We start from the raw sequence: 57,671 nt of genomic DNA on the forward strand, positions 1-57,671 counted from the left end.
ATATTACCGGAGAAAAGAAAGCGAAAAGCTTATCCGCGAACGGTGCTCGCAAAGACACAAAAATATCCAGTTAGGTATAAACGAAAAAACACCACTCGTTCTTAAACGAGTGGTGTTATGCTAATAGCACGGCTTTTGTCGCTTAATTAAAAATTAAGCTTCAGCGATTACGATTACTTTAATAGTAGCCGTTACGTCTGAGTGAACTGAAATTGATACGTCAAATTCACCTGTCTCACGGATAGTACCTAGAGGCAAACGAACTTCTGACTTAGCAACTTCAACACCAACAGCTGAGATAGCGTCAGCGATGTCACGAGTACCGATTGAACCGAATAACTTACCTTCGTCACCAGCTTTAGATACTAATGTAACTTCTGCTAATGCTTCTAGTTTTTCAGCGCGTGCTTGTGCAGCAACTAACTGTTCAGCGATTTTCGCTTCAAGTTCTGCACGACGAGCGTCAAACGTTTCAATGTTAGCTTTAGTCGCAGGAACTGCCTTACCTTGAGGGAAAAGGAAGTTACGTGCGAAACCAGATTTAACTACAACCTGTTCACCTAGGCTACCTAGGTTAGCGATCTTATCTAGTAGAATAACTTGCATGTTTCTACACCTTTTAAAAACTGTTAATCCGCTGCTTACTTATGTAAGTCAGTGTATGGAAGAAGGGCTAAGTAGCGAGCACGCTTAATAGCAGTTGCTAGCTGGCGCTGAAATTTAGCGCTAGTACCTGTGATACGGCTAGGTACGATTTTGCCACTTTCTGTAACATAGTTTCTAAGAGTAGCTAGATCTTTGTAATCGATTTGTTTTACGCCTTCCGCTTTAAAGCGGCAGAACTTACGACGTCTGAAATAACGTGCCATGAGATTAATTCCTCAAATAATTCTTTCTATATGCTGAGCATGCAAAACCAATTGGCTAAGGCCGTTACGACCTTCGTGGCGATTTAAAAAACCACTCACTTGCAATGCCTGCCCAACGTGCAAATGTTGAGTCTGTTGTTGCATTTGCTTTCCACTGGCAACTACCTGAAGCCTCACGTAACTATTACGGTTAAGGTCTGCTTCGGTTTGCATCGATTTATGTTCTACAACAAAAATACAATGCGGGATGCCAGCAGGGCTTTGGCTAAACTTGGGAGTTTTACAAACTACCCCAGATATAACCAGCTGATTCATAAAAGGGCTAACCATTTATATTCATCACCAGTTAAACGCCATGCTTGGACTCAAAACAATTAAGCAGCTGGTGCTTCTTTCTTCTCTTCTCTTGCAAGAGGAGACGCTTCAGTTTCAGCAGTTTTAGTGCGGATAACTAAGTTACGAAGCACTGCATCGTTGTAGCGGAAAGTAGTTTCTAGCTCGCTGATTACTTCAGTTGGTGCTTCAACGTTCATAAGAACATAGTGAGCTTTATGAAGCTTGTTAATTGGGTAAGCCAATTGACGACGGCCCCAATCTTCAAGACGGTGGATAACACCACCAGCTTCAGTGATAGAACCAGTATAACGTTCGATCATACCAGCAACTTGCTCACTCTGATCTGGGTGAACCATGAATACGATTTCGTAATGACGCATGGATATTCCTTACGGTTAATAGAGCCTTCTACCGTTTCGGCCGGTCGGTTTAAGGCAAGGAATTAATAGTTTAAAAGCCGAAATGAGCGCGCATTATACGCTTAGACGGATAATTAAGCAAGCAGGTTTTTTAAGCTTTTATAGATAAGTGTTTAAAGGTAAACATTTCGAGCTTCGCTCGTCGCGTCAGCAAGCTGTACGCCTACCGCAAAAGTTAAGCACAGAGTGTAATCTCTCTTGTAGAAGCCGAGCTTACTCGCGTGAAAAACGATAGCTTTTAATTACTTAAACTTTATGTTTACCCCGAAAATATAAACATTTACTCAAGCTTAAAGCCGTGCAATTATTAAGCAATACATTATTAAATAAGGATATTTATGAAGCTCTTACTATCGCTTGTATTAATACTTACTTTTAGTACACCATTTTTAAGCCACGCAAAAACCAATACAACTGACATAACCGTTGGTAAAAAAGTCATTCTGCAATCAAAAATACTTAACGAAGACAGACCCATTAAAATTTTCATACCTGACACTGTAAAAGACGATAAGCCGCTTTATGTTATTTATTTACTTGATGGTGTTGAGCACTTTCATACGGCGTCTGGTGTTATTAAATCCCTTGTTGATTACGAGCAGATACCTAACGCAATGCTCGTTGGTATTGATACAACTAACCGTGTTCGCGATTATTTACCAAAAGTAGAAGGCGAACCTAAAACAGAGTTTCAAACTTTTGTTAAAAACAAATGGCCTGACGCAGGACAAACCGACAAGTTTTTAAAGTTTGTGTCTGATGAACTCATGCCTTATATAAACAGTAATTACTCAACTAACGGCTACAACACCTTAATTGGCCACTCTAATGCAGGTACTTTGGCGCTTTATACTTTAGTTAATCAGCCTGAGTTATTTAATAACTATATAGCTATAAGCCCAAACAGTTGGTGGAGTGATGAGGAATTAAAAAATAATATTATAAAATACACTAAAAACCCTAAAGGTGATCAGGCGTTATTTATTAGTGTAGCAAGCGAAGGCGCACGCTTTTATACAGGCGTATTAAATACTTTGGTAAATTTAGAACAACAAACGCCCTCGCAACTTAAATGGGAATATAAGCATTATCCCGCTTTTACTCATATGGGCACTATACTACCAGCGCTTAGCGATAGCCTAATTCACTTATTTAGCGACCTAATATTTAAGGTTACTGACGAGCACGGAAAGTTTGCTGATGTATCGCTCATTACAGGTTACTACCAAGCACTGAGTGATAAGTACGGGTTTGAGCTTAAAATTCCACAAGATGTATATGTAGAATTTGCTCATAGCCAGCAAAAATTTGGTAACACAGCCAAAGCTATTACCACGCTTAAACACTTTACTACCCATTACCCCAATGCAACTTATTCTCACATGCGTTTATCGCAAGGCTATACTGCTAACAAACAGTTTAAAGAGGCTGTTACCAGTATGAAATACGCATTAGAACTTGCTAAGCAAAACTCGCGAGATCCAATGTTAGTTGATGCGCTCAAAGATATGGTGAATGAAGCACAAGAGAATTTGTAACTGATTTAACGCAAAGCGCTTTTTAACTAACGATAGTAATTACGAGCTACGCTCGTCGCGTCAGCAAGCTAAACGCCTACAGGTAAAATTAAGCTCAGTGTTAAACTTTGCATGTAGACGCCGAACTTGCTCGCGTGAAAAGCGCGGCTTTTAATATATTTAAAACCTTCATAAAAAAACCGATGTTTAAATTAAACATCGGTTTTTTTAATCAAGCTCATCACTTTACTTTATCTGTTGGGTTTCGCTTCGCTCAACCCAACCTACTTATTTGCCTATCGCTTCTTTGGCGAACAGGTGTTTTATTGGGCCAAGATTATCAACTAATGATAGCCCTACTCCACGAATAAGTTTTTTAACTGGGTTTGCACCTTCAAATAGCTCTTTTAACCCTTGCATCATGGCTATGTGCTTTTGCGCATCGAGCTTACGAGTGCGCTCGTAATCGCGCAGTGTACGAGTGCTTGCAAACTCCTTGCTATCGCTTGTTAAAAGCTCAATTAAATAAGCCGCATCTTTTAGGCCTAGGTTCATACCAAGCCCTGCAAGTGGATGGATTGTATGTGCAGCATCGCCAATGAGTACCACTTTTCCTGAAACCCATTGTTGGGCGTAGCGCATTTTAAGTGGAAATGCAGCACGTTTACTTTGTACTTCACACAAACCACATTGGCCGTCGATGGCTGCCATTACAGCTTTATTAAAGGCGGTGTCGTCCATTGCTAACAATTCATCACAATGATTGGGGCTGGTAGACCATACAATAGAATGAGTATTGGCATCACTCAAAGGTAAAAACGCCAAAGGTCCTGTTGGTAAAAAAACTTGGCGTGCGGTGTTTGCATGTGGCTCTTTGGTTTTTATTGTCGCTACTAATGCATGGTGATCGTAATCTTTAAAGCTAAGCGCCATATTAAATTGTTTACGTATAGCTGAATTTGCACCATCAGCCGCCACCAGCAGTTTTGCAATAATTGGCTCGCCGCTTTTAAGTGTTATAAATACATCAGATTCGCTTTGATGTATTTGCTGATACTGTGTATCAAACATTAGTGTTGCACTGCTTTGTTGCTCTAGCTCTTTTATAAGCGCAAAGCGGATAATGTCGTTTTCAACAATATGGCCTAAATGTTCAAGCTCAAGTTGCTCGTTATTAAACGCTATTTTGCCAAAGCTGTCGGCATCACGTACGTCCATATGTGTATAAGCGCACGCTCGCTGTGCGATAATTTCGGGCCATACATTTAATTGTTCAAGCAAGGTTTGACTTGCAATGCTTAGCGCACTTACGCGCAAACCATATTCGTCAGTTGGCAACGCTTGTGTTGGTGCACCGTCGAGTACAACGACGCTTATATCGGCTTTTGCCAATCCAAGTGCTAGTGTTAGCCCTACACAGCCGCCACCTACAATACAAACCTGTGCTTGCTTCATAAACGCCTACCTTGTTTAACTTGCCCCATTAACTGTTTAGCTAATGGCGCTTTTAATGCGGGAAATAAATCCATCGAAAACAACCCAATACTGCGCCCCAATGCGAGCACTCGCGATGAGTTCGAAAAAAGTCTAACAAGTGTATCGGTTAAACTCATCACGGTTTTTATATCATCACTGCGCTTTTTTGAATATTCACGTGTAAACGCATAGCTGCCTAAATCGTGTTGGCTATTTGCTATTAAATTACTAAGTACTTGTACGTCGCGAAGACCTAAATTAAAACCTTGCCCTGCAATAGGATGAATAGCATGTGCAGCATTACCAATAACCACTGTTCGGTGCGCAATTAAAGACTCTACTTGCCCGTAAACGAGCGGGTAACTCGTGCGCATGCCCACTTTAGTAAATTGACCACCGCGATAACCAAACGCGCTTTGCAGGGCACTTAAAAAACCTTGTTCACTGAGTGCCATGTGCTGTTCAACCTGCTCTTGGCGCATACACCACACTAACGAATAACGGTTATTGCTCATGGGTAATAACGCCATAGGCCCGTTTTGTGTAAAGCGCTCAAAGGCATGATTATTATGCCCACCAGCCACTTCTACATTAGCAATAATAGCGCCTTGTTCATAAGGCTGGGTATTAAAACCAAGCCCAAGTAAACTACGTGTTGGTGATTGTGCGCCATCAGCAATAACCAATAGCTTGGCGTTTAATTGCTCGCCGCTTTGTAAGGTGAGTGTATTGCTATGCAAAGTTTGCTCAATGGCAATTACGCTATCGGGGCACAAAAGCGTAATATTTGACTGCGTTAAACGCAGGTGAAGCGCTCGGCCAAATGGATTTACTTCTACTACGTAACCAAGTGAGGGCTTAGCAAATTCGTCGCAATTAATGTGCGCTTTGCCAAAGTGGCCTCTATCAGACACGCTCACTTTTTTGATTGCTGCGGTGTAAGGGGCATTTTGCTCAAATAAATTGAGGCTTTGTAAATACTCTACCGATTGCTGAGCAAGTGCAATGCTTCTGTCGTCAAAGCTTGGGTGGTAGTCGCCGGTTACTTGATTAGCTTCTACAACGGCAATATTTAACGCGGGATTAGTTTTAGCCACACTTAATGCGCAGCTTGCTCCCGCTAAACCACCGCCAATAATAACTACATCAAACTGCTTAGCCACTTTACTCTCCGAGCTTTATACGTTTTTAGCACTTTGCATAAGTGCTTCTATATCGCTAATTTTTTTAGGTACGCTTAGGGTCAAGTTTTCATAGCCGGTTTCGGTAACTAGCAAGTTATCTTCGATACGAATACCAATGCCTTTGTATTTTTGCGGTGCGCTTGAGTCTTTGCTTATATAAAGCCCAGGCTCTATGGTGAGTACCATACCGGGCTCAAATGCACGCTCAACGTTATTTACTTTGTAATCGCCAACATCATGTACATCTAAACCAAGCCAATGCCCAAGCCCGTGCATGTAATATTCTTTACATGCCCCTTTTGCCATTAGCTCATCAAAGTCGCCGGTTAAAATACCTAGATCGATTAAACCTTGGGTCATTACTTCCATTGCTAGTTTATTAGCATGCGACATGTAACCACCGGGTTTTACTTCATCAAAAGCAACTTCTTGCGCTTTAAGAACAATATTATAAAGCGCGGCTTGCTCTTCGCTAAATTGACCATTTACCGGAAATGTACGCGTTATATCAGCAGCGTAACCTTGTAACTCGCACCCAGAGTCTATAAGTACTAGGTCACCACTTTTTAAAACATCGCTATTTTGTGTGTAATGTAAAATATTGGCGTTGTCGCCACTACCAACAATTGTGCCGTACGCAGGATGAGGCGCACCATTCATTGCATAATGATGATGTAGCTCTGCTTCTAGCTGAAACTCTGTGGCACCCGCATGCGAATAACGCATAGCGCGCATGTGCCCTCGCGCACTAATTTCACAGCCTTCTCGCATAACATCTATCTCGCTTGGCGATTTAAACAAACGCATTTCGTGAATAAGGCCGCGTATCTCTTTTAAAGTACTCGGTGCTTTGAGGCCTTTTCGTGAGCCACTTCGAAGCGTACCTAGTAACGAAAACACTTTAGTATCAAATGAGGGATAAGCACCTTGTGCAAAATAGAGAGCATTTTTTTCATTTAGTATATCGAGTAGCTTATCGTTTAATTCACTTAGCGGGTAAGCTTCATCAAACAAGTAGTCACTTTTAGCTTTATCAAAGCCAACTCTGCGGCCATGCCAAATTTCTGCAAGCTTGTCTTTATCTAGGCAAAATAAAGTACTGGGTGCATCGCTGTTATTACAGAGTACAAGTACGGCGTCGGGTTCGTTAAAGCCAGTTAAGTAAAAAAAGTCGCTATCTTGTCTAAATGCATATTCGGTATCGCGACTGCGCGTCACTTCGCTTGCAGCGGGAATAATAGCAACGCTATTTTTATCCATTTGAGCAAGTAAACGCTCGCGGCGTGCTTTAAATTCTGACTTTTGTACTTCAACCATTATTAATCAACCCGTTTTACTTTTTAAAAGTTAATGAAGTGTTTTTTTTGTACTTTGCGTGCTTTGCTCTTTACCAAGCTCTGCAAAACAAAGTAGTGCTGATACACGCACATATTCAATCACTTCGTGCAGCGCTTGGCTGTCTTCTTCGGTTTCTTCAAAAGTAGTATCTAGGCGAGTAATTTCGCTAAAGTCAGTAATAACCTCTTTAACATCGCTCGATAGTTTACCGTAGTCTTTTTGCTTTAAACCAAAACCAAGCATAAAACCCGCTACCCATGATACGAGGCCATTAGCCTGATCGATGAGTGTTTCATCGTCGCTTGGTAAAAATAAATCAAACTGAAATTCATCATCATTAAAGCTCGCGACTACTTGCTTATAAATAGTGCCAAAAAACTGCTTTAAATCGTTACTAAACGATTCACCATCGTTAAACACATCGCTCAAAAGGCCTAAGTATTCTTTGTCGTCAATGGTTAAACCACACGCAAGTAAACCACTAATCACACCATGCGCTTCAGCAGGTGATACAAATATTTCGTTTTTTTCTAAAAGCAGTTGAGCTTTTTCGTAATCGGGTAAATCGTTCATAATCGAATCTTCGCTTTGCAAGTTAAGGCAATGCTACCACTCGATAAAAAGCAACTCCAATTAATTGTATGATCAAGCTCAAAAACCATGCGATAAAGTAAATGATGAGTTAAAGGTGCGGAAAAACTAAGCGAACGGTTTAATTTTTTACGTTTGGGGTTTAAGGATTGGATTATGTCTTATATACTTAAATTGTTCCCTGGGGTACCGGAGCTTAGTTAAGTCCCTGAGCCGATAAATTTTATACCAGGGTTTCTGTTCGTCTACTATTGTGCAGGCTCGGCATGTACCGAGAAGCCTACGGTAAACCGCAGATTCCCGCCCTGAAACCTTCTGGTTTCAGGACTGAAACCGAGTACCGTATCTTGGGGAACACCTTTTTAGTAACCTTCGCCTTTAAAAGGCTTTATCAAAAAAAATTAACCTTCCTGTTTACTCTTATATTTATCTAAATTTTTTATTCACTTATCTTCAATTGTCTAATATTACTTTTTAGCTTATAAAAAAGCCGCAGGTAATTACTTACCTACAGCTTTAATAATCACGCATTAAAGAGTGAAGTTATTTAAACCAACCTTGAAAACGCTCCATTAGCATGTAGTTTATTGGTACTAACAATAAAGTAATAAAGGTAGCAAAAATAATCCCAAACCCTAAGCTCACCGCCATTGGTATTAAAAACTGTGCCTGAGTCGCTTTTTCAAACAGTAATGGCATTAAGCCAATAAAGGTCGTTAAACTAGTTAGCATTACAGGGCGAAAACGCGATGCACCTGCAATTTTTATAGCATCGAGAACTTTACCACCTTCACTGCGCTTTTTATTAATAAAATCAACGAGTACAAGCGAATCATTTACCACCACCCCGGTTAGCGCAAGCATACCGAGTAAACTCATAATAGTTAAGTCCATTCCCATAATCCAATGCCCTACTACAGCACCTATCATGCCAAATGGGATTACACTCATTACTATGATTGGTTGTAAGTAAGATTTAAGCGGTATTGCTAATAGCGCATAGATTATGAAAAATACAAACACAAGTGCCCAAGCCAACGAACCAAACGACTCTCTTTGCTCTTTAGCCTCACCTTCTAGTTTGTAATCTACTCCAGGATATTGCTGCATTAACCCATCTAAATACTCCGTTAGGTCAGCCTGCAGTATGGTCATGTTGGTATTATTTTTTTCGATATCGGCTGTTACGTTTAATGTGCGGTAACGGTCTATTCGATTAATAGTTGATGGACTTTGCCCAGCAGTAAGTGTTGCCACATGCGACAATGGCACTGAGCCTCCATCAGGCGTATTTATAAGTATGTTTTGTAGGTCAGCTACAGAGCGGCGCTCATCTATAGGTAAGCGTACCATTACACGTACATCGTCTCTGCCTCGCTGAATACGTTGTGCTTGCGAGCCAAAAAACGAGTTACGTACTTGCCCAGCTACATTGACTCTATTTAAGCCCAGCGCTAAACCTTGTTGCGTAAGCTCTATTTGTAACTCTTCTTTACCGTCGGACATACTATCGGCAATATCAAATACCGTTGGATAGGTTGATAAACGGGTTTTAATGTGATCAGCCACGTCTTGTAAAATAGTCAACGAAGTGCCACTAAGCTGAACATCAATGGGGTCTGAACTTCGGCCAATTTCGGCTCTAAACGTTAAACTTTCGGCGCCTGGTATGACACCAATTAAATCGCGCCATTCGCTGGCAAGTTCTCGTGATCCTATGTCTGATTCACGCTTTTCAGCCGGTGTTATTTCAAAGCGTACAGAGCCTGAATTAGATACACCACCACGCCCACCTGTTGTGGCTAATATATTTAAAATAACGCTTTCGCCAGTATCTGGGTCGCGGTATTTTTCTTGTAATTGCTGCGCCTTTTGCGACATGTCAATTACGTATTTATTAGTTACTTCAAACGGTGTACCTGTTGGTAGTGTTAAGTTAACGCGAACTGTTTCGCTTGGTATGCGCGGGAAAAATACAAACTTAGTCCAACCGCTGGTGATCATGGTTAAAATTATAACAAATACACCAATAAACAAGCTTACCGAAGCCAATTTATGGCGCAGTGCTAAATTTAAAGTGGGTTGATAGTATTTTAAAATCGCGTTTTCAAATCCATCTGCAAAACGCTGTTGAATAACATCAAACTTTGAAGGTTCGCCTTTTTCGTGGCGTAGTTTTATATATTTTAAATGTGCTGGTAGTACAAATTTAGATTCAATCAATGAAAACAATAATACCGGAATAACTACTACCGGTATTTGTGCAAACAAGGCACCACGCGCCCCTTCAATAAAAGCCAAAGGTAAAAAGGCAGCAACGGTAGTTAACACACCAAATGTTACTGGTGTTGCTACTTCTTGAGTACCTAAAATTGCGGCCTGCTCGCCCGACGTAGCTGTTTTTAAATGGGTGTAAACGTTTTCGCCGGTAACTATGGCGTCATCAACAACAATCCCCAGTACCAATATAAAGCCAAATAAGCTCATAATATTAAGGGTTACGCCAAAAATAGGCATCGCTATAAACGCGCCCATAAACGAAACCGGAATACCAATAAATACCCAAAATGCAATTGCAGGGCGTAAAAACAAAGTAAGTAAAGCCAGTACTAAAATACCGCCTTGTAAAGCATTGGTAGTAAGGGTCGAAATACGACTTTTAACCAGCTCCGAATCATCATCCCAGTAACTTAGTTCAAACCCTTGTGGGAGAGAGCTTTGTTGCTCTTTTATGTAGTTTTTAACATCGTCAGCAACTGTAATCGCACTTTGTGGACCAATTCGATATACGTCGATAAATGCAGCTTGTTTACCATTAAAGCGAGTACGTACTGGTGTTTCTTCAAAATCATCTTTTATAGTCGCTATATCACCTAAGCGAATAATAGTGCCATCGGCTTGGTTTTTAACAACAATGCTGGCAAATTCATCTTTACGATATGCTTGCCCTTTAGAGCTTATAAGTACGTCCCCGCCTTCTGTTTTTAAGTTACCAGCAGAAATATCTGAGCTTGAGTTTGAAATAGCACTCGATATTTGTGCCAAGCTTAAATCGTACTGACGAAGAATATCTTGGCTTACTTCAATGGCTATTTCGTAATCACGAACGCCACTTAGCTCTACCTGCGTTACATTAGGTAAACGTAGGATTTGATCGCGTACTGTTTCTGCGTATTCGCGGGTTTCTTTTTCGCCATAGTCACTCGATACGGTAACCGCGATAACTTCACGAATTCGCTCAGCAAGCGCTACTATCGGCTTTTCGGCATCGGCTGGAAAAGTGTTAATTGCGTCTACACGACTTTTTATATCAGCTAAAAGCTCACGAGGGTCGTAGCCGCTTTCCACCTCTATTGTCACAGAGCCAGAACCTTCAGAAGAGCGACTAAATATTTGCTTTATGCCCTCTAAATCTTGTACGGCTTCTTCTATTCGAATTGTTACGCCTTGCTCTACATCCTCTGGTGTTGAACCACGCAAACTTACATTTACGCTTATCATGTCAGTTTCGAATGAAGGAAATACCTCAAGCGGTATTTTGCTTGATAAGCTAAAAAGTCCCGACAGTAACAGCGTTACTAGCAATAAGTTAGCAGCAACATGGTTTTTGGCAAACCAAGCGATCATGGCTTATCTCCTTGCTTTGCTGCGCGGCGTTTTTTTAGCTCTTCAACACTAATACCCTGCTCTTTTGCTTTTTGCTCAAGCTGCTCTGGCGTCGGGCGCTTTCCTTTACCTTGCCCATTAGCTCCTCGGCTTTTAGGTTGCTCTGTGCTTTGTTCGCCTAAAATACTTACCTGAGTACCAGAACTCACTTGCCCTAGTGGAGTAATAACCAGTTTATCATTTGGATTTAATCCCGTTTTTATCATCGCTTGTGTCGCATTTTGCCAAGCAAGTGTAATGTCTTTACGCTTAAGTACACCCTCTTCAACAACATAAACATACGTCCCTTGATATATTGTACTGTTAGGGATTATAAGTGCGTTAGGAACTGTTTTACCGGTAATTTGCGCCTTTATGTATTGCCCTATTTTTATTGGGTACTGGTTATTAGCCGTTGCTTTATATGGGTCGTTAATTTTAGCAACTACGTAAAGCTGTTGTGCACCTTCATCTATAGCACCTTCGGTACGCGCTAGCTGCCCTTGCCACGTTTGCTCACCCACTAAGTCAGAGGTAAATTTAACAATTGAACCCGCTTGGTTTTTGGCGCCATCGCGATATTGCTCTGGTAAATTTACGAACGGAAGATCTTTATTTTTAATCGGTAAACGAATCTCTACGCTATCGATTGCGTAAATAGTGGCAAGCTGGGTATTGTTAGTAACAACTTGCCCCAAATCAACACTACGGCTAAGTATACGACCCGCATATGGCGCGGTTACTTTAGTGCGCTCTAAATCAAGCATGGCTTTTTCAAGTACTGCTTGCGCCGATAAAACTTCTGCTTCGGCTGCTGCAAGTTGTGGTTCACGCAGTACTAAGCTGCTTGCCTGATTTGAGCCGCCAAGGCGTTTCCAATCAGTAATAGCTTGTTGTCCACGCGCTTTTTCTTCTAATAAGCCTTGCTCTGCCGTTAATAAATTGGCTTGAGCAGATTTAACTTCAGCTTGATGATCTCTATCGTCTAGCTTTAAAAGTACGTCGCCCTTTTCAAAAAAGCCGCCTTCTCTAAAGTCATCACTTACTTCAATTATTTGCCCAGATGCCTGAGCAACTAATAAACTTTGTGTACGTGGTTTTACCGTACCGTAGCTATCAATCATCACTTGGTAATTTTGTGGTTTAAGCTCAAGCGCAGCCACGCTTATTGATGCTTTAGGAGGTGAGCCAAAGCGTTTAGCCTCTGGCGGATTACCTTTAATAAACATAACAATTAAAATAGTGGCAATAATAACCACCGCTGGAATAATAATTTTTGCTGTTTTAGTTTTCATCATTATTGCTCTTTAGTTCACTTGAGGGCTTTGCAAAATCACCACCAAGGGCAACGTGTAAGTTAATTCTGTTAGCTATTAATTGGTTTTTAATGTCGATTAAGGAGCTTTGTGCATCGAAAGACCTATCTTGTGCGTCAAGCACCGTAGTGTAAGTTACCAAGCCACTTTGATATTGCTCAAACGACAACTGCTCTGCTGCAAGTGCGTTTTCTTGTGCCTCAAGGGTGCTGCTATATTGTGATTTAAGAGACTGCTGCTGTGAAATCGCATTCTCTACATCACCAAATGCATCGTAAAGCGTTTGCAAATAAAGTTGCTCTTGCTTTTGAGTATTAAGGCGCGCTATTTCTTCATTCGCTTTTAAGCGTCCGCCCTCAAAAAGTGGTGCTGAAATACTACCTAATAACGACCATGCAAGGCTTGATGGAGAAAACAAGTCGCTTACTCTGTCGGTGCTATCACTTAGTGAAGCTGTTAAATCTAAACTTGGAAAGCGTTGTTTGTGCGCATACGCCAATGAAGCGTCGGTGGCTAAAAGATCATACCAACTTGCTCGCAGCGTAGGTTTGCGTGTTATAAGTTCAGAAGGTAAGCCTAGTAGAATATCGGTATTAATAACGGGTAAGTCGCTACTAGCAGTAATGGCACCTTTTGGGTATTCACCCAGTAAACGCTCAAGTACACGTGCTGAAGCCGATAGGTTCGCCGTTTGAGTAGCAATGCGAGCGCGTTCATTATTAAGCTCATTACGGGCTAAATATACATCGAGTGCTTCGTTTATACCTTGGCGATAACCAGACTCGATAATATCTAGGCTTTGCTGTGCGTTGGCTTCGCGGCGCTTAAATAAATCGAGTAATTGCTGCGCTGTAACTACATCAAACCAGCCAGTTACTACATCAGCAACGAGTTGCTGTTTAGCTTGCTCAAACCGGGCCTGTTGCGCTAAATAGTTAAGATTAGCTTCGCGCTTTGAATCTGAAAGCTTACCCCATAAATCAACTTCATAAGTTAAATCTAAACTAACGGAGCTTGCGTTATCGTAGCTCACTGGGCGGTTGTCTTTACTACGGCTAGTACGCGTTGATAAATCAAGGCTAGGCCAAAGTGCAGAGCCCGATACTATAAGCTGTTGTTTTTGAATTTCTACATCATAACTAGTTTGTAAAAGCTGTTGGTTGTTTTTAAGTGCTTGTTGTACAAATTTGTTAAGCGTAGGGTTTTGTAGTTGTGTAAGCCATTGCTCTTGTACTTTTAATACCGAGCTTGATGCTTCTTGCTGCCATTGCTGTGGCATATTATTAGGCGCTTGCATGCGCTGCGACGAGTTAAAATCACTCGCACAGCCGCTAAGCAGCATCACACTAATTGCCAATAGGGTTGGCTTGCATTGCCAAATCATAATTAAACCTAAATTACTGCTATTTATGAACGTAATTCAAGCACTTTGGCAACTTTTGCTCAACCTACTTTACATAACATTACATAGCTAGCGATGAACTAACATAATAGCCAGTTATACGGTAAAAATGAGCAAATGTTCAGCAATTTTTAATAATAAAAAATTAACTTTTTGTAGTGTGTCTAAGAGATCATTCCAATTCGCTTAATTAAATATTATTGCGGATTGGTATTAGATATATAGAAACAAAAAAGCCCCGCTATAAGCGAGGCTTTTAAATAAATGTTGCCGACTAACTAAGCCGAGCGAATAACTTATACAGACTACTGATTACAAGTTAGTTGCTTTAAATTACCTAAAATAAATGGTGCCGACTAACCGAGTCGAACGGATAACTTATACAGACTACTGATTACGAGTCATTTGCTTTAAGCTACCTGAAATAAATGGTGCCGACTAACCGAGTCGAACGGATAACTTATACAGACTACTGATTACGAGTCAGTTGCTTTGCTCTTAACTATGGGTATTTTTAATTCTCAAGTTGAAAACAAAAAAGCCTCGCTATAAGCGAGGCTTTTGAATAAATGGTGCCGACTAACCGAGTCGAACGGTTGACCTACTGATTACAAGTCAGTTGCTCTACCAGCTGAGCTAAGTCGGCACACAAAACTGTGTGCTAAGGCACGTTCAATTTTAAAGATTGAGAACTTTTATAAAGCACTTAAAATAAAAAAACCTTGCATAAGCAAGGCTTTTCAATAAATGGTGCCTCGACGCGGAATCGAACCACGGACACGAGGATTTTCAATCCTCTGCTCTACCGACTGAGCTATCGAGGCACATAAACTGTGCTAGTTAATTGCGATATTCTACAATTAACTTTAAATAAATGGTGCCGACTAACCGAGTCGACGGGTAATTTGAACAGACTACTGATTACAGCTTTTCTTTTCAAACTACTTTGAATAAATGGTGCCGACTAACCGAGTCGAACGGTTGACCTACTGATTACAAGTCAGTTGCTCTACCAGCTGAGCTAAGTCGGCACACAAAACTGTGTGCTAAGGCACGTTCAATTTTAAAGATTGAGAACTTAAAGTAAATGGTGCCTCGACGCGGAATCGAACCACGGACACGAGGATTTTCAATCCTCTGCTCTACCGACTGAGCTATCGAGGCACATAAACTGTGCTAACTAAAAATAAAATAATTATTTAACTTTTAGCTTTATAAATGGTGCCGACTAACCGAGTCGAACGGTTGACCTACTGATTACAAGTCAGTTGCTCTACCAGCTGAGCTAAGTCGGCACACAAAACTGTGTGCTAAGGCACGAGTAATAATGTTTAAACTGTTGATTAAACACCACTACTTTAATAAATGGTGCCTCGACCCGGAATCGAACCAGGGACACGAGGATTTTCAATCCTCTGCTCTACCAACTGAGCTATCGAGGCACTTAAACAGTGCTAATTAAAAATCTTAAAGGATTTTTAATGCAATTCCCACTCATCTCTAGCGACTGAGCTATCTGGGCGTGCGGCGTATTAAACGAGTTTTGCCCTTACAAGTCAACTTTTTTTTTATTCTTTATAACTGTTTGAACGGTTTTCAGCCAACCCTGTGTGTTTTTTATTGATAACGTTCATTTTTACCACAAAAAAACTATAACCATAAAATAAATACAACTAAATCAGACTAAAACCGTAGTGAATTATTTTTTGTAAATGTTACGATTAACTTAGATACGTGCAGTAAGGGCTTATCGTAGTGAAAACACATCAATTGGAAACAATCAATGCAGAGTAAATTCTCGTCGCCGGTAAAAGGCTTACTACCTCTTTTTTTAATCATTAATATTGCAGTAACAGCACTTGCTATTGTTGCCCACTCATTTTACACAAAAACTGAAGTTAGTACTGTTCAACCAACCCCACCTGTTAATATTGTAACGCTCGCCGATAGATTGGACTTGCCTATGATTGACGCATTAACTATGTATGGTCAAGGTAAAGTAAAACAGTTACTTGATTTAACCTCCTTATTAGACGGTGACTTTGAATATACTCTATATCGCTTCAATGCTACATCAGATACTCAGTTGGTATATAGCAGCAGTAAACCAGCTATCACCTCTGTTAAAACTGAAAAGCACTTAGTAGAGCAAGGGATTGTACATCACCTGCTATCACTGAACGATCAGCCCATTGGCGAGCTTATTATTAAACAAAATCTACCAGCCATGCCTTTAAGTGCTCAGGACTCTCAAATTATTGCTTATATAATTGCGATAGCGAGTGTTGCTGCGTTATTTATACTTACTTTAATGTTTAATATGTACATTAATACTCGCTTACGTAGAAGTACTGATATTCTTACTCAAGAGTTACAATCGATCACCGAAGGTGCTAACTATAACAGTAACGTTGATGAGCAACTTGATATTGGTTTAGGTGTTGTAGCAAAACACATCAATTTATTACTGCAAAAAGTACAAACTGCAATGAGTGAAAATGAAGCTGCACAAAAAGAGCTTTATAAATTACAAAACGGTTTGGAGGCCGAGGTACAAAATCGTACTTTAGCGCTTGAGCAAGCCACATTAAAAGCTGAGCGAGCAAGCGATACTAAAACAACGTTCTTAGCAACGATGAGTCACGAAATAAGAACACCAATGAACGGTGTTATAGGCACTATTGATTTACTACGCCAAACAGAACTTGATGGGGCTCAACATCGTTTAAGTACAATTATTCGTGAATCAGCATTCTCATTATTGAGTATTTTGGACGACATCCTAGACTTTTCTAAAATTGAGGCTGGAAAACTAAATATAGATCCAACACCATTTTCTGTCTCAGATACCCTTGAAGAAGTTACTCGAGTGCTTTCCTCTGTTGCTAAAAAGCGAAATCTTGATTTAGAGCTATCAATTGCACCAGATATCCCTATAAACCTTACAGGTGACAGTGTGCGTGTACGTCAGGTTCTTTATAACCTATGTAGCAACGCAATTAAATTCACTACCACTGATGATAAAACACAAGGTCATGTAAAAATATCAGTAGAAGTAGCACACAACACTGCTGATCACTTTACTCTACGCTTTTGCGTAACCGATAACGGCAAAGGTATGACACAGTCACAACTACGCGAAATATTTAATCCATTTATTCAAGCAGAAAATTCAATCACTCGTGAATATGGGGGGACAGGCTTGGGTCTCTCTATTTGTAAAAGTTTAACTGAGCTTATGTTAGGTACTATCCATGTCACCAGCCATGCGGGTATAGGGAGTGAATTTACTGTTGAATTACCGTTTAGTACATCGGGTAAAATTGAGTACGCGCACAAAGGTTCGTTAAATGGTAAGAAGATTATTGTAGTTAGTAATCACTTAGAACGTGAAAAAGTAATGTACCGCTACTTATCGTTTATGGGCGCTAAAATTACTTACGTGCATACAGAAGAAGAAGCTGAAGAGTATCAAAATTCACAAGATATTATTTGGGTCGCTGATGGCATAGATAATATGGACAAAATTAACGCACTGCTAAGACGCTTATTTTATTCATTGGAAGATTATAACCAGCAAGTAGTTGTGCTAAGTAAACTTGATGAAGCGGCTATCAATCATAAAAACATTTTTTATATTAACGCCTCTCCTTTATGCAAATCTAATTTCATGCTTTCTATTTTAGTGGCTGCTGGTTTACATACACCCAAGCAAATAAAAAAAACCAAGGTACTTAATAGCCATTTAAATATTGATCAAGCTCGTAAATCAAACAGATTGATTTTATTAGTTGAGGATAACCTCCTAAACCAACAAGTATTGACTGATCAACTACATATATTAGGTTTTGCCGTTGAAATAGCGAACAACGGTGAAGAAGGCTTAAATATGTGGAGAAAAGGTGACTATTCACTTATTTTGACCGACTTACACATGCCTAAAATGTCGGGTTACGATATGGTAGAAAAAATCCGTAATGAAGCCGAATTATTGGAATCTATTGATGCACAGCCTTATATTATCGCTGTCACTGCCAACGCACTTAAAGGTGAAAAAGAGCGCTGCTTAGCGGTAGGGATTAATGATTTTATTACCAAACCTATAGAATTAAATGTATTAGAAGATACTTTAAAGCGTTGGAGCGATAAGCTAAATCAAAGCCAAAGCGTATTAATTCATCAAACTATGGCACTACCTATAGATATGGAGGCAGTCGCTAAATATGTAAATGGTGATAATGCTAAGCAAATTCGTTTCTTTAAAATGTATCTAGAACAAAGCCAAGGGCTAATTAAAGGTATTAACTCAGGTGTAATGGTTAACGATTTAGACGAAATAATTGAAGGTTGTCATCAACTAAAATCTATTTCTAAAACAATTGGTGCTCTAGTGGTAGCAGATCTTTCAAGTGCATTTGAAGATAAATGCAAAGAAGGTGAACTTACAACCGATGAGTTAATAGACTTAAGAGACAAGTTAGAAATTGAATACTCTAAAGCAGCTCAATTTTTAAAAGAACAAATTAAAATCTCTGAGCAAGAAGATGAGTTAAGTGATTAAATGGTCACACAAAAAAAGGGCTATTTAGCCCTTTTTTTATGTTTGAAATATTATTTTTCAGGCGGTCGATAACCTTCAATTTCCACATCTTTGTTTTCAAACAAAAAGCCAACCATTTGCTCTTCTAAAAATGTGCGGTGCTCTGGGTCCATCATATTTAAATGCTTTTCGTTAATAAGCATTGTTTGCTTATGCTGCCACTGACCCCACGCTTCTTTAGAGATGTTATTAAAAATCTTTTCACCAACTTCACCAGGGTATAACTGAAAGCCAAGCCCTTCGGCTTCTTTTTGTAACTTTTGACAAAATACTGTACGTGCCATGATTGATTCTCTCTAACGCTAAATATGGGGCTATTCTATACTATTGCTGTAATTTGTTTAACCAACTTTTTAGTTGGCGCTGCTAGGCCAACCTCTATTGATTGATCAAGCGGATACCACACTAATTGTTTGTCATTTACTACATCAGGAATGTTCTTAACATTGAGCACATGCGGATTAATCTTCAGCTCAAAATGTGAAAACACATGAATAAACGCTTCAAGCTCTACTAAGTTGGCTTCTAATCCTTGCTGAGCTAAAAATATTTGAAGCTCCTCGTACTCATTAAATTCAAAAAAGCCAAATAGTCCTCCCCAAATACCGCTGTTAGGGCGTTTTTCCATAAGCACTTTATCGCCGCACTGAATAATTAACTGATGACAACTCTTCTTAGGCACTGCTTTTTTAGGTTTAGAATGTGGAAATTCTTTTACTTTACCTGCATTAAAGGCACCACAACCTGAATTTAATGGGCAAGCCTCGCAATCAAGCCGACTACGTGAGCAAACACTCGCACCTAAATCCATCATAGCTTGATTAAATTCGGTGACATTATTTTTAGGTGTTAATTGCTCTGATAAGTGCCAAAGCTGATTTTCGACTTTTTTAACACCGTACCAACCTTCTATCATAAAGTAGCGCGCTAAGACTCGCTTAACATTCCCATCTAAAATTGGATGATGCTGCCCAAGCGACAATGACAAAACAGCACCCGCTGTAGAGCGCCCTATTCCGGGTAAATCCATTACCTCATCAAGCGTTTGTGGAAATTCGCCTTGGTATTTGTCACGCACTATTTTAGCTGTTTTATGTAAGTTACGCGCACGAGCGTAATACCCTAAACCGGTCCAGTGATGCAGTACTAAATCTTCATCAGCATCAGCTAAAGCAATAATATCTGGAAAGCTTTGCATAAATTTTTCAAAATATGGGATAACAGTAATAACTTGAGTTTGCTGCAGCATCACCTCAGACACCCATACTTTATAAGGTGTTTTACCCAACTGCCACGGGAGTGTTTTACGCCCATGAAGGTGATACCAATCAACGATTTGATTAGAAAACAAATTAGACTGTTCTTTATTTAAATCCAACATATTGTACTTTTACTGATGCTCAATGGCGGCTCAGTCTATTGTAGTTAATAAAAAGATCAAGCTATAGGGCGTGTAAAACCAGCTAATACTTGTGATTGCGGGCTCGGTCAGGGATAATATGCAACCATTTTTAAACACATTGTTTTTGTCAGGCCAATAATATGAGTGAATCAAGCAACACTAACCTTGAGCAAGCTAAGCAAGAAGGTAAATACATCCGCACCATTCGCAGTTTTGTAAAACGCGAAGGTCGATTAACCAAAGGCCAAGCCGCTGCAATCGAAAAATGCTGGCCAACAATGGGCCTAGAGCATAAAAACGGTATGCTTGATTTAAGCGAAGTTTTTGGCAACAACAACGATGTAGTAGTAGAAATTGGTTTTGGTATGGGTAAATCACTTGTCGAAATGGCAACAAATGCTCCACACCTAAACTTTATTGGTATTGAAGTACACCGCCCAGGCGTTGGTGCTTGTTTAATGGATGCTGATGAAGCAGGCATTACTAACTTACGTATTTTTGAACACGACGCTGTTGAAGTACTTGCTGACTGTATACCTAATGAAAGCTTAACAACACTGCAGTTATTTTTCCCTGATCCTTGGCATAAAAAGCGCCATCACAAACGCCGTATCGTACAAACTGAGTTTGTTGAAAAACTAAGAGCTCAACTTAAAATGGGTGGCGTTTTTCATATGGCAACAGATTGGGAAAACTATGCAGAGCATATGCTCGAAGTAATGAATGTAGCTCCTGGTTTTAAAAACCAATCAGAAACAAACGATTATGTTCCACGTCCAGATTTGCGTCCGCTTACTAAGTTTGAGCAGCGCGGGCATCGCCTAGGTCATGGCGTATGGGATTTAATGTTTGAACGTACTGAGTAATTAGTAACTTTAAGCACTCACTTTTATTTTTAATAAAACTAAACATACTGTAAGGCAAAGCCATTTATGAGCGTACTAACCAACCCAAGTTTACTGTTACTTCGTAATAGCGAGGCACTAACGGGCAAATCTATCTTGGTGGTCAACTTTGTTCAAGATGGCTTTTTAACAGAGCTTAAAAAACTTAACCCACAAAGCAAGGTAACTGCATTTAGCTACAACCATGCTAACGGTGAGTTTGCTAAAAACACTAAAGACGTTGATATTCATGTAAACCACACAATACCTGGCAACGGCTACGATTTAGTTATTCTTTACTACCCTAAATCAAAACCTGAGTTATTAATGGCGCTTGATAATATTCGATCTGCTATTACTGATGATGCCGAACTATTGGTGGTAGGTGAAAATAAAAGTGGTGTTAAATCAATTGAAAAGCAATTAGCTGGTAAAGCTGAGTTTAGTAACAAAATTGATTCAGCTAAGCACTGCGTTCTTTACTCATTTGCTGAGATTACCCAGCACCCTGATTTTGATATTACGACCTACCATAAAAAGTTTGTTGTTAATGTTGCCGACACCGAGTTTACAGCTATTAGTGTCCCAGGGGTGTTTAATCACGGTAGTTTAGATATAGGAACGAAAGTTCTACTCGAAAACGCACCGACAATTAAGCAAGGTAGGGTTCTCGACTTTGGCTGTGGCGCAGGTTTAATAGCAACCTTTTTAGGGCTGCATAATCCAGCACTTGAGTTTGTGTGTAGTGATGTAAGTGCACTGGCAACCTACGCAACACAGCAAACTCTGAAGCTTAACAGCATCAAAGGCGAAGCGATATTAAGTAACGGCCTTAAAAGCATTACCGGTAAGTTTGATTTAATTATTAGCAATCCACCTTTTCATACTGGTATTGCGACTGACTACACAGTAGCAGAAACATTTTTAGCAAATGCAAAACAGCATTTAACTAAGTTAGGAAAACTGAATATTGTTGCTAACAGCTTTTTAAAGTACCCGCCTATTTTAGAAACGCAATTTGAAAGCTATCAAACTGTATTTAAGAACAATAAATTTGCTGTGTATAGTAGCTAATTTAACTTTATAGAATGATTAAGCACAAACGTGCTTAATCTAACTTTCGAATAAATATAAGAATTAATTTAGTTTTTATCCTTCACTTCCCTCCGTTTTTGCTAAACTAAAACTCTAAATAATTAAAATTAATTCAGGCGATAACGAAATAATGCCTAAAAAAGTTCAACAAAGTAGCATTCGTAAAGCACTCCTAAATTTAATTATGCTTATTACAGCTATTTGCTTATCGCTCTCTATTTCTATTTCGACGTACTTGAGCGTTAAGGAGCAAAAGCAATTAATCATTAATAAACTCGTTATACTTTCTGAAATTGTAGCTTTCGATGCTGCTAACTCAGTAATTGAGGATGATAGAAAAACAGAAGAAAAACGCCTTAAATCATTTGAAAATATCCCTCTTGTAAAAAACATACATATTTATTCAATAGAAAAAGCATCCCAAAAACCCGTTTTTTTTATTAGCTTCAATGCAAAAAAAATGCCTCCAGTGCCGTTAAGAATAGACAGTGTTGATGAGCTAAAAACGCCACGAATTACGAGCGATCATATTGAATTAACCCGTCCTATTTACGATAACGAACAGTTGGTAGGTTATGTATATATGCGAGGGAGTCTCGAAAGTTTAGAGACCTATATTGAAAGAAAAATATTAATAGACGTGTTATTAACACTCTTAATTTTAATCGTTGTTTACTTTATTGCTATAAAAGTTCAACGACGTATAGCCAAGCCAATAGAGCAGCTAAGCATGCTATTACAGGATGTATCTAAAAATCATAACTATGATGCACGCGCGCCGATAACCGATGTAAAAGAAATAACCGCTCTTTCAAATAGTTTAAATATTATGCTTACACGTACTAAGAGGCAACTGGAGCGCCACGAAAAAGATAAACAAGAAATAAAACAGTTAAACCAAAGTCTTGAAGAAAAAGTAAACCAGCGAACAATCGCTCTCAGAGAAGCAAACCAAGAGCTTTTATCAACTCTTGAGCGAATGCATCAGTATCAAACACAAATTGTTGAAAATGAAAAAATGGCATCGCTTGGGCAAATGGTTGCAGGGGTTGCCCATGAAGTGAATACACCAATAGGGCTAGGGATTACTGGTTCTACATTACTACGAGATAAACTGGCAGATATACAACAAAGCTTTGACGATAAAAAACTAACCTCAAGCCATTTAAAACGCTTTATAAATGAAGGTATTGAAAACTTAGACTTAATTTATCGTAATCTAAATCGTGCTGCAGACCTGATATCTAACTTTAAAAAAGTCGCCGTTATTCAAGACGACGGTGTTAATACCTATATTAATGTGCATAAATTAATAAGTGATGTTTTAACATCGATTCAATCTGAATTACTGCCTAAAAAGCCTGCCGTTATTATTAACTGCCCGAACGACTTGGCTATTCATAGTAAGTCTGAGCCTCTGCAACAAGTGTTTCAGCAATTGCTTATGAACTCTGTGATTCATGGATTTATAGGTAAAGAAAATAATGAAATTCGCTTTGACGTAGAACTGGTAGGGAAAAAATTAACAATAGTTTACTCTGACAATGGTCAAGGCGTTGATAAAAATATTAAAAATAGAATTTTTGATCCTTTTGTAACTTCAAAGCGTGGACAAGGTGCAAGCGGCTTAGGCATGCACTTGGTATATAACCTAGTAACACAGGCACTCGGTGGAAGAGTTATGTTTGATCTTGAAGAAAAACGCGGTGCTCGCTTTATAATTACTATCCCTTAAATAAAGATCACTAAAAGTGCATATATTTAAAATTTATCCTTGAATTAGCATTAAATGACCTCATTAATGAGGCATGTGATAAGCGCGTAACATTATTTAATTGCATTAAATAATTATTACCAAACGATTTATGAACTTTTTTATCTTTGCTGTATCACATACATTGATGAAAGGTTAGAAAGTGATATAGTTTTGCTTTGAATTAGTCTGATTATTTTAAGTACCCTGTTTGATTGAATGATGTATCAATTATTAAAGGGAAATGGCTTCGACTTTATAATTCAAATAGCTACATCCACGTATATATCAATTAAACAGTAGTTTTTGCACTGCCCTTTTTAGTAGACTTTGGACAACCTGCTGTTTTATTTTTATCCAATTTGTTTTTTCCTTGTTAACAAATGGGTATAATCCTATAATCTCTAGTAATCGGTTATAAATTCGTCACCGATTTTTTATAAATAAAATATTCCAAAAGGTTAATTAATAATGCAAACGCCAGTCATTCTAATCGTAGAAGATGAAGACGTAACTCGACTGAACCTAGTTAGTTTATTTGAAGCTGAAGGTTACAAAGTTATTGAAGCCATTGATGGCGATGATATGCATGACAAGCTTACAAATAACGATGACGTTAATCTTGTAGTTATGGATATCAACCTTCCTGGTAAAAACGGTCTTATTTTAGCCCGTGAATTACGCCAAAAGCGTAAAGTGGGTCTTATATTCCTAACCGGTCGTGACAACGATGTTGACCGTATTTTAGGTCTTGAAATTGGCGCAGATGACTATGTTACTAAGCCATTCAACCCACGTGAATTAACTATTAGAGCTCGCAACCTTATTACTCGTACTGCTTTAGGCGGTGAAGAGTCAGCACTAGAAACAAATGGTGTTATTACGTTTAACGGTTGGGAACTTGATGAAAATAGCCGTTGCCTTACCTCACCTGGTGGCGATGCTAAGCGCTTGCCGAAAGGTGAATACAGAGCACTTCGTTTAATGCTTGATTCTCCTGGTCGTATTTTCAGCCGCGAGCAATTAATTAAGCATATGACAGGCCGTGAGCTTCGTGCAAATGACCGTACTGTTGACGTTACTATTCGTCGCATTCGTAAGCATTTTGAAAGTGATAACTCAACGTCAGAGTTAATCAGCACCATCCATGGTGAAGGTTACCGTTTCATTGGTAAAATTGACGCTTAATTAGAGCTAATTAGTTTTACTCTAATTGCTGTAAAAATAAATGAAGGGCTTTTTGTCCTTCATTTATTTTATCTTCTAAAACATCTAACCACTGCTTTAATACTTCATCAGATTCATCAATCGCACCATGCTCCATTACCTTGGCATGAAGCTGCACATCATTTAGACCTACCGATCCAGCCGCACCTTTAAGTTTATGTGCTACTGATTCATACTCTTCCCTATCGCCGGCATTTAATGAAGTAAGTAATTCTTGCTGATATTGTGGACTTAGCTTTTCAAATAACTGACTACTGCGTCTAAATACAACTAAGCCCATCGAATTTACAAAGTCTTCTATTGTTTCAATATCTAATAAGTGTGCATCAATGCCCTCTAGCGCCTCTTCACTTACTTTTAGCTGTGGCTCTGTGCATTCACTTTGCTTAATACCAAATAAGTCAGCCAGCATTTTATCAAGCTTCACTGTGTTAATTGGTTTAGCCAACGCACCTTGTATTGATATACCTTCAAGCTCTTTTTCAGCACTGCGTACATTGGCAGTTAAAGCGACAATAGGTAATTTATCGAAGTGGCTATCTGAGCGTATTTGCTTAGCAACCACGTCACCGTTTATATCTGGCAATTGCATATCAAGTAGTACTAAATCTAAGTCATCTTCGGTTTCGACAAACGAGAGCGCATCTTCACCGGTTTCAGCCCATAATACTTCGTGGCCGCGTTGCTCTAATAGGTTTGTAGCAATTTCGGCGTTAAGAGGCACATCTTCTACTAGTAGAATATACAAACCGCGGCCAACATAGCTTTGCTCTGTTGGTGCAACACATAAACTAAGCGGTATTTGCACTGTAAAACAACTTCCTTCGCCTTCGGTACTATTGACTGTAATTATCCCTTTCATTGCACTTACAAGTGCCTTAGTTACAGCCAAACCAATACCTGAGCCTATCGCGTTGGTTCCTTTTAAATCCGGCGCTTTGTAATACATATCAAATATATGGGCAAGCTGCTCTGGTGGAATACCTTGGCCGGTATCCAATACTTTAATAACTAACCATGGGCCTTCTACACGATTTTCTCTGCTACATTCGAGTGTTACTTTCCCTTGCTGAGTAAACTTAACGGCGTTGTTAATCAAGTTCCAAACAACTTGGCGTAATCGAGTCGGATCGAGTTGCGCGTAAACATCAAGTATGCCATTGCGTTTAATATCAAACTCAAGCTCTTTTTGCTCTGCTATTAAGCCTGCAAAATTAACTACATCGTTTATAAAATCAGAAACATTAATAGAATTGGTTGCTATATCGAGCTGCTCTCTATCTATTTTATCTAAATCTATAATATCATTAAAAATATTCCCGAGTGTCTCAGCGCTCGAAAAAATAGTGTTACCCCAACTACGCTGTTGCTTATTAAGCTCTGTATCTAATAACATACGCGTTAAACCAACAATGCCATTTAATGGTGTACGTAGTTCATGGCTCAGTGTAGCAATAAACTTACCTTTGTCTTTATAAGCTGTTTCGAGTGCCTGTGCTGCTTCTTTACGGCTAGTGATATCACGACCAAAACCCAGTAATCCAATGTAGTCACCGTCATCATTTATAAAAGGTAATTTACGCAGCTCAAACCAACGTGTTTCACCATTTACTTCATAACCCACATCGATAGTCAGCGCTTTATGGCTTTGCTCTACTTCCTTATCAGTTTTTAAAACCTCAGATAAAAAGTGACTCGGAAATATTTGCTCAACCGTTTTCCCAATTAGCTCACTACTTGATTTGCCCATTACTTCTTCAAACATTTTATTACAACCAGCAAATACGCCATTGTTATCGCGGTAATAAAATAAATCAGGAGATGAATCAACTATTGAGCGCTGCAGCATGCTTTGTTGAGCAAGTTCTTGTTGTGTTTTTTTACGCTCTGCAATTTCTCGGCGCAGCTCTTCGATAGCGCGATGCTTGGCATGAAATGCCATTTTACGCTCATCAATTTCAATATTCAAACGGCTAATATTATCTTTTAAGGTTTGATTTAAGAGTTTTTCCTGTTTGGTTGCACTATCTAAATAAGCATACGAGGCATCTAATTGACGAATTGAATTAAGTAATACACTTATAATTAAAGGGGAAACCACAGCGGTAAAAAATACCACAGCCAAAATATCAACAAGGTGTAATTCGCCTATCGCAACATAATAAAACATGCTCGATAAAATAAGAGATACAGTTAAAAATAAAGTGTAACAAATAGCTGCGGTTTTAAATTCACCAAATCGCGTTATTGAGCTGGAAAGTACCCGAGCCCAAGGGCTCAAAGAATAATCGGTCATACGTAATTTTATCTCTTAGCTGTGTGCTTAAATATAAAGAAGGCAATGCGCATGTATAAACATACCATTTTCCCAGATTTTAGCATTTTTCTCCTACCACTACCCATGTTGTGCGATAAAAACAAAATTTTTCATGTTTGATTTTGCTCATTCCCTAAACTCATCATTTCAGCAATAAATTATTTAGTGTAAAATGCCCCGCTTTATTATCTCCAAAATACGAGTAGCGCACATGCAAACCAATATGCCAGATATAGCAGACACTGCACCCGCTTTACAAACAGGTAAATTAGACTGGGTTGGCATGGGCGAAATCGAACTGCCATTTATTTTTGAGTCACTAGACTTATCTCCAGTTACAGTAAATGCCAAAGCTCGTGCATTTGTAAATTTGCATAAAGAAGATGCCAAAGGCATTCATATGTCACGTCTATTTTTAGCACTTGACCTGCTTTCAACTGAGCAGCAAGTCAATCCGCAAACAATAGCGCAAGCACTCGATACCTTTATAACTAGCCACGAAGGGCTGAGCGATAAAGCACAAATTGAATTTAAATTTGAATTACCGCTACGCCGTAAATCACTATTAAGTGGTAAAGCGGGCTGGAAAAGCTACCCAGTTGTACTTACCAGTACAATTGAAAATAACATTATTAGCTACGAGCTAACCGTAGATGTTACCTATTCTTCAACATGCCCTTGCTCTGCAGCACTTGCACGCCAGCTTATACAAAACGCGTTTAACGAAAAGTTTAACCAAGAAACCTTAAGCCAAAAAGATGTGCACGAATGGCTAGGCACTACACAAGGCATAGTTGCTACACCTCACTCGCAGCGCTCTATTGCCAACGTAAAAGTAAAGCTTGATAGCAACATTCAAGAGTTTGATGTAGTGACTCTAATAAATACTCTTGAAGCAGAACTTAAAACGCCTGTACAAGCGGCTGTAAAACGTGAAGACGAGCAAGAGTTTGCCCGCCTAAACGGCCAAAATCTAATGTTTTGTGAAGATGCAGCGCGCAAAATTAAAGCCTTGCTAGAAGCTGATAATTACAGCGATTACTGGCTGCAAATAAACCATTATGAATCACTCCATGCACACGATGCTGTAGCTATTGCGGTTAAAGGTATTGAAGGTGGATACAAAGCTTAATAGCTGCATCGCTTTAGCTTTTATAAACAGTTGGTAATTATTTTATAACTCACACTTTTTAGGCACGTAAATTGCTTTGTTTGAGCAGTGTCAATTTGTTGTTATGGAGTTACCGTATGGAATTCGCTTTATTATTAATCCTAGTATTAGTTGTCGGGGCCTCTGTTGTTGCGTCAAAATTTAATGACGATGGCGGAAACCCGTACCCTTTTATCCGCAAGCAAACTGTGTTTACACAGGTTGAAGGGGCTTTTTTAAATCTTCTAGAGCGTGCTGTTGGCGATCAATATAAAATTGTTAGTCGCGTTAAGTTAGTTGATGTTATTGACTGTAAGCAAGGCCTTTCAGTAAAATCTAAACGTGCTGCTTTAGCAAAAGCTAAAAATAAACAGCTTGATTACGTGCTAATCGATAAAGAAAAACTAACTATTGTTGCGGCCGTTGACCTAGTTAACAATGCCAATAAAGGTGGCCACAAAGCTCAACGTGACTGGTTTGTAAATGGCGCACTAGAGTCTGCCGGCATTCCACATATTCGTATGAAAGTTAAGTCGGGCTACCGCCCTTCTGAAGTACGCGATGCAATTATGTTTAAACTTGGTAAGCCTGCAGCAGCACAAACGCAGCGTCCTGTTCGTAACCGCTCACATAAGCCAGCGGTACTTTCACCTTCTCAAGCCAAAGCACAAACAACTGCTTTAGCTGAAATTTAAAAACCGAATTAAATACCTTCCTAAAAAGTATTTAAAGCGAGCAGTGAAAACTGCTCGCTTTTTTGTTTTTTATAGCTAACTTCACGTATAATCAAGTAATTCAAACTCAGGAATAAAACATTATGAATGTTGGTATTATTGGCGCAATGGAGCCAGAAGTTAAAATTTTACGTGAAGCAATGCAAAACCCACAAATTTTAACTAAAGCAGGTTTCACTTTTTATACTGGCGAGCTAGCTGGTAACACAGTAACACTTGTTCAATCTGGTATTGGTAAAGTTGCCTCAACGATTGCAACCACGTTACTTATCGATAACTTTAAACCTGATTGCGTAATTAACACAGGCTCTGCCGGTGGATTCGATCCTTCTCTAAGTGTTGGCGATGTAGTAATTTCGTCAGAAGTACGTCATCACGATGTAGATGTCACTGCTTTCGGCTACGAAATTGGCCAAGTACCGCAAATGCCAGCAGGCTTTGCAGCTCACCCTAAATTAGTTGAAGCAGCACAACAAACAATCGAACAGATCAGTGATGTTAAAACACTTGTTGGCTTAATTTGTACTGGTGACACATTTATGTGTGACCCGGTACGTATTGATAAAGCACGTAGTGATTTTCCTACAATGCTTGCCGTTGAAATGGAAGGCGCTTCAATTGCACAAACGTGTTTTACGCTTAATACACCGTTTGTTGTAATTCGCTCAATGTCTGATATTGCAGGTAAAGAGTCACCACAATCATTTGAAGAATACCTAGAAACTGCATCAATCAACTCATCTAAAATGGTTGTCGCACTTTTAGAAAAGCTAACTGCAGTGTCTCTGTAAATGCTTAGCAATATTGTTCAAAACCACTTGGACTTTATTGCCTTTGTACTAGCGCTCCTTGCTGAGCGCTTTATTCCCATTGTTAGCTGGTATCATCCTAATACGGCATTGAATGCTGTTTTTAGTGCGATTGGCAAACGCATATACAAAAGCAAAGAACCTAAGAGCTATCAATATTTAGCTGCAATACTCGCAAGTACGCTCATTTTAAGTGTCATTCTTATTATTGTAATGTTACTACTCGAATTTGCTTTTTACCCAGAATTACTCGCAGGTCTTATTTTATATTTATGCTTAGAGAGTAAGAGTATTGATAAAAAAGCGCTCCGAATTGCAAAGTTAACTAAACAAAATCAAAAATCGACAGCACGCGAATTACTAAAACCACTGCTTGCCCGTGAAGTTAATAGGCTTTCATCTCCTGGTATTATCAAAGCATTAATTGAAAGCTTAATACTGCGCACTGCTAGATACTATTTCGTAGTTATATTTATATTTTTAGCATTTGGCCCTATCGCTGCCCTCGCCTATCGGTTGCTTACCTTAATACAACAAGCGTGGCGTAGTGGCATATCCCCAAATAGCTACTTTTTAAAACCGCTTAAAACTCTGTTGTTTATTATTGAATATATACCGATGCGCTTACTGGCTTTAACTATTGCAGCAAGTAGAGCGAGCAAACAAAGCATGCGCTACATTAAGTATTACGGCAGACATTTTTATCAAACAAATACAGGTTGGCTGTTAAGCACGTGCTCTGCATCACTTGGCGTGCAACTGGGCGGGCCAGCAGTTTATTTAGGTACTCGCTTTAATAAAATGCGTATTGGTACTGATAGACTACCTACACCGGAGGATGTACCTGTAATAATTAATAGATTAAATCAAGCGCGTGTATTTTGGTTGTTAGTAATTGTAAGTATCGAAATATTAAAAGTGATTTAGTGACTATTTAGTGACTACCTCGTAACTATTTACAGACCCCAAAATACAAGCACAAAAAAACCAGCCGAGGCTGGTTTTTTAGTTTTTAAACTGCGTTTAAGCTACAGTGATGTTTGCAAACTTACGTTTACCTACTTGGTAAATAGCTGTTGTGCCTTTTGCTATTTCAAGTTTGGTGTCAGTGATTTTATCTTCACCGTTAAGTTTAACTGCACCTTGCTTAATCATACGCATTGCTTCTGACGTACTAACTACTAAATTTGCTTCTTTAAGCAAGTTAGCAATTAAAATAGTATCTTCTGCGATAGTGATTGTCAGCTCTGGGATTTCATCTGGTAACGCTTTTTTCTGAAAACGCTGAATAAAATCATCATGTGCACCTTGTGCATCAGCTTCACTATGAAAACGAGCAATTAACTCTTTAGCTAATTCTATTTTAATATCGCGCGGATTAGTACCTTGCTCAACACGTTCTTTTTGAGCTGCAATTTCTTCAATAGAAAGCGCGCTTAATAAATCGTAATAACGCCACATTAGCACATCACTAATTGACATTATTTTACCAAACATATCGTTTGGCGCATCAGTAATACCAATGTAGTTACCAAGCGACTTAGACATTTTTTGAACGCCGTCAGTACCTTCAAGTAATGGCATCATTAATACTGTTTGCGGCTTTTGCCCTTCAACTTTTTGTAGCTCACGACCCATTAGCAAGTTAAAGCGCTGATCAGTACCACCTAGTTCAACATCTGACTCTAGTGCAACCGAATCCCAACCTTGTACCAGTGGATATAAAAACTCATGAATTGCAATTGGTTGGCCACTTCCATAACGCTTTTTAAAGTCATCGCGTTCAAGCATACGTGCTACGGTTTGGTTTGCAGCAAGTTTAATCATGCCTGCAGCGCCTAACTTTTCCATCCAAGTAGAGTTAAATGCAACAGTGGTTTTAGCAGGATCTAGAATTTTGAATACTTGTTCTTTATATGTTTCGGCATTGGCTAGTACGTCTTCGCGAGTAAGTGGTTTACGCGTTACGTTTTTACCTGTTGGGTCGCCAATCATGCCAGTAAAGTCACCAATTAAGAAAATAACCTCATGACCTAAATCCTGAAAGGTTTTCATTTTATTAATGAGTACAGTGTGCCCTAAATGTAAATCAGGGGCTGTAGGATCAAAGCCAGCTTTTATTTTTAGCTTTTTGCCCGACTTTAGTTTTTCAACTAGTTCGTCTTCAATTAATATTTCTTCTGCACCGCGTTTTATCTCTGCTAGAGCGGTTTGTAAATCCACTTTGTGTTACTCCAAAATTCTGCCTACGAAGGGGCGGACTAGTTACTTGTAATCACGGTTTAATATAGGTTTAAACCGAATATATATATGTAGCTAACATAACAAATTTCTACCTAATTAAAATAACTTTTTAAGTTATTAATGCAACTAAACAAAATGAATTGAGTCTTAGCTAGATAGGACGTTAAAAAAGGCTTCCTAACCCTGATTTTAGCGTAGTTTAAGGTTAGTTTAAATCTACAAAGCACTAGTATTCGTACATTATTAAGTATATCCTGCAATATTATGTATTTATTATCTTGACAGCAGAAAAAGGCACGTTATGGTTCACGTGGTTAACACTCTCCCAAAAAAACACAAATTGCTTATTTTAGGTTTAGTTTCTGCTATTGCCGGCTTGGCATTTCTTCCTTCTGAAAAAGCGACTGCTTCTAAAGACAATAATGCAGATGCATTAGAGATAGGCAAGCGCTATGAGTTACAAGTTAAAGTTGATGACAACGAAAAATTAACTGAGTTAAATTCAGAGCAAGCAGCAGAAAAGTTACCAGAATACGACTTTGTCGATCATAAAGTTAAAAATGGCGACAATTTAGCAATTATCTTCAAACGTGCTGGTTTTTCAGCTCAAACGCTCCATAAACTAATTAACACTAACGCAGAAACGCGCAAGCTAACTAAAATTCACCCCGGTGAAATACTTAGCTTTGCGACAGCTGAAGATGGCTCTTTGGCTCAACTGCGCTATGTGATTTCAAAAACCGATACTTTATTTGTTACCTTAAATGAAGAAGGTAACTACGATACAGCTATTGATAGTAAAGAAATTGAAACGTTAACTAAAACCGCTGGCGGCGAGATATCTAACAACTTTTGGACTTCAGCAATAGCGGCTGGTTTAAGCGAACGTCAAATAATGAACTTTGCTGACATATTTGGTTGGGATGTTGATTTTGCAAACGACATTCGTAAAGGCGATGTGTTTGGCTTAATTTATGAGTCTCATTATGTTGATGGCGAGTTTATTGGTACCGGTAAAATTATTGCCGCTGAATTTGTAAACCAAGGTCAGCGCTTTGCAGCGATTCGCCATACCGACGGCAATTTTTATACGCCTGAAGGGCGTAGCATGAAAAAAGCATTTTTACGTGCACCTGTAAGCTTTAAGTATATTAGTTCGAGCTTTAATCCTCGTCGCTTACACCCAGTTACTGGGCAAGTTAGAGCGCACCGTGGTATCGACTTTGCGGCACGCACTGGCACACCGGTGGTTGCATCAGGGAACGGTAAGGTAGTTAAAGCGGGTTACAGCAAGTACAACGGTAACTACGTCTTTATTAGCCATGGCACACAATATGTAACTAAGTACTTACACCTAAATAAGAAACTAGTTAAAACGGGCCAAAAAGTTAAACAGGGCCAACAAATTGGTACTGTAGGTTCTACGGGTCGTGTTACTGGCGCGCATTTACACTATGAATTTTTAGTAAATGGCGTTCACCGTAATCCTAAAACAGTAAAACTTCCTAAGTCAGAGCCATTACCTCGCTCAGAACTTGCTAAGTTTAAACCGATTGCAGATAACTTTATTGCCCAACTTGAGCGCAATCGCGAGCTACAGTTAGCACTTAAATAAAGTTTATTAATAAACATTAAAAAAGCCTTTGCAGGTTAAACCTGCAAAGGCTTTTTTGTGTACGCTAAAAACCATTAGTACATTAATACATAAATGAGCTGAATAACTAAAGACACCATCACTAATGGCCAAATATATTTGCTGTATTTGGTTGCACCGTTGAGCCCTATTTTACTTTGATATTTTTCAAGCAATGGAATAAGTATCGCTAGCGCGACAAACAAACCAATTAAAATAACGAATATATTCATATCAATGCCCTTCTTATGGTAGCTCATGGCCTTTAGCGCTTACATAAAGTGCATACCAATGCTCACGAGTTAGCTGTACGTTTACAGCATCACAAGAGGCTTTAATACGCTTGGCATTAGTTGTTCCAATAATCGGCTGAATAGATGCGGGATGGCGCAGTAACCATGCAATGACTATAGCCTCAGCAGACGTATCATAAAGTGCAGCCAGCTTATTAACTAAAAGACTGGTGTTTATATCAGCCTGCGATGCGTTTGATAAATCACTGCCGCTGTATAATCCTTGGCATAAACTGCCCCAGCTTTGAATTTGAATTTCAAAATGGCGACAGTACTCAATACTACCGGGCGTAAAATTAAGATCCTTACCGTCACTGTTACCGGCATATACACCTTCATCAACAAACTGATGTTTTTGTAAACTAGCCTCAATTTGATTAGCCACAATCGGCATATCAAGTGCATGCTGTAAAAAATTCATTTGATGTTGCTGCATATTCGATACTGCAAAATTGCGCACTTTACCGCTTTCTTTTAAGCAACTAAATATGCGAGCAATTTCGTTAGCTTCCATGAGTGGATCAGGACGATGTAGCATAAGTACGTCTAAATAGTCTGTATTTAATCGCTTCAAGGATGCTTCAACTGATTGCTCAATCCACTTTGATGAAAAATCATAGCGCTTTGGCCCTAAGTCATCTTCAAAACGAATCCCACACTTAGATTGAATATACATGTGCTCTCTAAGCTCTGGTCGCTCGCTTAATGCTTTACCAAAAACCTGCTCCGCTTTACCAAAAGTATAAATATCAGCGTGGTCAAAAAAGTTAATGCCACCTTCAATAGCGTTATCTATGCATTCATGAGTTTGCTTAACATGTGCATCAGTGATTGCGTCTTTATTCCAACCGCCTCCCAGACCCATGCATCCGAATACAAGTTTACTAACATGAGGTAAGTGCTTTGCTAAAGGTGTGTGAAGCATGATAACTATCCTTAAAATTTTGAAGAGCTGTTACTGTAAACAAAAAGCGCTGAACAAGAAACCATTTAGCGGTGAACAAATTAAGAACAAAAAAAAGCGCAGTAAACTGCGCTAAATCATTTATTAACTACCACGTTAATTATTAGCCAACAAGTGCTAATAAAATACCCGCAGCAACTGCACTACCAAGTACACCCGCTACGTTGGGTCCCATAGCATGCATAAGTAAAAAGTTATGTGGGTTGCTTTCAAGGCCCACTTTATTAACTACTCGTGCCGCCATTGGCACAGCCGATACACCTGCTGCCCCAATTAATGGGTTTATAGGTGTTTTAGATATGCGGTTAAGTCCTTTTGCCATAAATACGCCAGATGCAGTACCAATTGCAAAAGCCAGTGCGCCAAGCACTAAAATACCAATCGTCTCAACAGTTAAAAACTTATCTGCAGCAAGCTTTGAACCTACAGCTAAACCTAAAAATATAGTTGTAACATTGATGATTTCGTTTTGAGCACTGTTACTTAATCTATCAACAACACCCGACTCTCGCATTAAGTTACCTAAACAAAACATACCTACAAGCGGTATAGCAGCCGGTAAAAACATAGCCGTTAAACTAAGCACCATAAGAGGGAAAATAATCTTTTCCTTTTTAGATACTTTGCGAAGCTCTGGCATCTTAATTTTACGTTCTTCTGGGGTTGTTAACGCACGCATAATTGGCGGTTGAATAATTGGTACTAATGCCATATATGAGTATGCTGCTACCGCTATTGCACCAAGTAAATCAGGAGCCAGTTTTGACGCTAAAAATATTGCTGTTGGCCCATCTGCACCACCAATAATTGCAATAGCCGATGCATCCTGTAGAGTAAACTCAAAGCCTGGCACATAGTTAAGTAATATTGCGCCAAACAGTGTAGCAAAAATACCAAACTGTGCAGCCGCACCTAATAACAACATACGTGGGTTTGCAATAAGCGCGCTAAAGTCGGTCAGCGCCCCTACTCCCATAAATATTAATAACGGAAAAATCCCCGTATCAATACCCACGTAATAAACGTAATACAAAAGCCCACCTGGGTCTGACAAACCTGCCACTGGTACATTTGTTAAAATTGCACCAAAACCAATTGGTAATAATAATAGTGGTTCAAAGCCTTTAGCTATCGCTAAAAACAGTAATAAACACCCTACCGCAATCATAATTAACGATGGGATTGTAAAGTTAGCAATGCCGGTCGCATTCCAGAGGTTTAAAATACCGTCCATCCTCTATTTGCTCCTAAGCTAATGCAATCATAGCGTCGCCGGTAGTTACGGCATCGCCTTCACCAACCAACACTTCGGCAATAGTTCCGGTATGCATTGCGCGTATTTCGGTTTCCATTTTCATGGCTTCCATAATAATCACTACATCACCTTCGTTAACAACTTGCCCAGCTTTTACCTTAATCTTAAAAATATTACCGGCTAAAGGTGCGTTAAGTGTTTCACCTGATGCAACTGAAGCAGACTGAGGAATGTGCTCAGAGTCTTTTAATGTTACTTCTTTTAGCTCACCACCTTGCGCCACTACTACGTCGTAAACTTTACCATCTACTTTTACGCTGTATTGCTCAGCTTTAACGCTGTTATTATTTGATCCTGATTTTGGTGCTGCCTTATTGCTCTTATCTTCAACGGTAGGAATAGGCTCAAATGCATCAGGGTTATTACGATTTTTAATAAATTTCAAACCAACCTGCGGAAATAATGCATAAGTTAGTACGTCATCAATTTGCTCATCAGCAAGTGTTAAACCTTGCTCTTGTGCTTCTTTTAATAATTCAGCTTCAAGCGTTGCAAGCTCTGGTGCAATGTTATCTGCAGGGCGACAAGTAATAACCTCTGCTCCATCAAGCACACGCTCTTGTAGCTCTTTATTCATTGGTGCTGGTGTTAAGCCATATTCACCTTTTAATACGCCAGCAGTTTCTTTAGTAATTGTTTTATAACGCTCACCGGTTAGCACGTTAAGTACTGCTTGAGTGCCTACAATTTGCGACGTAGGTGTTACTAAAGGTAAAAAACCAAGATCTTCACGTACCCGTGGGATCTCAAGCAAAACTTCATTAAGCTTATCTGCCGCGCCTTGCTCTTTAAGTTGGTTTTCCATGTTTGTAAGCATGCCACCAGGTACTTGAGCTAGTAAAATACGACCATCAACCCCTTTTAAGCTACCTTCAAATGCCGCATATTTTTTACGTGCATCTCTAAAGTAAGCAGCAATTTCTTCTAGATGATTTAAATCAAGGTCAGTATCGCGCTCAGTTCCTTCAACTATCGATACAATAGTTTCAGTTGCTGTGTGTCCGTAAGTCATACTCATAGATGAAATAGCGGTATCAAGCATATCAATGCCTGCATCAATCGCTTTTTGATAAGTCGCAGTACTTAAACCAGTTGTAGCGTGGCACTGCATAGCAATAGGAACCGACACGGTTTCCTTAAGTGCTTTAATTAGTTTTTCAGCATCGTACGGCTTTAATAAACCCGCCATATCTTTAATACAAATTGAGTGACAGCCTAAATCTTCTAATTGCTTAGCAAGAGTCAGCCACATATCAAGCGTATGAACAGGACTTACCGTGTACGAAATAGTACCTTGAGCATGTGCGCCTACTTTTATAGCCGCTTTAATCGCTGTTTCTAGGTTACGTACATCGTTCATTGCATCGAAAATACGAAATACGTCAACGCCATTTTTATGTGCGCGTTCTACAAACTTTTCAACTACATCATCAGCGTAATGGCGGTAGCCTAATAGGTTTTGACCGCGTAATAGCATTTGCTGTTTAGTATTAGGCATCGCTTTTTTAAGCGCACGAATACGCTCCCAAGGATCTTCGCCTAAATAACGAATACACGAATCAAATGTAGCACCGCCCCACGATTCAATAGACCAATAACCTGCATCATCTAGCTTGCTAGCAATAGGTAGCATATCGTCTAGGCGCATACGTGTTGCGAGCAATGATTGGTGCGCATCGCGTAATACCAATTCTGTTAATTTTAATTTAGCCATGTGTGTGCCCCTTATTTATTATTTGATTTGTACTGAGCAATGGCAGCACTAATAGCAGCGATGTGCTCATTAGGCACACCTTGAGATTTAAAAGACGGTGATTTAGCTGGTGATGCCTCTGGTTCGCTATAGCGCGTCACCAAATTAGACATAAGCGTTACTGCACCAATTAATATCGACAGAAATACAAACACCCCAACCATACCAGTTAGCATTAAGCTACCAGCCGTTGTGAGTAGAGCACCTATATCCATTTTTCTCCCCCTTGAAACCCATATCGAAAATAAAAAATCGATTTAATTAAATATTTATTCACTGGATAATAACAAAACTAGTCGCTTTGTCTACATCTTGTAAATTGGTAAAACCAATTAAACTATAAACAACATAACACTCAACAATTTTACATGCCATAACTCAGCAATCATGCGCCCTACAATACATACAGAAAATAACGACTATAGCTAATAGTTATATGGAAGTTGTTAATTAACTATTCAACTTAATAAAAATAACCACCAAATTTTATAATAAGTACAAAAACACACATCAATTGTTAATTGGTCTTACCAAAAATATTATTTTTAGTGAATATTTACCGGTAACTTGTAACAGTGTGAATAACTTACATAATAAAGCGTAAAAATTACTAACTAACTAATAACTAAAAACACAGTTAAAAACCATAACTAGCTGATATAAAACAAAAATAAACTTTGGCATATAACTGGCATTAGTTATTGTGAGCAAATTTGATAACCAAGGAGAAAACAATGTTACGCTGGACAATTACATTTTTAGTTATTGCTTTAATCGCTGCAGTGTTAGGTTTTGGTGGCATCGCAGGTGCCGCAGCTGGTATAGCAAAAATTATATTTTTTATCTTTTTAGTACTTTTAGTGATTTCATTAGTTTCAGGTGCACTACGTGGTAAATCACCCAGGTAGATAAAGCATTCAACTAACAAACACTAAAATTTAATTAATACTTACAAGGAATTACATTATGAATTCAACAACTGTAAAAGCAGCACTAATCGGTCTATTCGCAAGTTTCTTCATCATGGGTTGTGAAGACAATCATGCAGAAGACGCAGGCGAACGTATTGACGAAGCAGTAACTGACGTGCAAAACAAAGTAGAAGATGCATGTGAAAATGTTAAAGAAGGCGTAAACGCTGAAGAAACTAACTGTTAATTCTTCTTGTAACGCTAAAAAACGGCCTTAGGGCCGTTTTTTTGTGTCTGTAATAAAATCACTGACTATAAAGCTGCTCATTTAGCGGTTAGCTTGTTAAAATAAAAAAAACGATATTTAAAGCAAGGCAATATGGCATTTACAACAACCTACACACTAGATAAACCTTACTTTTACGAGTGCTTTGACGAGTCACTCCCCTACAGTAAGCGCGCCAAACCTAAGTACTTTTTACTTGTACTCCTCGTTGCGCTTGGTTTATTTGGCATTTATGTTTTAAACGATCATTACTTAGGATCGTTTATGATCATGCTAGGTGTACTAGAGTGCGTCGCTTTTTACTATCGCAGACCTTGGTGGGTAACCAGACAAATGCTCAGCAGAGCGTCAGGCTCTGAGGTAACACTTACCTTTGATGAAGAAGGCATTAAGTCGGCTAATCATTACAAAAGTTTTGAGCTAACTTGGCAAAACATAAGCGAAGTAATAGATACTCAGCAAGGTATTATTATTAAAAATAAAAGCGGAATGCAGTACATTTCAAAACAAATACTAACCCCTGAAATACTCGCTTTTATAAACAAAAAAGCCACTCAGTGAGTGGCTTTTAGTCTAGTTGAGCTAATTACTCAACTACGTATACGTGTTGATTAAGCATTGCCCGGATTAGGGTTCGACTTTTCAGCTTGTATGCGCATGTAAATCTCTTCACGATGCACTGATACGTCTTTTGGTGCATTAACACCGATTCGAACTTGATTTCCTTTAACACCTAGAACAGTAACTGTTACTTCGTCACCAATCATTAGGGTTTCACCTACTCTACGAGTTAGTATTAGCATTCTCTTGCTCCCATGTTCCAATAAAAATTATAAGATTCCGCTTAAACATACTAATGAAAATTAGACTGAAAAGTAAGTAAAAACTCTCAATCTATCCATTTTCTGTTAAAAATGCTTTGTGTAATGCACGAACTGCCAACTCTAGGTACTTTTCATCTATTAAAACTGAAATTTTAATCTCAGAAGTCGAGACTAAAACCACATTAATATTTTCCTGCGCTAATGCATCAAAAAATAAACTTGCTACACCAGAATGCGATTTCATACCCATTCCAACAGCAGAAACTTTAGCGACTGTTGGTAATCCGCTTATATTTTGAGCACTGAGTTGAGCTTGATCTTCGCTCAATAATTCAAGTGCTTGCAGATAATCATTCGAGTGCACAGTAAAAGCATAGTCTATTTTTTCAAAGATATGATTAACTTGATTAATCATATCTATTTCGATGCCATTATCAGCAAAAAGTTTCAATATTTTTGAAAGATATTGCGTACCGCTTGGCACACCATCTACTTTAATTAAACATTCGTCACGATTAAACGCAATCCCCGATACCACCTTGCTTGGCATATCGTTCTCCTCAAAACTTATTAATGTGCCTTCATCAGGATTAAAACTAGAAAGCACCCTAAGTGGCACATTGTGTCTACCTGCAGCTTCTACCGAGCGAATATGCAAAACTTTCGCGCCTAAACTTGCCAGCTCCAGCATTTCGGCAAAAGTAACTTGGCTCATTCTGCGCGCGTTAGGTTCAACACGAGGATCTGTAGTATATACGCCATCAACGTCTGTATAGATCTGGCATTCGTCGGCTTTTATAGCCGCTGCTATTTCTACAGCCGATGTATCGGTGCCGCCGCGTCCAAGCGTTGTAATATTGCCCTCAATATCACGTCCCTGAAACCCAGCAATAATAGCAATACGATTATGCTCAAGCTCATGCTTTAAGCGCGTAGCAGCAACGTCTTCAATACGGGCTTTACCAAACATGTTGTCGGTTAGAATATTGACTTGATCGGCTAATAAGCTTACAGCTGAATGACCACGTTTGATAATAGCCATAGCAAGCAGTGATACAGAAACCTGCTCTCCGGTGCTAATAAGTACATCTAGTTCACGGCTACTCGGGCGAGTATCAATTTGTTTGGCGAGGTTAATTAAGCGGTTGGTTTCTCCCGACATAGCCGAGAGCACCACAACCACTTGATGTCCTTGCTGCCTGGTTTTAACAACAAGGTCGGCGACCGCTTCAATTCGCTCTATTGAGCCGACCGAAGTGCCACCGAATTTTTGAACAATAAGCGCCACTTAGGCTTAAGTACGCTCAGTTAACCAAGCTGTAACGCTATCTAGTGCAGCAGCAAGGTTTTGTGGTTCACTACCACCGGCTTGTGCCATATCTGGACGACCGCCACCTTTACCACCTACTTGACCTGCCATATGGTTAACTAACTCACCGGCTTTTACTTTGCCTGTTAAGTCTTTAGTTACACCGGCAATTAGGCTTACTTTGTCGCCACTGGCAACACCCAGTGCAATAACACCTGAGCCAATCTTGTTTTTAAGGTCATCAACCATACCGCGAAGCGCTTTAGATTCAGTACCTTCAACGTTTGCTACAAGTAGCTTAACGCCATTAATTTCAACAATCGAATCAAGTAAAGACGCGCCCGCTGCACTTGCGAGCTTATCGCTAAGTTGTGCAATTTGCTTTTCAAGACCTTTAGATTTTTCAAGCAACGCAGTTACTTTTTCAAGTACCGATGCGCTATCGCCTTTAACTAAAGCTGCAACATCGCTAAGTTGTTGCTCTTGCTCGCTAACGTACGCTACAGCATCTGCACCGGTTACGGCTTCAATACGGCGAACACCTGCGGCAATACCACTTTCAGATACAATTTTGAATAAACCAATATCGCCAGCGCGCTCAACGTGAGTACCACCACAAAGCTCAATAGAGTAGTCGCCAATAGTAACTACACGTACTTCGTCGTCGTACTTTTCGCCAAACAATGCCATAGCACCTTTCGCTTTAGCATCATCAATAGCCATAAGCTCAGTATTAAGTGCAAAGTTACGACGAATTTCGTCATTAACTACACGCTCAATTTCACGTAGCTCATCTTTAGTAACCGCTTCAAAGTGCGAAAAGTCAAAACGCAAACGATCAGGCTGAACAAGTGAGCCTTTTTGGCCTACATGGTCACCTAATAGTTGGCGTAGTGCTTCGTGTAAAATATGCGTAGCTGTGTGGTTTTTCTTAATGCAATCGCGGCGCGTATCATCAATAGTGGCGTCAACTTTATCGTTTACACCAATACGGCCTTGTACAGTACCGTGGTGAGCAAAAGCATTACCAAGCTTAGTGGTATTAGTAACATTAAATTCGCCACCAGCAACTGTAATAGTACCCGTGTCACCCGTTTGACCGCCTGATTCAGCGTAAAACGGTGTGCGGTCTAGTACTACAATACCTTGTTGACCATCTTCTAATAACTGAACAGCTTCGCCACCGGCAAAAATTTCAATAACGGTCGCGCTGTAATGTGTGCTGTCGTAACCTTTAAAGTCAGTGTGTTTATCTGATTTTAATTGGTCATTGTAATCTGCACCAAATTTACCTGCTTGCTGCGCTGTTTTACGTTGTACAGCCATACACTCTTCAAAGCCTTGATGATCAATTGTCATCTGGCGCTCACGCGCAACATCGGCCGTTAAATCAGCTGGGAAACCATACGTATCATAAAGTTTAAATACTAAGTCGCCCGGTATAATATCGCCTTTAAGGTCGCTTAAGCTTTCTTCTAAAATAGCTAAGCCACGCTCAAGTGTTTTACCAAACTGTTCTTCTTCAATGCGTAATACTTTTTCAATAATTTCTTGTTGCTTAGCAAGCTCAGGGTACGCTTGACCCATTTGCTCAATTAGCGCAGCAACTAATTTATAGAAAAACGAACCTTGTGCACCTAACTTGTTACCGTGGCGCACAGCACGACGAATAATACGGCGCAGTACATAACCACGACCTTCGTTAGATGGCATAACACCGTCTGAGATTAAAAACGCACACGAACGAATGTGATCGGCCACTACGCGTAGTGACTTATCGTCCATGTCTTGTGCATTAGTAACACTTGCAGCAGCAGCAATTAAGCCTTGGAATAAATCGATTTCGTAGTTTGAATGCACGCCCTGCAAAATAGCAGAAATACGCTCAAGGCCCATTCCCGTATCAACAGATTGCTTAGGTAGAGGCAACATTGTACCGTCGCTTTGACGGTTGTATTGCATAAATACAAGGTTCCAAATTTCGATGAAACGGTCGCCGTCTTCCTCAGGAGAGCCCGGAGGACCGCCCCAAATATGCTCGCCGTGATCATAAAATATTTCAGAACACGGACCACACGGGCCAGTATCGCCCATAGACCAAAAGTTGTCTGAGGTCGCAATACGAATAATACGATCCTCTGGTAAGCCAATTTCGTTAGCCCAGTAACCAAACGCTTCTTCATCATCGTGATAAATAGTTACTAAAAGTTTTTCTTTAGGTAGGCTTACTACCTCAGTTAAAAACTCCCATGCAAACTTAATCGCGTCTTGCTTAAAGTAATCACCAAAGCTGAAGTTACCTAACATTTCAAAAAATGTATGGTGGCGAGCAGTGTAGCCTACGTTTTCTAAATCGTTATGCTTACCGCCAGCACGTACACAGCGCTGCGAGCTTGTCGCACGTGTATAAGGGCGGCTTTCTGCGCCTAAAAATACATCTTTAAATTGCACCATGCCGGCATTGTTAAATAACAACGTGGCATCGTTACCCGGTATAAGCGAGCTAGAAGGTACTATTTGATGTTGCTTGCTGGCAAAAAAGTCTAAAAACTGTTGCCTAATTTGTGCGGTAGTCATGTGCTGCATTTGAAAGTCTCACCTGTATTTACTGTGCTTGCATTGCAAAATTAATTTCATCGTAGCTAAAACCCCGATACATTAAGTAGCGCACGCGCTTAGCTTTATCTTTGTAATCGAGGTTTGGCGGTGTATTTGAATATTTTTTATTATACGCATCCTGCGCAAGCTCAAACCAATCTACTTCAAGCTCTTCAACTACCAATTCAAGTAGCGAACGATCAATCCCTTTGCCCATAGCTTCGCTTTGTATTCGCTTAAGCCCGTGGCATTTAAATATGTGTTTTCTTACAAAGCCTTCACAGTATCGCTGCTCGTTAATAAAATTATGCTTTTCGCACCAATCAAGCAGCGTTTCAATAAACTCTTCTGTAGCTTCTTTTTGCTGTAATTTTAACGTTAACTCACGACGCGAATATTCTTGGCGCCCTAGTAACCAAAGTACATAGTTTTTTAGTTTTTGCTTTAATTTATCATCCATTAAGCGTCAAAACGCCCGCTTGTTTCACTGCTAAGTGGCTTAACATTAATGTCGTCACTTGGTGGTACAACAGGCATAAAAATGGCTTGATAAGATACAAAAAAGCTAATGTAGCAAATCGGCATTAAAATCAACAGTGGTAAGAACGATAAGAACATCGAAAGCGCCATAAATAATGCGCAAATAAGGCCAAAAACGCCAAGTGGCAAAATGTTATGATAAAACACCATTAACGATTTTTTAAGCGCCGTTAAAATACGTGTTTCTTTACTAAAATAAACAAGCGGTACAGCGTAAGCAAACGCCGTTAAATAAATTAGCATTGCCATAAAAAACAAAATGACATTCGCGCCCGAAATACTCTCAAGCATTTGTTCAAGTGCTACATTTGGATCAAGTCCTGGTTGGCTCATAACAGCTACTGCATCGGCAAATAAGCCATTAGCAAGTAACGCCATTAAAATGCCCGCACCCATCTGATAAAGTGCTAAACGCAATAACCCTAAACGATTTCCCTTAGCCGTAAATGGCTTGAGAATATCGGCTAGCATAATTTTTCCGCCCTGCTGCTTACTAAGCACCGCTTGGTAAAACCCTGCGGTTAAAAATGGCGTAGCTAGTGCTGCTACTACTTGCAGCAGCGGTAAAAATAAAGACAGCAGCCCTACAATACCAATAAATAAATGCATAAAAATAAAGGTTGCTGGCTGGGTTTTAAAAATAAGCCATCCGGCTTTTAACCACTTTAGCCCTGCATCGGCTTTAAAAATTCGTAATTGTGTAGACATACTTGCTCTTAATTTAAAACGAAACACGCCAAGTATAACTTGGCGTGAGGGGGTATTAATAGACGAAACGTAATTAAATGATTAAGGTTTTTTAATTTTCTTAATATCTAACATATGCGCGCCATGTTTAATTTTTGTTTCTAGGTACGATTTATTACCCGCAACACCCGCTTTAATGTGCGCATGCGTGCCCACAACCGAGTCAACATTAATACCGGCATCTTTTAATGCGTTAAGCTTTTTAGGATTATTGGTCATTAATTTAACGTGGCTTAAATTAAGCGCATTAAGCATTAACACAGCATCCGAAAAATCACGTAAATCATCAGCAAAGCCTAAATGATTATTAGCTTCGTAGGTGTTCATACCTTGCGATTGCAGTACGTAAGCATCAATTTTGTTGTATAAACCAATGCCACGACCTTCTTGGCGTAAATACAATAAAATACCGCCTTGCTCGTGCATCATTTCAATACATTCATTTAGCTGCTCGCCGCAATCACAACGCGATGAGTAAAATACATCACCTGTTAAACACTCAGAATGCATTCGAATAAGCGGTACATCTTGCTCTGTATCAGCGTTGTTAAACACCATAGCAATATGTTCTTTACCATCTTTTAAATCAGTAAATGAGATTATTTCTGCAGGGATATCACTATTTCTGCCAACATTAAGCTGGACTCTTGCTCTTACTTGCGCCACGACAAATCCAAATATTTAAATAACTACGACACGACAATAAAGTGATAATATCACAAAATAGGATAAATACACCGTAGTACAAGACTGTTTATGGCAATTATATGGCGACGACAGGCGTTATTTTCAAGAGAAGTGAAAGAATTGTTGTAGCCTCTAACGTCTAATGCAGGCGGGAGTTTACCTCGCGCAAATAAAACATAAGCTCAAACTCAAAAGCGCGGCATAAAGCCCCGCCTACAAATATAACACCGTCTTGTAGGCGGGAGTTTACCTTGCGCAAATAAAACGTAAACTCAAACATAAAAGCGCGGCATAAAGCCCCGTCTACAAATATAACACCGCCTTGTAGGCGAGAGTTTACCTCGCGCAAATAAAACATAAAAGCACGGCATAAAGCCCCGCCTACAAATATAACACCGCCTTGTAGGCGGGAGTTTATCTCGCGAAAATAAAACGTAAACTCAAACATAAAAGCGCGGCATAAAGCCCCGTCTACAAATATAACACCGCCTTGTAGGCGAGAGTTTACCTCGCGCAAATAAAACATAAAAGCGCGGCATAAAGCCCCGCCTACAAATATAACACCGCCTTGTAGGCGGGAGTTTATCTCGCGCAAATAAAACATAGACTCAAACATAAAAGCGCGGCATAAAGCCCCGCCTATAAATATAACACCGTCTTGTAGGCGGGAGTTTATCTCGCGCAGGTTTTATAGTGGAGTTTACCTCGCGCTTTATAACGTTAATTTAAGCTACCAACTCAACGCCATCGAGCGAAGCGACACCCGTCAAAATGGTTATAACTCAAGTGCAGCTCTACTTTAAAATTAACCGCCACCATAAGCTTGTCAAAGCCTATGCATTAAATTTTAGCGAGTATTTTATCGCTAGCCGCTTCTATTAAATCGAGCACATTTTCAAAGCCATCATCGCCGCCGTAATAAGGATCGGGAATAGCGCTTTGGGCTTGCTCGCCATATTCTAAAAATAGCGCCAGCTTATAGCGTAAATGCTCAGGGCATTGCGCTGTTAAATCAGCTAAATTTTGCGTATCGGCCGCTAAAATTAAATCAAATTCAGTAAAGTCGATTGTGCGTACTTTACGTGAATAAATACCTTTAAAACTATAACCGCGTTTTTCGCCTGCAGCCATTGAGCGACTATCAGGCGTTTTACCTTCGTGGTAACCAATAGTCCCTGCCGAATCGACTTTAACGTTAACACCTAGCTTTTTAGCACGGGCTTTTAATACCGCCTCTGCGGTTGGCGAGCGGCAAATATTACCTAAACACACTATGAGTACTTTTTTCATTAAGGCTCCTCTAACTAATTTAAAAACCTAAGCTTTAAAACTGTTTTAAAATACTTGCGTCGTAATCTTCAACGTTAAGCGTTACGTTATGTTGCGCTGCAACAGATTCAAGCTCAGCTTGTTTAATGGCTAAATCGTCCATAGTGATTAGGTTATCGTCTAGCTGCCACAATAACCGAGAGCCCGCATAACTATAATGGATCGCTAATAACGCATCGGCATTCCCTTCACGGCCAGCAGCTTTTAACTTAGCCATTTTACGGGTTATTTTATTAAGTGCTTTTTTAAGTTCCCACACATAAACAACTTCTGTCATAAACGTATGAGTACGGTATTTATTAAGTAACCACGCAAGCCCAACGCTTGTAATAGCAACACCTATTAAGTTCCAGTGAAAATGGCTACCACTTTCATCAGGAAATAAAGCAATCAGCGTTTGCGATATAGCCAAGCTGCCTACAGCCAAACCAATACCACACCCTGCAATAACACGGTTTAAATGTTTACGATAACGCGCTTTATTTATTTCAATGAGTTGCATAACAGCCTAAAAAGTTAAGTTTTAATATTTGCGAATGGCTATTGTAACTAAACCCCACATTTTTTATAAAATTATTTCACCCCTTTTTGATTTGCCACCCGTTATAGCTTTGAAAACACCTTAATTGTAGTGATCTATAAAATTTGGAGCTGGTTATGCACACACTTGAAGTACCTAACAACCCAGTATTTATTAAAACATCAACTGCGCAACTGCTGGCTGTAATCTTGAGGTGCTAGTGCAAATTAAGCAGTCATTCTTGAGTGATTTAAAGGGTAAACACGCGGTTGAAAGCGATATAAATACGGGTGATATGTTGGCCATGGCGCATAACGGTAAGGGCAGATTATTGCGCTTAAACATGCGGGAAATGGGGTTAAGATGTGTGGGCTTAGGTAATTGGTCCAGTTGAGGTTGGTGGTAATTTAAATAGAGAATTACCACCGACAACACAGAGGCGCTTAGCGCCGCACAGAGATAGTTAAATGTTACTGCAGGATACTTTAGCTATCGCCCATGTAATCTAATGGTGATGAAAGCTCTATAAATTCACGATAGTGCTCTTTAGTTATTCTGCTATATCCATCGTGAATATAAATATAGTTTATCCAAAGGATTGTTTTTTCATCAGAAATTCCACGTGGCTGTTCGGCTAATTCACTCTCAGCTTTTTGTAATTCAGAAGTATCATCTTCATGATTAAGATCTAAAAATCCGACAAAATAACTTTCTAAGCTATTAAATATCTTACAAAAAACTTTTTCTATAAATTCAGATAATGAAATTCGGTAGTTTCCTTTAGAATAACTATTTGGTTTATTAGTCAATTTATCTGTGTAAAATTGGGGGGCAATTTCATACATTAGTTCAGCTGAAATATTAACGTCTGGGATTTTTTCTTCTAGAAATTCACTTAGACTGATGTTTCTAAACTTATCTGTAGTATCTTTCCCCTCACGTTTAAAACGGCCACTTATGATCTCTTCATAAAGAGAATGATCTTTTTCATAGATACAAAATAAAACAGCTAGCACAAGTACGTCTACTTTTTTACCACTTTGTAAATGAACAATAATGGCGGTTATACGCTCAGTAATTTGAATTGCTGCTCTTGCTGATACCTGAAACGCATCTAAAACAACTGAAATATTAGTTACAGCGATCTCAGGTGTTTCTGTTCGAGGGAGAAGCTCAATATTTTTACTTTCTAAGTACGTAGATTCAAATTTAGTCGTATCGCTATGTACTAATAAAAAATCCTTCAAAGCAGGACGCTTTAAACTATAGCGACTATTAAAAAAGCGGCCTAAATAAACCTTTGCATCAAATCCTTCACCATAAATTGATTTAATTGTATGTTGGAGCTGTTCGGTATCCGTAGCCACAACAAACACGATCCCCTTTACATCAAAAATATGTTTAATCGTCTCTAACATTTCTACTGCATAACTTGGGCGACAACGATCTAATTCATCAATAAAAATAAATATGGGTAACGACTTATCTTTTTGCTCTTCAAACTTACTGACCCAATCAGCTAACTTAGACTTTATAACTTCAACGCTTTTGTTTTTAGCCTCGTGATCTTTAATCAAGTTTTGTGCAAGCGCCTTCACTGCCGGTGAAAAGTCGCTACCAGTCGATTTATTGGAGCTTTGCTTTTGCTCGTTATCAATTTCATCATCAGAAAATAGTAATGTGTGTAGCTCATCTAAATCTATACCAGATACTTTTTTAGCTAAACCTTGTGCAATAGCAGGCGCAACAGCCTTAAACATCGAAACTGCGCTTTTAGGTATTGTTATATTAAACTTCGCCTGAAGTTGAAGCTGCTTGATGATACCCGCAATTACAGTTAAAAATGGGTCGTCTGAATAATCTTGCTGCCATGCATCAATATAAACTACAGGGTAATCTACTATTAATTCTTGCGACCAACGTTTAAGAAAGTAGGTTTTACCTGCCCCCCATTCTGCATTTAAGTTTAATACATAGTTTTTCTTTTGGTCTTCATCAGGTCTGGTTTCGTCAAACCCTTCTTGAGCCAATAGTCTTGATAAGAAAGTTGCGTAGCGAGCACGATCTAATTTATCTGCAGGAAAATACTCTTCTAATGGAGGCTTAGTTGCTTTACTCCAATTGAATTCTTTAATCTCTTTCATTTAATTCCCTTTAAATAGTCCTTTTTACATAGTCCAATATCGAATTATCAACAGTTGCATTTATTTCGGGCTAACGCCCGACGCGCCAGCAAGCTATGCGCCTACAAAAATATACATATACTTGGCTTTATAGGTGCAAACTACATTGGAGATTCGTTGGGTTTCGTGCCACTCAACCCAACCTACGTCCGTTAAAAATGTGAGCCTAGCGCTAAATAAATCATTGTTAATGATTACTGCTTTAAAAGTCGCTTTTCTGGATTGTTTAAATACTTTAAGCCAATGGTCACTATGCGTGTATGTACCATGGTTATAACGCGTATTTGCACATTACCAATAACAACAATATCGCCTTTACTGACTTCTCCTGAAAGCTTTTGGTTAATCACTTCTTCCAAGCTTATGCCCTCAGGGGCGTCTATGTGCATGTGATAAGAGTAAAATATATCGCCTACCAACGTTACTCCTTTCACTTTAAGTTCGTTGTGCGCTAAGTGGCTATCATGATGATTTGTTTTATCGGTTGCTGTAAAAACTAAATCAACAAAAGGTCGGTTATCTGGTTTTAAAACAACAAATAAATGATCGTTTGGTTTTAACTTAGTTGAACCCCGTGGCGGTATGATTGACGGACCCCGTGTGATCATAGCAACAACCACACTCTCAGGAAGTGCAGCATGTGACAAGCTACGCCCAGAAACCCGAGAAACATCACTTAAAGTGTATTCTACAATTTCTATATCAATATCGTTTAGTGCTGTGATTTCGAGCGTTGCAGCAGCCAAATCAGGCGGCGGCTCTACTAAATTTAGTTTTTTAGCCATCCAAGGCATTGTTGAACCCTGTAACGTGGCTGAAATTAACACCACGAAAAAAACCACATTAAAAATAAGCTCTGCCCCTGAAAGGCCAAATAGTAATGGGAATATAGCTAAAATAATGGGTACTGAGCCTCTAAGACCAACCCAAGATACAAACAAAGTTTCGCGATTATTAAAGCCAAACAGTTTTAAAATAGGCGCTACCGCTAATGGACGAGCAACAAAAATAAGTGCCAGTGCAATAAGTAATCCTTCTAACCATACGTCAACCAACGACGACGGATTAATAAGGAGCCCTAATACAACAAACATGGTTATTTGCCCAAGCCATGCTAAGCCGTCATGAAACAGAAAAATACCGCGTTTATATACAAATTTGCTGTTACCTAAAATAACACCCGTTATAAATACAGCTAAAAATCCACTGCCGCCGAGCGTTGCAGAAAGGCCAAATGAAAGCAGTCCAAAGGCTGTTACCATCACTAAATACAAACCCGATGCATTTAGTTTAATTCGATTAATAAACCAAACCGATACCTTGCCAATTAAAAGTCCACAAATAGCGCCAACACCCATTTGTTGAGCAAATAACTGCAGTAACTCCATCCCTATTGGCATGTCATTAACGAGCATTTCTAACAAACCAACCGTTAGAAAAATAGCCATTGGATCGTTCGAGGCACTTTCTATTTCAAGGGTAGATTTAAGCTTTTTATTTAAGTGAATACCCGCACTTCGTAAAAGCGCAAACACTGCTGCGGCATCTGTAGAGCCAACAATAGCACCCAGTAATACACCTTGTAATATGGGCAGATCTAAAATATAAGTGGCCACAAGGCCTGTAATTACAGCGGTAAATAACACCCCGACGGTTGCTAAAGCAGACGCGGGTTTCCACACTTGTTTAATTGAACTGGTAGGCGTTTGTAAGCCGCCATCAAATAGAATAATGGCAAGCGCGAGAGTACCCAGAGCATGTGCGGCCTCTGCGTTATCAAATGAAATACCTGCAATACCGTCTTCACCTGCGAGCATGCCTACGAGTAGAAATAGCACAAGCACAGGCAAGCCAACACGTGCAGATAACTTGCTCGAGATCACTCCAAGTAAAATTAAAATGGCACTAACGAGAATGATATTGTCAATTACAAACATAGTGTGGATTTACAGCCTTATATGAGTTATACCAATCCGCAATAATACTTAGTCATTTTGCGGGGCTAAACGTGTCGCTACCTGCGTTAAAAAATTCTCATTTAGAACAACTAAATAGCAAATTTTTTGCCTAGCTATCAACACGTTTTTCCAGCCTCAAAATAGCTCACTTAATTAAGCGAATTGGTATTAAAAAGTAAGAATTTATAGCTATCAAAAAGCTTAAAGCTCATGCTATACAATAACCTAAAAAATATAAATACGGGTACTTAAGTCTATATTTAAATAGTTTATTTAATAGCTAGTGCGTCGTTAAGCTTGGTATTACTGGGCTCGGTCTTAATTTAAAAACAAAAAAGCCTGCAATAAACAGGCTTTTGACTATTTAAACTATCGTATTTTATAAAACAATAATGCTTGTTACTAAGTACGCTAAAAACGTAAGGCCACCACCAAATAAGGCATACGGTAGCTGCGTTTTAACATGGGTGAGTAAGTCACACCCCGATGCAATAGCAGATACAGCGCTGGTGTCGGATATAGGCGAGCAATGATCGCCAAATATACCACCACCCAAAATAGCACCAACAACAAGCGATGGCGGTAAACCTAGCGCTTGAATAAGTGGCACACCAATTGGGATTAATATAGCAAACGTGCCCCAAGATGTACCCGTAGTAAACGACATAACCGCACCAGTTAAAAACAGCACAGGTACTATTAGGTAAATAGGCAAGTAGTCGCCAACAAGTGACGCTACAAATACGCCAGTACCTAGCTCTTTAAGGCTTGCGCCAAGTGTAAGCGAAAGCAGTACAATGGCGACCAATGGCATTAATTCGCCCATGCCTTTAAAACCGGTATCAACTAATTGATGGTGCGTAAATTTACGTGAGCCAATCATTAAAAAGTAAGCAACAACAATGGCTAAAACCGTTGCGTATAATACTGATTTAGAACCGCTGCCCTCTGCTAACACACCATTACCGGTGTAATACATAAAGCCAACCATGCTGGTAATTAGCGTAATAAGCGGGATTAACATGTAACGCGCTTTAGAGGCTTTTATTTCATCTTTTAAGTCGGTTGTTTGAAGCTCTAGTTTTTCTTCGGCTTCTTTCATTGGGCCGTGCACTTTATCAAACGCGATAGTGTAAAAAACAATAACAAGGGTAATTATGGCGTAAAAGTTATACCCAACGCTGCCCCATAATACCGATACAGCCGACTCACCTAGCTCGTAGTTACCCAACAAACCAAGTACAAACGCACCCCAGCCGTTAAGCAGTATTAAAATACACACTGGCGCACTGGTGCTGTCAATAATGTACGCTAGTCGCGCTCGGCTCATTTTAAATTTGTCGAATAAGCCACGCGATAAAATACCCGAGGTAAGTACGCTCAGGTTAGATTCTATAAATACCGCTATGCCAGTAAACATGGTTAAAAAGCCCACTTGGCGCTTACTTTTTGCAATACCTTTGTTCATTAGCATATTAACCGTTGCTGCCACACCGCCAGATTCACGAATGTAGGCAAGCAGTGCACCAATTAAAATACTAAATATTAATATGCGTGTATTACCTGGCGAACTAGCAACCGAAATAATACGTTCAATGGTATTTAAAAAAGTATCAAACAAGCTATTACCTTCGCCCTGCAAGGCGAGTAAAAACTCAGAAGAAGCAACGGCAACAAGTAGCGCCATAATCACTTCTTTTCGCCAAAACACGATAGCAATCGCAATTAGCGGCGGTAAAATAGAATACCAATGCATAAAAAGTTAACCTTAATTATTAGCGAGTAGCCTCGCTTTGTACGCGTTTTAACGCTTATTTGTTAAGCCTAACAACATAAACCGGCTTAGTTTTATAGACCGCTTAGCTTAATGGATTGGCTTACTCAAGTCACCTGTAAATAAATCACTTAAGGTGGCACAGTTAGTACGTTTTAACCTATACGATAGCTTATTGATTTAGTAGTGCTTCATAAATAAGCGACACTACCGATCCGTACTGTGCGGTTTCAAATTGTTTGCCTGTAAATTCGTAACGCTTTAGCGAGCCTTTAATTGCACTATGGCGAGCATTGGTAAGTAAAACAATAGCTAAGTCGTAAGCGGGGTCAATTACGGTCACTGTCCCCGTCCAACCTGTGTGTCCATAAGCCTGCGCGCTTGCATAAGGGCCAAAATGCCAGCGCCTTGCTTGGTTGTTACCAGCAAGCCTAAAGCCAAGCCCGTAGGTTTCGTCGCTTGATTGCGGCGTTAAAAATTGCGCTAAGGCGCTTGCACTAAATAATTGTTGGTCGCCGTAGCCACCATTATTTAATAATAGCTGGCAAAGCACGGCTAAGTCATGAGCGTTACTAAATAGCCCCGCATGCCCTGCTACGCCATCAAGCGAGTAGTAAGCGCGCTCGTCATGCACTTGGCCTTGTAAAACAGTGGTGCGAATATTATCAAACTTAATACGCCCGTCTCGTGTGTTGCCGCTAAGCTCGGTGGCTGCAAATTGCTGCGGCTTAAAGCCTTTTTTAAGTGGATTAAATAACGTGTTAGTTAATTTTAGTGGCGCATACACGTGCTGCTCTAGGTATTGGTCAAGGGGCTGCCCAGTGATACGCTCAATTAGTACGCCTAAAATCATGTAATCAATATCTGAATAAATAGGCTGCCCAGATGATTCACTGCTAAAAGGCACGCTGGTAAGTAATAGCTGTTTGGTGGTTTTACTATTTAGCGAATAAAACGCGTCGCCATTGCTGCCATCTTTACGGTGAAAGTCAAATACTGGCGGATATCCGGCGCTGTGTGTAAGTAAATCTTTTACTGTGCGTTGTGAGCGCCCTTCGCCTTTATATTCGCTTAGGTAGCTTTGTACGGGTTTATTAATATTTAATAACCCTTCGCTTACTAATTTCATAAGTGCAAAGTTGGTGGCAAATATTTTGGTGTTTGAGGCTAAATCAAACAAGGTATTAGTTTGCATTGGCTCCGGGCGTAACAGCATTAAATCACTTTGCTGATATTGCTTTGCATCGCCATAAGCAGTTAACTTTATTAGCTCGCCATTTTTAACAACAGCCAACACAGCCCCAGGAAAACCCGCTTTTACATCGCGATTTATTAATGCGTCCACTTCGCTAAAATCTATGCTTTTTATTGGATCGTCGCTTAAAGTAGGAAATGCAAAACGCAGCGTTAAACTTGCGCCAATAGGGAGAATATTTTCAACTTTAAAAGTATTAACGCCGTTGTGAGTGTTTTTTGCCAAGCTGTAATTGTATAAGGTGTTGGCGCTTAGTTGTTTAACGTCGAGCTTTTGATTATTAATGTAAATATCGGCGCTTTGTGCGTTATGGTTTTGTATCAATAATTGCCCGCGCCCTTTGTAAGCTTTAAACGTTCCTCGGTTATTTACATAAAACCGACTGCTTGGGTTTACCTCAGGAAACGTTACAACCACTTGTGCGTTAGGCAGCTCTAAAAGTTGGCTTTTTGTAAGTGGTAGCGAGCTAATAGGCTCCGGTGGTGTACTACAGCCTACAATAATAAAACTCAAAGCCGCTATAAATGCTTTTTTTATATAACCAATACTTTGTGGTTTTAAAGCAATAAACATGGGCAGCCCTTATTGATATAGCAAGTAAGGCGCTCTTTGCGCTTTAAATTGCGAAAGCCCCGCCTGCCAACTTTGTTTTATTTGCGCTTCTGATTGCCCTGCTTCAATAGCTAAGCGTAGTTTATTAGTACCCGCTAGTTTATCCATAAAGTCAGCACGCTCAAAAAATGAGATGTTATTTTTACTAAGCTCCATGTACGCATTTATTAAGTAAGTTAAATTTAAACCTGTAATATTTGCTTGTCTTAAATCGAGCCCTTGCACGGTTTGGTTTTTAAATTTAGGGTTTAAAGCAGCGCCTTTAATTGCGCGCGGTGTAAAATTAAAATCACCCAGTGCAATTGGCGAGTAACCAATTACTTGAAATGCAAAGTCGGTGCCTCTACCAATGCTAATAGGCGTTGCTTCAAAAAAGCAAAGTGATGGGTAAAGCGCAATGGCCTGATCGTTAGATAAATTAGGGCTGGGTTTTACAGGCAAACTATAAGCACTTTTGCGAGTGTAATGATCAACTGGGATCACAGTTAATTTTAAATCGACCGCTTTATTGATCCAACCCTCGCCTTTGATCATTTTAGCAAGCTCGCCAACGGTCATACCATGCAATACAGGAATGGGATGCATGCCTACAAACGATTTAAATTCTGGCTCTAATATTGGCCCATCAACGTAGGCAATATTTGGGTTGGGTCTGTCGAGTACTAAAAATTCTATCCCCTGCTCTGCAGCGGCTTCCATCATGTAGTGCATAGAGCTTATGTAGGTATAAAAACGTACGCCTACATCTTGAATGTCAAAAATAATGACATCAACATCGGCTAAAGCTGCTTGGCTAGGTTTTTTATTTTTACCATAAATAGAAATAAGCGGAATACCCGTTTTGCTATCAACGGCATTTTTTACATGCGCGCCCGCATCGTGATCGCCTCGAAAGCCATGCTCAGGCGCAAAAATTTTAGTTATATTAATATTTTTAATCAGCAGAGCATCTACTAAGTGAGTTTGCCCTACCGTTGATGTTTGATTGACCACGAGCCCTATACGTTTATTTTTTAACTGCGGTAAATATTTAGCATATTGCTGCGCACCTACCACAAGTGAGTTATTAGCTTCGTTGGCTTGTGCGCTGGAAATAAAAATAGCGCTAAAAATAAAAAATAACGTAATAAATAGGGTTTTAAACATACTGCAATATCCTTTTAAACAAGGCGTTTAAAATAACATAGGTAATATTAAAGAGCAGCTTTAGAAAGGGGTTAAGTGGGCTTGAGCAGATACAGTGATTAGAAGCTGACGCTTCTCACGCGAGCAAGCTCAGCGTCTACAACGGATAAATAAACTCGGAGTTTAGATTTAAATATTAGAGCTAGTTTTACTTGTAGGCGTACAGCTTGCTGACGCGACGAGCAACGCTCGTAAATAAAGTATCAGTTATATCGGTGGTAAGTGATTAGAAGCTAGCGCTTCTCACGCGAGCAAGCTCTGCGTCTACAACGGATGAATAAGCTCGGAGTTTGGATTTAAAGATTAGAGCTGTTTTTACTTGTAGGCGTGCAGCTTGCTGACGCGACGAGCAACGCTCGTAAATAAAGCATCAGTTGTATCGGTGATAAGTAATTAGAAGCTACCGCTTCTCACGCGAGCAAGCTCAGCGTCTACAACGGATGAATAAACTCAGGGTGTGGATTTAAAGATTAGAGCTGGTTTTACTTGTAGGCGTGCAGCTTGCTGACGCGACGAGCGAAGCTCGTAAATAAAGTATCAGTTATATCGGTGGTAAGTGATTAGAAGCTGTGCTTCTCACGCGAGCAAGCTCAGCGTCTACAACGGATAAATAAACTCAGGGTTTGGATTTAAAGATTAGGGCTGGTTTTACTTGTAGGCGTGCAGCTTGCTAACGCGACGAGCGTA

The 57,671-nt window shown here is 39.5% G+C and carries 48 protein-coding genes, 6 tRNA genes, 1 other RNA gene and 1 pseudogene; 16 read left to right on the forward strand and 40 right to left on the reverse strand.

Annotation, left to right across the window (positions count from 1 at the left end):
• Positions 1-153: 153 nt before the first annotated feature.
• Genes rplI through rpsF form a run of 4 tightly spaced genes read right to left on the reverse strand, consistent with a single transcriptional unit; the run spans position 154 to position 1,585 of the window.
• Positions 154-606 carry a 50S ribosomal protein L9 gene (rplI, locus tag I6F40_RS16000; RefSeq protein WP_002962755.1) on the reverse strand — a complete coding sequence of 151 codons (453 nt, stop codon included), beginning with the start codon at positions 604-606 and terminating at the stop codon, positions 154-156.
• A gap of 35 nt (positions 607-641) precedes the next feature.
• Complete coding sequence (gene rpsR, locus I6F40_RS16005) at positions 642-869, reverse strand: 30S ribosomal protein S18 (protein WP_007378475.1); 228 nt, start codon at positions 867-869, stop codon at positions 642-644.
• 12 nt (positions 870-881) lie between these two features.
• Positions 882-1,199 (reverse strand): primosomal replication protein N, encoded by a 318-nt coding sequence (gene priB, locus I6F40_RS16010; RefSeq protein ID WP_033015549.1) that lies wholly within the window; start codon positions 1,197-1,199, stop codon positions 882-884.
• Positions 1,200-1,243: 44 nt separating this feature from the next.
• The gene (rpsF, locus tag I6F40_RS16015; RefSeq protein WP_007378473.1) at positions 1,244-1,585 is read right to left on the reverse strand and encodes a 30S ribosomal protein S6; all 342 of its coding nucleotides are present in this window, start codon (positions 1,583-1,585) and stop codon (positions 1,244-1,246) included.
• Positions 1,586-1,962: 377 nt separating this feature from the next.
• Here rpsF and I6F40_RS16020 point away from each other — a divergent pair, with 377 nt between their 5' ends.
• Positions 1,963-3,162, forward strand: a complete 1,200-nt coding sequence (locus tag I6F40_RS16020) for an alpha/beta hydrolase-fold protein (RefSeq protein ID WP_166376524.1) — start codon at positions 1,963-1,965, stop codon at positions 3,160-3,162.
• 267 nt (positions 3,163-3,429) lie between these two features.
• Here I6F40_RS16020 and I6F40_RS16025 read toward each other — a convergent pair whose 3' ends face one another.
• From I6F40_RS16025 to I6F40_RS16040, 4 genes are read right to left on the reverse strand one after another with little or no spacing between them, the layout of a single operon-like run.
• The gene (locus I6F40_RS16025; protein ID WP_166376523.1) at positions 3,430-4,596 is read right to left on the reverse strand and encodes an FAD-dependent monooxygenase; all 1,167 of its coding nucleotides are present in this window, start codon (positions 4,594-4,596) and stop codon (positions 3,430-3,432) included.
• Positions 4,593-5,780: a 2-octaprenyl-6-methoxyphenyl hydroxylase gene (gene ubiH / locus I6F40_RS16030; RefSeq protein ID WP_166376522.1), complete on the reverse strand. Its 1,188-nt coding sequence runs from the start codon at positions 5,778-5,780 to the stop codon at positions 4,593-4,595. Before ubiH ends, I6F40_RS16025 begins: the two co-directional genes overlap by 4 nt.
• 15 nt (positions 5,781-5,795) lie before the next feature.
• Positions 5,796-7,118 carry a Xaa-Pro aminopeptidase gene (gene pepP, locus I6F40_RS16035; protein ID WP_166376521.1) on the reverse strand — a complete coding sequence of 441 codons (1,323 nt, stop codon included), beginning with the start codon at positions 7,116-7,118 and terminating at the stop codon, positions 5,796-5,798.
• 30 nt (positions 7,119-7,148) lie between these two features.
• Positions 7,149-7,712 (reverse strand): UPF0149 family protein, encoded by a 564-nt coding sequence (locus I6F40_RS16040; RefSeq protein WP_007587323.1) that lies wholly within the window; start codon positions 7,710-7,712, stop codon positions 7,149-7,151.
• Between the two features lie 193 nt (positions 7,713-7,905).
• On the opposite strand from I6F40_RS16040, the gene ssrS reads away from it, so the two are divergent.
• Positions 7,906-8,088, forward strand: a non-coding RNA gene (gene ssrS / locus I6F40_RS16045) — 6S RNA.
• Positions 8,089-8,273: 185 nt separating this feature from the next.
• Here the strand turns inward: ssrS and I6F40_RS16050 are convergent.
• The 9 genes from I6F40_RS16050 to I6F40_RS16090 form a co-directional block, all read right to left on the reverse strand.
• Entirely contained in the window at positions 8,274-11,357 is a 3,084-nt protein-coding gene (locus I6F40_RS16050; RefSeq protein WP_007587324.1) for an efflux RND transporter permease subunit, read from the reverse strand.
• Positions 11,354-12,670, reverse strand: a complete 1,317-nt coding sequence (locus I6F40_RS16055) for an efflux RND transporter periplasmic adaptor subunit (RefSeq protein ID WP_010554901.1) — start codon at positions 12,668-12,670, stop codon at positions 11,354-11,356. Before I6F40_RS16055 ends, I6F40_RS16050 begins: the two co-directional genes overlap by 4 nt.
• The gene (locus I6F40_RS16060; protein WP_166376520.1) at positions 12,660-14,075 is read right to left on the reverse strand and encodes a TolC family protein; all 1,416 of its coding nucleotides are present in this window, start codon (positions 14,073-14,075) and stop codon (positions 12,660-12,662) included. Before I6F40_RS16060 ends, I6F40_RS16055 begins: the two co-directional genes overlap by 11 nt.
• Positions 14,076-14,663: 588 nt before the next feature.
• Positions 14,664-14,739: transfer RNA gene (locus tag I6F40_RS16065), tRNA-Thr, on the reverse strand.
• 102 nt (positions 14,740-14,841) lie between these two features.
• Positions 14,842-14,917: transfer RNA gene (locus I6F40_RS16070), tRNA-Phe, on the reverse strand.
• Between the two features lie 131 nt (positions 14,918-15,048).
• Positions 15,049-15,124, reverse strand: a tRNA-Thr gene (locus I6F40_RS16075).
• Between the two features lie 57 nt (positions 15,125-15,181).
• Positions 15,182-15,257: transfer RNA gene (locus I6F40_RS16080), tRNA-Phe, on the reverse strand.
• 55 nt (positions 15,258-15,312) lie between these two features.
• Positions 15,313-15,388, reverse strand: a tRNA-Thr gene (locus I6F40_RS16085).
• 71 nt (positions 15,389-15,459) lie between these two features.
• Positions 15,460-15,535, reverse strand: a tRNA-Phe gene (locus I6F40_RS16090).
• A gap of 341 nt (positions 15,536-15,876) precedes the next feature.
• Between I6F40_RS16090 and I6F40_RS16095 the strand changes: the two genes are divergently transcribed.
• Complete coding sequence (locus tag I6F40_RS16095) at positions 15,877-18,654, forward strand: hybrid sensor histidine kinase/response regulator (protein ID WP_166376519.1); 2,778 nt, start codon at positions 15,877-15,879, stop codon at positions 18,652-18,654.
• Between the two features lie 50 nt (positions 18,655-18,704).
• Here the strand turns inward: I6F40_RS16095 and I6F40_RS16100 are convergent, their stop codons facing one another.
• Together I6F40_RS16100 and mutY are read right to left on the reverse strand one after the other, a co-directional pair.
• On the reverse strand, positions 18,705-18,977 hold the full coding sequence (locus I6F40_RS16100; RefSeq protein ID WP_007582954.1) for an oxidative damage protection protein: 273 nt from the start codon (positions 18,975-18,977) through the stop codon (positions 18,705-18,707).
• Between the two features lie 35 nt (positions 18,978-19,012).
• Positions 19,013-20,074, reverse strand: a complete 1,062-nt coding sequence (gene mutY, locus I6F40_RS16105) for an A/G-specific adenine glycosylase (protein ID WP_166376518.1) — start codon at positions 20,072-20,074, stop codon at positions 19,013-19,015.
• 161 nt (positions 20,075-20,235) lie between these two features.
• On the opposite strand from mutY, the gene trmB reads away from it, so the two are divergent.
• The 4 genes from trmB to arcA all read left to right on the forward strand — a co-directional run bounded on the left by trmB (position 20,236) and on the right by arcA (position 25,015).
• Positions 20,236-20,961, forward strand: coding sequence for a tRNA (guanosine(46)-N7)-methyltransferase TrmB (gene trmB, locus I6F40_RS16110; RefSeq protein ID WP_007582957.1), 726 nt, complete (start codon positions 20,236-20,238; stop codon positions 20,959-20,961).
• Between the two features lie 66 nt (positions 20,962-21,027).
• A complete protein-coding gene (locus tag I6F40_RS16115) occupies positions 21,028-22,053 on the forward strand; it encodes a methyltransferase (RefSeq protein ID WP_197193199.1) in 1,026 nt (341 codons plus the stop codon).
• A 151-nt stretch (positions 22,054-22,204) separates the two neighbouring features.
• On the forward strand, positions 22,205-23,809 hold the full coding sequence (locus I6F40_RS16120) for a sensor histidine kinase (RefSeq protein WP_166376516.1): 1,605 nt from the start codon (positions 22,205-22,207) through the stop codon (positions 23,807-23,809).
• Between the two features lie 489 nt (positions 23,810-24,298).
• A complete protein-coding gene (arcA, locus tag I6F40_RS16125) occupies positions 24,299-25,015 on the forward strand; it encodes a two-component system response regulator ArcA (RefSeq protein ID WP_166376515.1) in 717 nt (238 codons plus the stop codon).
• Positions 25,016-25,031: 16 nt separating this feature from the next.
• Here arcA and arcB read toward each other — a convergent pair whose 3' ends face one another.
• The gene (gene arcB / locus I6F40_RS16130) at positions 25,032-27,350 is read right to left on the reverse strand and encodes an aerobic respiration two-component sensor histidine kinase ArcB (RefSeq protein WP_166376514.1); all 2,319 of its coding nucleotides are present in this window, start codon (positions 27,348-27,350) and stop codon (positions 25,032-25,034) included.
• Positions 27,351-27,582: 232 nt separating this feature from the next.
• On the opposite strand from arcB, the gene folE2 reads away from it, so the two are divergent.
• The 4 genes from folE2 to I6F40_RS16150 all read left to right on the forward strand — a co-directional run bounded on the left by folE2 (position 27,583) and on the right by I6F40_RS16150 (position 30,991).
• Complete coding sequence (gene folE2 / locus I6F40_RS16135) at positions 27,583-28,503, forward strand: GTP cyclohydrolase FolE2 (RefSeq protein WP_166376513.1); 921 nt, start codon at positions 27,583-27,585, stop codon at positions 28,501-28,503.
• Between the two features lie 116 nt (positions 28,504-28,619).
• Entirely contained in the window at positions 28,620-29,216 is a 597-nt protein-coding gene (locus tag I6F40_RS16140; RefSeq protein ID WP_166376512.1) for a DUF2726 domain-containing protein, read from the forward strand.
• A 122-nt stretch (positions 29,217-29,338) separates the two neighbouring features.
• Entirely contained in the window at positions 29,339-30,046 is a 708-nt protein-coding gene (gene mtnN / locus I6F40_RS16145; protein WP_024607949.1) for a 5'-methylthioadenosine/S-adenosylhomocysteine nucleosidase, read from the forward strand.
• Positions 30,047-30,991, forward strand: coding sequence for a cobalamin biosynthesis protein CobD/CbiB (locus tag I6F40_RS16150; RefSeq protein ID WP_166376511.1), 945 nt, complete (start codon positions 30,047-30,049; stop codon positions 30,989-30,991). It abuts the gene before it with no gap.
• A gap of 96 nt (positions 30,992-31,087) precedes the next feature.
• Here I6F40_RS16150 and tyrS read toward each other — a convergent pair whose 3' ends face one another.
• On the reverse strand, positions 31,088-32,287 hold the full coding sequence (gene tyrS / locus I6F40_RS16155; protein WP_007585427.1) for a tyrosine--tRNA ligase: 1,200 nt from the start codon (positions 32,285-32,287) through the stop codon (positions 31,088-31,090).
• Between the two features lie 322 nt (positions 32,288-32,609).
• On the opposite strand from tyrS, the gene I6F40_RS16160 reads away from it, so the two are divergent.
• Positions 32,610-33,923 (forward strand): peptidoglycan DD-metalloendopeptidase family protein, encoded by a 1,314-nt coding sequence (locus tag I6F40_RS16160; RefSeq protein ID WP_007585425.1) that lies wholly within the window; start codon positions 32,610-32,612, stop codon positions 33,921-33,923.
• A 74-nt stretch (positions 33,924-33,997) separates the two neighbouring features.
• Here I6F40_RS16160 and I6F40_RS16165 read toward each other — a convergent pair whose 3' ends face one another.
• The 5 genes from I6F40_RS16165 to I6F40_RS16185 form a co-directional block, all read right to left on the reverse strand.
• Positions 33,998-34,174, reverse strand: coding sequence for a hypothetical protein (locus I6F40_RS16165; RefSeq protein ID WP_007583822.1), 177 nt, complete (start codon positions 34,172-34,174; stop codon positions 33,998-34,000).
• A 13-nt stretch (positions 34,175-34,187) separates the two neighbouring features.
• The gene (locus tag I6F40_RS16170; protein WP_165727246.1) at positions 34,188-35,159 is read right to left on the reverse strand and encodes an aldo/keto reductase; all 972 of its coding nucleotides are present in this window, start codon (positions 35,157-35,159) and stop codon (positions 34,188-34,190) included.
• Positions 35,160-35,301: 142 nt separating this feature from the next.
• Entirely contained in the window at positions 35,302-36,432 is a 1,131-nt protein-coding gene (locus I6F40_RS16175; protein ID WP_076925246.1) for a sodium ion-translocating decarboxylase subunit beta, read from the reverse strand.
• A 13-nt stretch (positions 36,433-36,445) separates the two neighbouring features.
• Positions 36,446-38,227 carry a sodium-extruding oxaloacetate decarboxylase subunit alpha gene (gene oadA / locus I6F40_RS16180; protein ID WP_197193200.1) on the reverse strand — a complete coding sequence of 594 codons (1,782 nt, stop codon included), beginning with the start codon at positions 38,225-38,227 and terminating at the stop codon, positions 36,446-36,448.
• 11 nt (positions 38,228-38,238) lie between these two features.
• Positions 38,239-38,481, reverse strand: coding sequence for an OadG family protein (locus I6F40_RS16185; RefSeq protein WP_007583814.1), 243 nt, complete (start codon positions 38,479-38,481; stop codon positions 38,239-38,241).
• 519 nt (positions 38,482-39,000) lie between these two features.
• On the opposite strand from I6F40_RS16185, the gene I6F40_RS16190 reads away from it, so the two are divergent.
• From I6F40_RS16190 to I6F40_RS16200, 3 genes are all read left to right on the forward strand, one after another.
• Positions 39,001-39,174 carry a DUF1328 domain-containing protein gene (locus I6F40_RS16190; protein ID WP_002961939.1) on the forward strand — a complete coding sequence of 58 codons (174 nt, stop codon included), beginning with the start codon at positions 39,001-39,003 and terminating at the stop codon, positions 39,172-39,174.
• Between the two features lie 58 nt (positions 39,175-39,232).
• On the forward strand, positions 39,233-39,424 hold the full coding sequence (locus tag I6F40_RS16195) for a hypothetical protein (RefSeq protein WP_007378921.1): 192 nt from the start codon (positions 39,233-39,235) through the stop codon (positions 39,422-39,424).
• 132 nt (positions 39,425-39,556) lie between these two features.
• Positions 39,557-40,024: a YcxB family protein gene (locus tag I6F40_RS16200; RefSeq protein ID WP_165727244.1), complete on the forward strand. Its 468-nt coding sequence runs from the start codon at positions 39,557-39,559 to the stop codon at positions 40,022-40,024.
• A gap of 50 nt (positions 40,025-40,074) precedes the next feature.
• On the opposite strand, the gene csrA is transcribed toward I6F40_RS16200, so the two are convergent.
• From csrA to I6F40_RS16245, 9 genes are all read right to left on the reverse strand, one after another.
• The gene (gene csrA / locus I6F40_RS16205; RefSeq protein WP_004587515.1) at positions 40,075-40,266 is read right to left on the reverse strand and encodes a carbon storage regulator CsrA; all 192 of its coding nucleotides are present in this window, start codon (positions 40,264-40,266) and stop codon (positions 40,075-40,077) included.
• A gap of 91 nt (positions 40,267-40,357) precedes the next feature.
• Complete coding sequence (locus I6F40_RS16210) at positions 40,358-41,575, reverse strand: aspartate kinase (protein WP_197193201.1); 1,218 nt, start codon at positions 41,573-41,575, stop codon at positions 40,358-40,360.
• Positions 41,576-41,581: 6 nt separating this feature from the next.
• The gene (gene alaS, locus I6F40_RS16215) at positions 41,582-44,182 is read right to left on the reverse strand and encodes an alanine--tRNA ligase (protein ID WP_197193202.1); all 2,601 of its coding nucleotides are present in this window, start codon (positions 44,180-44,182) and stop codon (positions 41,582-41,584) included.
• Positions 44,183-44,201: 19 nt separating this feature from the next.
• The gene (locus I6F40_RS16220; protein ID WP_024606256.1) at positions 44,202-44,654 is read right to left on the reverse strand and encodes a regulatory protein RecX; all 453 of its coding nucleotides are present in this window, start codon (positions 44,652-44,654) and stop codon (positions 44,202-44,204) included.
• On the reverse strand, positions 44,654-45,442 hold the full coding sequence (locus I6F40_RS16225) for a BPSS1780 family membrane protein (RefSeq protein WP_007378958.1): 789 nt from the start codon (positions 45,440-45,442) through the stop codon (positions 44,654-44,656). The genes I6F40_RS16220 and I6F40_RS16225 overlap by 1 nt, the downstream gene beginning before the upstream one ends.
• 81 nt (positions 45,443-45,523) lie before the next feature.
• A complete protein-coding gene (locus tag I6F40_RS16230; RefSeq protein ID WP_007583803.1) occupies positions 45,524-46,147 on the reverse strand; it encodes a GTP cyclohydrolase II in 624 nt (207 codons plus the stop codon).
• A 160-nt stretch (positions 46,148-46,307) separates the two neighbouring features.
• On the reverse strand, positions 46,308-46,784 hold the full coding sequence (locus I6F40_RS16235) for a hypothetical protein (protein ID WP_197193203.1): 477 nt from the start codon (positions 46,782-46,784) through the stop codon (positions 46,308-46,310).
• Between the two features lie 224 nt (positions 46,785-47,008).
• Positions 47,009-47,458, reverse strand: a complete 450-nt coding sequence (locus I6F40_RS16240; protein ID WP_169044274.1) for a low molecular weight protein-tyrosine-phosphatase — start codon at positions 47,456-47,458, stop codon at positions 47,009-47,011.
• Between the two features lie 34 nt (positions 47,459-47,492).
• Positions 47,493-47,999, reverse strand: a complete 507-nt coding sequence (locus I6F40_RS16245; protein ID WP_149603194.1) for a DUF3087 domain-containing protein — start codon at positions 47,997-47,999, stop codon at positions 47,493-47,495.
• Positions 48,000-48,213: 214 nt separating this feature from the next.
• Between I6F40_RS16245 and I6F40_RS19925 the strand changes: the two are divergent.
• Positions 48,214-48,398, forward strand: a pseudogene (locus I6F40_RS19925) (hypothetical protein); the annotation flags it as partial.
• Between the two features lie 104 nt (positions 48,399-48,502).
• On the opposite strand, the gene I6F40_RS16250 reads toward I6F40_RS19925, so the two are convergent.
• The 5 genes from I6F40_RS16250 to I6F40_RS16270 all read right to left on the reverse strand — a co-directional run bounded on the left by I6F40_RS16250 (position 48,503) and on the right by I6F40_RS16270 (position 56,945).
• Positions 48,503-50,161: a KAP family P-loop NTPase fold protein gene (locus I6F40_RS16250; RefSeq protein WP_197193204.1), complete on the reverse strand. Its 1,659-nt coding sequence runs from the start codon at positions 50,159-50,161 to the stop codon at positions 48,503-48,505.
• Between the two features lie 233 nt (positions 50,162-50,394).
• A complete protein-coding gene (locus I6F40_RS16255) occupies positions 50,395-52,137 on the reverse strand; it encodes a potassium/proton antiporter (protein WP_197193205.1) in 1,743 nt (580 codons plus the stop codon).
• A gap of 400 nt (positions 52,138-52,537) precedes the next feature.
• Positions 52,538-53,914, reverse strand: coding sequence for a Na+/H+ antiporter NhaC family protein (locus tag I6F40_RS16260; protein ID WP_166376501.1), 1,377 nt, complete (start codon positions 53,912-53,914; stop codon positions 52,538-52,540).
• Positions 53,915-54,104: 190 nt separating this feature from the next.
• A complete protein-coding gene (pbp4b, locus tag I6F40_RS16265) occupies positions 54,105-55,760 on the reverse strand; it encodes a penicillin binding protein PBP4B (RefSeq protein WP_197193206.1) in 1,656 nt (551 codons plus the stop codon).
• A 9-nt stretch (positions 55,761-55,769) separates the two neighbouring features.
• A complete protein-coding gene (locus tag I6F40_RS16270; RefSeq protein ID WP_197193207.1) occupies positions 55,770-56,945 on the reverse strand; it encodes an exo-beta-N-acetylmuramidase NamZ family protein in 1,176 nt (391 codons plus the stop codon).
• Positions 56,946-57,671 lie beyond the last annotated feature (726 nt).

It is taken from the genome of Pseudoalteromonas sp. SWXJ133, assembly GCF_015864365.1.
Lineage (GTDB): Bacteria > Pseudomonadota > Gammaproteobacteria > Enterobacterales > Alteromonadaceae > Pseudoalteromonas > Pseudoalteromonas arctica.

Bases quoted from the DNA above. Each gene is read 5' to 3' on its own strand.
- I6F40_RS16175 (WP_076925246.1), bottom strand. From the start codon at position 36,432: ATGGACGGTATTTTAAACCTCTGGAATGCGACCGGCATTGCTAACTTT.
- I6F40_RS16225 (WP_007378958.1), bottom strand. From the start codon at position 45,442: ATGTCTACACAATTACGAATTTTTAAAGCCGATGCAGGGCTAAAGTGG.
- I6F40_RS16220 (WP_024606256.1), bottom strand. From the start codon at position 44,654: ATGGATGATAAATTAAAGCAAAAACTAAAAAACTATGTACTTTGGTTA.
- I6F40_RS16160 (WP_007585425.1), top strand. From the start codon at position 32,610: ATGGTTCACGTGGTTAACACTCTCCCAAAAAAACACAAATTGCTTATT.
- I6F40_RS16250 (WP_197193204.1), bottom strand. From the start codon at position 50,161: ATGAAAGAGATTAAAGAATTCAATTGGAGTAAAGCAACTAAGCCTCCA.
- I6F40_RS16100 (WP_007582954.1), bottom strand. From the start codon at position 18,977: ATGGCACGTACAGTATTTTGTCAAAAGTTACAAAAAGAAGCCGAAGGG.
- I6F40_RS16190 (WP_002961939.1), top strand. From the start codon at position 39,001: ATGTTACGCTGGACAATTACATTTTTAGTTATTGCTTTAATCGCTGCA.
- I6F40_RS16050 (WP_007587324.1), bottom strand. From the start codon at position 11,357: ATGATCGCTTGGTTTGCCAAAAACCATGTTGCTGCTAACTTATTGCTA.
- alaS (WP_197193202.1), bottom strand. From the start codon at position 44,182: ATGCAGCACATGACTACCGCACAAATTAGGCAACAGTTTTTAGACTTT.
- arcB (WP_166376514.1), bottom strand. From the start codon at position 27,350: ATGACCGATTATTCTTTGAGCCCTTGGGCTCGGGTACTTTCCAGCTCA.
- oadA (WP_197193200.1), bottom strand. From the start codon at position 38,227: ATGGCTAAATTAAAATTAACAGAATTGGTATTACGCGATGCGCACCAA.
- arcA (WP_166376515.1), top strand. From the start codon at position 24,299: ATGCAAACGCCAGTCATTCTAATCGTAGAAGATGAAGACGTAACTCGA.
- I6F40_RS16060 (WP_166376520.1), bottom strand. From the start codon at position 14,075: ATGATTTGGCAATGCAAGCCAACCCTATTGGCAATTAGTGTGATGCTG.
- I6F40_RS16185 (WP_007583814.1), bottom strand. From the start codon at position 38,481: ATGGATATAGGTGCTCTACTCACAACGGCTGGTAGCTTAATGCTAACT.
- I6F40_RS16240 (WP_169044274.1), bottom strand. From the start codon at position 47,458: ATGAAAAAAGTACTCATAGTGTGTTTAGGTAATATTTGCCGCTCGCCA.
- I6F40_RS16235 (WP_197193203.1), bottom strand. From the start codon at position 46,784: ATGTTTGAGTCTATGTTTTATTTGCGCGAGATAAACTCCCGCCTACAA.
- priB (WP_033015549.1), bottom strand. From the start codon at position 1,199: ATGGTTAGCCCTTTTATGAATCAGCTGGTTATATCTGGGGTAGTTTGT.
- I6F40_RS16120 (WP_166376516.1), top strand. From the start codon at position 22,205: ATGCCTAAAAAAGTTCAACAAAGTAGCATTCGTAAAGCACTCCTAAAT.
- I6F40_RS16255 (WP_197193205.1), bottom strand. From the start codon at position 52,137: ATGTTTGTAATTGACAATATCATTCTCGTTAGTGCCATTTTAATTTTA.
- I6F40_RS16025 (WP_166376523.1), bottom strand. From the start codon at position 4,596: ATGAAGCAAGCACAGGTTTGTATTGTAGGTGGCGGCTGTGTAGGGCTA.
- I6F40_RS16140 (WP_166376512.1), top strand. From the start codon at position 28,620: ATGGAATTCGCTTTATTATTAATCCTAGTATTAGTTGTCGGGGCCTCT.
- I6F40_RS16095 (WP_166376519.1), top strand. From the start codon at position 15,877: ATGCAGAGTAAATTCTCGTCGCCGGTAAAAGGCTTACTACCTCTTTTT.
- pbp4b (WP_197193206.1), bottom strand. From the start codon at position 55,760: ATGTTTATTGCTTTAAAACCACAAAGTATTGGTTATATAAAAAAAGCA.
- I6F40_RS16245 (WP_149603194.1), bottom strand. From the start codon at position 47,999: ATGCAACTCATTGAAATAAATAAAGCGCGTTATCGTAAACATTTAAAC.
- I6F40_RS16170 (WP_165727246.1), bottom strand. From the start codon at position 35,159: ATGCTTCACACACCTTTAGCAAAGCACTTACCTCATGTTAGTAAACTT.
- csrA (WP_004587515.1), bottom strand. From the start codon at position 40,266: ATGCTAATACTAACTCGTAGAGTAGGTGAAACCCTAATGATTGGTGAC.
- I6F40_RS16040 (WP_007587323.1), bottom strand. From the start codon at position 7,712: ATGAACGATTTACCCGATTACGAAAAAGCTCAACTGCTTTTAGAAAAA.
- rpsF (WP_007378473.1), bottom strand. From the start codon at position 1,585: ATGCGTCATTACGAAATCGTATTCATGGTTCACCCAGATCAGAGTGAG.
- I6F40_RS16165 (WP_007583822.1), bottom strand. From the start codon at position 34,174: ATGAATATATTCGTTATTTTAATTGGTTTGTTTGTCGCGCTAGCGATA.
- I6F40_RS16260 (WP_166376501.1), bottom strand. From the start codon at position 53,914: ATGCATTGGTATTCTATTTTACCGCCGCTAATTGCGATTGCTATCGTG.
- I6F40_RS16020 (WP_166376524.1), top strand. From the start codon at position 1,963: ATGAAGCTCTTACTATCGCTTGTATTAATACTTACTTTTAGTACACCA.
- I6F40_RS16150 (WP_166376511.1), top strand. From the start codon at position 30,047: ATGCTTAGCAATATTGTTCAAAACCACTTGGACTTTATTGCCTTTGTA.
- I6F40_RS16195 (WP_007378921.1), top strand. From the start codon at position 39,233: ATGAATTCAACAACTGTAAAAGCAGCACTAATCGGTCTATTCGCAAGT.
- trmB (WP_007582957.1), top strand. From the start codon at position 20,236: ATGAGTGAATCAAGCAACACTAACCTTGAGCAAGCTAAGCAAGAAGGT.
- mtnN (WP_024607949.1), top strand. From the start codon at position 29,339: ATGAATGTTGGTATTATTGGCGCAATGGAGCCAGAAGTTAAAATTTTA.
- pepP (WP_166376521.1), bottom strand. From the start codon at position 7,118: ATGGTTGAAGTACAAAAGTCAGAATTTAAAGCACGCCGCGAGCGTTTA.
- I6F40_RS16270 (WP_197193207.1), bottom strand. From the start codon at position 56,945: ATGTTTAAAACCCTATTTATTACGTTATTTTTTATTTTTAGCGCTATT.
- I6F40_RS16200 (WP_165727244.1), top strand. From the start codon at position 39,557: ATGGCATTTACAACAACCTACACACTAGATAAACCTTACTTTTACGAG.
- rplI (WP_002962755.1), bottom strand. From the start codon at position 606: ATGCAAGTTATTCTACTAGATAAGATCGCTAACCTAGGTAGCCTAGGT.
- mutY (WP_166376518.1), bottom strand. From the start codon at position 20,074: ATGTTGGATTTAAATAAAGAACAGTCTAATTTGTTTTCTAATCAAATC.
- rpsR (WP_007378475.1), bottom strand. From the start codon at position 869: ATGGCACGTTATTTCAGACGTCGTAAGTTCTGCCGCTTTAAAGCGGAA.
- I6F40_RS16115 (WP_197193199.1), top strand. From the start codon at position 21,028: ATGAGCGTACTAACCAACCCAAGTTTACTGTTACTTCGTAATAGCGAG.
- I6F40_RS16055 (WP_010554901.1), bottom strand. From the start codon at position 12,670: ATGAAAACTAAAACAGCAAAAATTATTATTCCAGCGGTGGTTATTATT.
- folE2 (WP_166376513.1), top strand. From the start codon at position 27,583: ATGCAAACCAATATGCCAGATATAGCAGACACTGCACCCGCTTTACAA.